Here is a 52,644-nt window from a genome sequence, read left to right as displayed (position 1 = left end):
GTTGCAAGCCGGTTGGCGCGGCCTGTACGCCGCAGAGTTCGGTGCTGAGTGGCCCATGTCCGGCTGGATATACCGGACTTGCGTACCAGACGACAACAGTCAGTTGCCCTTCAGGATCAAGTTCGACCAGCGCCTGGGATATGAGCAGTTGCAAGCCGGTTGGCGCGGCCTGTACGCCGCAGAGTACGGTGCTGAGTGGCCCATGTCCGGCTGGATATACCGGACTTGCGTACCAGACGACAACAGTCAGTTGCCCTTCAGGATCAAGTTCGACCAGCGCCTGGGATATGAGCAGTTGCAAGCCGGTTGGCGCGGCCTGTACGCCGCAGAGTTCGGTGCTGAGTGGCCCATGTCCGGCTGGATATACCGGACTTGCGTACCAGACGACAACAGTCAGTTGCCCTTCAGGAACGAGTTCGGTCAGCGCCTGGGATTTGAGTAGCTGTCAGCCAGTGCCGGTGGCCTGTACACCGCAGACCTCGATGCAAAGCGGCCCTTGCCCGCCATTGCAAACAGGAACGGCAAACAGGTCAGTCACGCAGAATTGTGATGGCACTGTGAGCTATGGGAATTGGGATACTTCGCTGTGCGTTAAACCGACTGTAACCACCACTGCTTGTCCAAATGGCGCGAGCAATTATCCAATTTGCTGTGACACTAACTCGACTGATTTCCCTGCTTGTTGTGATAATACAGGATGGAGCAGCGCATCCTTAGCTGCTAATACAACCACAGCGCAGCGCCAATGTTATAAAGCCCTGTCATGTGCACCAACTTCCAAAACCGTGTATAACGGCTGTAACAATGATTGCTTCAATAATATCGTTCAGCAATGTGGCAGCACCTCTGTCTTGATTGACTCCGCGCCAGGAGCGCCCATGTGTTCAAATGGCGTCCCCTATCGGTGCGTCTTGTACTAACAAAAAAAGCCGGTGAAAACCGGCTTTTTTATTCCCTGCTAACAGACACAATATTTACTGTGCCGAACCGCCACCCAATTGCGCCGATGTGCCAGTGGTAAATGTCCATGTCTTGCTGACCGCAACGCCATTGACCGTGCCGGTAAAGCTGGCGGTGTATACCGTGTTCGGCTGGAACGGGGCGGAACCGAGCCATGATGCAGCATTCTTGGCGATCAAACCATTGGTATCGTTGGCACTGGTCAGCACTCTGCCCGTCAGAAGATTTGCACCTTGGCTGACTGTGAAGCTGGAAACGGCCAATGAAGTACCCGAAGCGCTATAAAAGGCCACTGGTGAGCTGGTTTTTGTTGCATATTCGGTATTGACCAACCCAAACGGAGAAGGCCACTCAGGAGCCATTTGCAATGGCAGGTTTTTTTGACCATCAAACGGATAGGTCGTCAAAAAGTCGGATGCATTGCGCTGGCCTTTGATTATCCCCAATTCAATATCGACCACTGGTGCGATATCAGTGGGAATAAAAGAAATGCCGACATGCTCAGTTGTTTGGTTCAGCAGGTTATCGCGGTGATAAATCGTATTCACCAATCCTTTCACTGCATCCAGCCCGTTACCAAATGACAGAACTTCCCCTGCATTTCCTGTATATCCTACAAACGCAGCCCGGTCGGTTGGAGATACGCCGGTGAAACCAGCTTTCAACGGGTCTTCAAAGTGCGGATTAGACGTAGGATTTGCCACACCATATTTCATGTGATTATTGGCCGATTTATCCAGCAAGGCATTCTGTGCCAGCAAACCCAGACCAATCAGCTTACGGATCGCATTGATTTCATTGAACGCCGCCAGTTCGTCCGAGCTTGCCGCATACGTCGGCGCAGGCACACTGGTTTGCAGGTTTGCGGGTGTGACTGATGGGGCAGGGGTGGTGCAGACACCGTTCACCAAAACCTGTGGTGCGGTGCAGGTCACGCCTGTGCCACCGGAACCGCCAGAGCCGCCATTGCCACCATTATTACCCGAACCGCTGCCCGTCGCAGAGCCACTGCCGCCGCCACCGCAGGCAGACAAGGCCAGAGTAGCCACCGCCATGCTCAGATAAGCTGCCTTCAGAGAGAAAGCCTTAGTCGTTTTCATATTAAGTTCCAATCAAAAAAGGAGTAGTCGTAAAACCGAAATTAAGCGTTTTTGTTGACGCCATGAATCCATTGTACCGACGCGTTTTAAAAGTCAAATTTTCAAAAGAAAGCAGCAAACCAAACCAAAAATCAAAAAATAAGGGCTATCCGTTTTTCGTGGTTGAAACCGGGTTACAGTTCGTCAGCTTCAAGCAGCCTGGCCAGTGTTGAAATGTCCGGGCCGTAGTTTTTGCGCTGTCGTGTTGAAACCTCTGGTTTCGGCACTGGAGGCAGGCGCGGTGGAACGAACAATCCGTAGCCCGGATTGCTGTCCTCGCACACAGCAAGACCATAACCCAGCTCCCGTTCTTGTAGCGCCCGTTGGCGTTGTTGCTCCTTCTCACGCTTACTTACGAACTTGGGCCGCTTGCGCTCGCGGAATGCCACCTGGGCGAACAGCATTTTGGCTCGAAGCGCTTCAAAGCTGTACCCCCTCCCAAGGCGATCTGTCAGTCTTATCAGGCCATTCAACGCTTCCGTGGCCGAATTGGTGATGTCGTGCTCGAAGTAATGGAGGATTTCCGGCATCCAGTTCGACCAGGCTGTGAGGATCGGCTGGAAGGCCGGCACCAGCTCTGGCGGGATGCTGATGGCCCACTCACGGTAACGAGCGCGTGCCTCGCCGGGCGAGTCGGCCAGGTAGAGGTTGAAGTAAGCTTCTTTGAGCCGGTATGCCTCACCCAACAAGGGATAGTTTTTGGTCCAGCCGGACAGGTTCAGCCGTTCCTCATCCCTAAGGTCGCGCTCACGCTTTAGCAGCACGAAACGGTCATGCAAGAGGGTGCGCTTGGCCTTGGTGCTCAGATCGGCCCGCAGGCCCTTTCTGACCGTCTCCAGCGCGACATTGCCCATGCGCTGGACGTGGAACTTGTCCACCACGATGGGCACGCCTGGCAGCGTCGCTTTCACGGCGTCGCGATACGGCCCCCACATATCCATCGTCACGTATTCGATCTGCTGTCGGTTCGGTACGCGCAGCAGGTAGTTCTGTACCGTGACTTTGTTGAGGTCCTTGAGCATGTCGAACAGGGTGTTGTCCTCGACGTTGGTGAGCACGCAGCGCGGCTTGATCAAGTGAATCTCATCAATGCCCAGCCAGCGCGGCGTCTCGAACGTGTGCCGCTGCTCCAGCTCGGCCACGTAGTCGTTGAACACCGAGCGGATGGTGGTCTCGTTGTGGCCGGTTTCCTCGGCGATGCTGGCGAAGGTCCGCTTCAGGCTCTGCTGGCCTATCCAGTCCAGCAGGCGCTGCGTCATCAGCCGCTTCTCGCTCACTTCGGGCAACTTCTCGCTGAAGGTCTTGGTGCAGGATTTGCAGCGGAAACGGCGGGTGTCTACGTAGATACCCACCCGTTTGCCGTGCATTGGCAGGTCGCGGATGGTCTGTTCGCGGGAGCCAAAGCGCTGGAGGTCGGAAGACTGGCAGTAGACACACTCGGTCGGTGGCAACGCCACCTCGGCATCGATGTGGTAGTCGTGCTCGGTTTCTTCGACACGCAGCACTCGGTACTGCGGAAAGTTTAGGATGTTGGCGGGCATTCTTCAATGCTTGTACTGTCTAGCAGTTGATCGTCTCACAGAAACCGGCACGCGCCGGCTTCGATCAGGCGACCAATTACTCAGCGCGGCCTTCAAGAAGGTCACGTACTGCTTGATCCCGTACCTCACCGACCAAAACCGGCGAGGGTGGGCGCAAGCGCATTGCCTGATTGACATTGGCGAAGACGGTTGCCGCCATCTCCGGAGATGCCGATTTGAAAGGCTCCAGGGAGCTGGTGGAAAACTGCATTTTTTCGTTCATGATGACTTCTCTTTCTTTGGTTTGGTTGTGGCTATGGCTTCCGGAACAAGGCCGGCAGCAATCAGGTGGCTTATGGTTTTCCTATTGGGCTACCTGTTTAAGTTCATCCTCTCGAAAATTAGCCTCCCAACGTACCGTACCATCGTCAGTTTTTGAAACAACGCGCACAGAATGCTGTTGATCCGTTTTGCTGCCTGCGTACGTTTCAGCCACAACCCCTCGATCACCAATTGCCACTGTCGGTGACAAACCACCAAGACTACGATTTTCCGGGCCAATCAACTTCACAATCTCAACAAGGCTACCTAGCTGCATAGTCACTCCTACCAAAACGAAATATTGATAAAACTACTACGTGGGGGCTTTCAACATGAAAACCGGATAGGCATTTAAATCAAGCGCTTAGAGGAGCTTGCCAGCCGCCTCGACAAGAACCTTGGCAGCTTCTTTGTCAGATAGCTTGTTCACTTTCTTCCATTCGATGAGGAAACTATAGAGTTCATGCGAAGCCTTCCCGAACTTCTGCTGCTCAGCGAGCATTTTTTCATCAGTTTTATGGCTCATTTGCGTTCACCTGGCGGTCCGCTTCAACCGCGAAATCATGTTTCCGATGTGTTGACTATACGCCTCGCATAAAGCAAAATCAACCATGGAAACACGTTTTACTTTCATGTGCAAAGACCGCCTAGCCGGCGGTCTTCAACCACAGAAAACGGATAGCCAAAATAAGCACGACCAGGCGTGCTTATGGGGTAATGCAAAATTGTGTCAAACTTACGCGGCGGCGTTTCTTTTCTTCCGGCAAACTTCGCAATGGAATGTATGTGACCATTCTTTCCGATCATCGGCATTACATAACAAATAACTTCCTGCGCAGCTACGGCAATTGGCCGTGTACACAATACCTGAGCCTGACTGCACCGTATTGACCAGCGTACCCAAACGATCAATCGGTAAGGGATCATGGGTAAATGTCAAATACCAGCCATAAGCCGCAATCAGACTATGCAAGTGCGCCAGGCCCGCGCGCGCCGCCAGCCGGTACAGCAATAAAAAAAACGAACTATGCGTTCTGCGCCGTTCCACCAAAAAAAACCACGCATTACTTTCCGGTAATTTTCCGCAACTGGAACTCGTTCCCAGCAACCGCTTATACATATCCCGAATCTTAGCAGTATGTAAATTTGGTATCAAGGTGGAAACGATCGTGGCACGCATATTGAACCTGATCAGGTGCTCCGCGAGGGGGTAGGCGACTTCGGAGTGATAAGTTTTTCCCAAGTTGGTCAGTGTCGCCAAGTCGCCCAATTTGTGCGGGCTGGTCTGGATCAGGTAGTGAATCCAGTCGCTTTCCTGGACTTCAGTCGCATCCTGCGACATCGGAAAATCGTTCAAGCGCCATTTAAATAGCGGCAGTTTGAATTTGAGAGCGTTGTTTTTCTGCTCCACCGTCATGTTTTGCAGCTTTTGAACGATTTCCGACTTGATACCTAACTCGATGCAGGCGGCGGGGGAGTTGTTGGCGGTGTCCACCAAATGCTGAAGATAAAATTTATTGTGGAATCGTATTTCTGTACTGATCTGGTCGCTGACTATTTTGGGGGCCAGGCTGAAGCCAGCCATTAGTTTCTGCGCGTTACCAGAAAACAAGTCATCCCATTCTGATTCTGATTGAATGATGGGCACGACGCATAGCGCTAAACTGTTAAAAACGGACGACTTATAATTGATGTTGCCGTCTAGCAATTGCGAGGTTGTCTTGCTGAGTTTGTGGACGTTGCTCCAGCTTTCATCCATGAAATTCAAAGCAGTCAGCAAATTATAGAATTCAAAATTCAGTTCAAAACTTTTCTGGATGGCGCTCGGGTCAGGAATCAGTCGTAAATTCATAATATTCATCCCAGCTGAAGATTGATGTTTTTAGCCAGATCTGAAGCTATTTCACGAATCTTAGTCAGAAGTGCAGAGTGTCCCTGCAAGTCTGAGAGTTTTGTCTTGTTGAAAATTTCCATTTGGGAAAGAGAAATTTCATGGTATTTCGCATACAGTGAATTGAGCTGGTTCAGCGCTGATTTTTCGTCGTAGAGCTTGACCTTCATTTCGTCAATCTTAACGTTCAGTGCACTCAGTTCTTTTTCTTTTTCTTCTAGCGATTCGGTTGCTGCTGCGATGGCGTCCTCGATGGTTTTGTACCCTGCCGGGACGACATCGACTTCGACCGTGGCACTTTTGCTTGATTTCTTTTTGGCGGCCTCTAACTCAGACCGTAAAGTCTCCAACTTTTCGCGCTCAAACTTGAGGGACGAGAACAGGTTGGATTGTTCGGATTGACTTTCTCTCAGTTTATTTAGGAGGTCGTCGTTCGATTTGGTTTTGGTTTGCAGTTCTCGGTTTAGCTGGTCAATTTCTGAGGTTCTGGCATCCAGTTGTGCTTCGAGACGTTTCTTTTCAGTGGCAACCGCCAGCATTTGTTCATCGATTTCGGCTGTTTGGGTTGCCTCCTGCGTCTTCAGCATTGTGATCAGTTCGTGAATCTGATCGCGGTTCAGTTTTTCACCGCCCTCAAGCCGGGTCCGGATCGTATCTATTTGAGTCGGTTCGAGCCGCGAGATTTCTCGCAAAGAAGAAACCGCACACAAGTCCAGCAAGGGATCGTCAGAGTTGAACGTTTCATAGATTGAAATTAGTTGGTAGGCCCAGCTTTTCTTTTTTCCGAAACGCTTTTCAACCACCAGCTCAAACATTTGGGTTGAATCGAAATTGACTGTCTGTTCACGCAAAGTATGCCTGATGTTGGCCAGCGCACGACCGATTTCAATGATTTCCTTTTTGACGGTATGCAGACTCCCGTCGATCGCCAAGCAATAGTTGTCGATCTGCTTAAGAGCATCACCCGACAAGGAGGTCGCAAAATCCTGCGGCAAAACTGAAATCACAGAGTTGCGGCTAAAAGTTTCAATCGCTGCGCTTTGCAAATGCATATCAACTCCAAAATTGGCTTTCAAACGGATAAAAATGAGTTTGCCTTAATTCACAATTCGTAAAATCATGAAAGACCATCAAAAAACACGTTCATTCCAAGTTTGGAATTATCTTTACTAGCGATTCGAAACGCAATAAAAAACCGTTCTAAACAGTTTTCAAAACCGTTTTAGAACTCGGAAAAGACGTATTAACAACAAATAATGAACTAAATGCCGTAACAAGTTGTCAATAAAACTATAATTGAATCTTTATTTTGTAAATTAATTTAAATTCCCGCCAGTTTTTAAAACCTTTCTATACCCTGTCTGAAAATTGAATTTACTTGCCCATTTTTAATTCAAATTGCTTGTTATCAATTTTGCTGACGTTTAAAATCGCGCTTCTTCAAAATGAGGTTAAAACATGGAGAGTCACCTAAAGCCCGTCACAGTTTTGCTGGCTGATGATCAACAACTGTTATTAGAAACATATGCCCGCGTACTCACTGAGTTTGGCATGCAGATTGTTGGCTATTGCAAGACGCCGGAAGAAGCGGTTTTGAAATATAAAGAACTCAGGCCCAATGTGCTGCTGCTGGACATCCGTTTCCGGCAAGAGAAATCGGGCTTTGATGCCTTAAAAGAGATTATGGAGTTTGACCCCTACGCCAATATTCTGGTCATTTCACAACATGATGAGGCACCCTTCATCAAACGTGCTTACCAGTATGGAGCCAAGTCTTTTCTGGACAAGAATTGTGAAGCTGAAACCTTGGCAACAGCGGTCAAGGCAGTCAGTCTGGGGCAAAAATATCATGTGCCCGGGGTGACCGCGAAAGTCATGGATTTGCTGACGAATCAAGACCCCGATCCGTTTGCCTTGCTGTCTGAAATCGACATGAAGATTTTCAAGTTGTTAGCCGCAGGCAAAACCAATCAGGAAATCAGCAAGGAATTAGGTTTGAAAATTGGATTCGTTTCCACACACAGGCGCAGCATAGAAGAAAAGTTACACATTGACCGACCCCAGCAAATCAGCATCCTGGCCATGCGTTATGGATTGTTACAGATCTGAATCACGCCATACCCTTCAAAGCCCACTGTTCCTATTGGCGGTGGCTTTGTGCTGTATCTGTTTATCCTTATGGCAATCCACTGTCTTTGCGCAAGCAACTACGCATGATGTCTATTTACTGGCCGACAAGCAGGATGAGGCCAGTAAATCCACCCTGATCAAAGCCCTCAGAGATCAGTTCCCCGCTGCGCCCTACAACAGCAAGGCTGAGTTCAAGAAAAATGCGCTCATCATTGCTGTGGGCTATGAAACAGTGGAAAAGCTGATCGAAAGCAGGGTAGCCAACCCGATTCTGGCGGTGGGTGTTTCCAGCGTGGGTTTTCAGGATTTCGTTAAAAAACGCGATAATCTCTCCGCCATCTATTCCGATCCCTCCCCGGAGGCGCAATTCCACCTGATGGCAGCGATCGGCGGCAGAATGGCGCAACAGGTGGCTTTCTTTATGACTCCCCGGACCGAATTTTTGAAGCCAGCCCTGCAGTCGGCAGCCAGCAGTGCCGGGATAGTCCTGGAACTGATTGATGTCACCAATCAGGACGACATGTTTTCCCGCGCCAACCGGATTCAGTCCAGAATTGTGCTGATGTATCCGGATGCCACCATCTTTACCAGTTCGTCCGTTCGTAACCTCATGCTGCAACTGTACCGGGCCGACCGGGTGCTATTTGGCTTCTCGCGTAACCTGGTGCAAGCCGGGGCAATGGGCAGTACCGTCCCAACGGATGAAGGTGTCGCCAGACAAGCGCAGGAAATGGTGGATGGGTACATGGCGTCAGGGACACTGAGACCTCCGGCCTTTAGTAAATCATCCAAAATATTGCTGAATGTATTGGTCGCGCGCTCGCTCAATTACGTGATCAAAGATGAGATTTTGAGGAATGCAGATGTCGTTCGCTAACCTGTCCATCACGAATCGGCTCCGGCTGATTACGGTACTGCCAATTTTCTTCATGACCTGTTTTTCAACTTTAGTGGTATGGGCGGTCATTGATTACAGCATGCGCGATCAGCTGACGGCGAGCGGGGAGGTTCTGGCGCAGGGGATCGCCCGTAATTCTGAGTTCGCGCTGTTGACCAGAAATACGGAAGACCTTCGGCATTTGTTATGCACGTCGATTGATGTCTCCAAGGATATCATTTCGATCAATGTCACCGATTTGACAGGTAAAACGGTTGTCGAGTGCCAGAGCCAGTCGCATCATTATGTGACGCAAGTGGTGCAGGTATTTGCCGATGTCCGCATCCAGATTGCCGCAGGCATGAAGAAGGATGATTCCGATCTGGAGATGTCGCCACTCAAAAAAGTGATTGGTCAGGTAGTGGTGAATTTATCGACGGCCAATTACAAAGAAAAACTCTTCAAGCTGTATGAAACCATCGCCGGCCTTGCAGCGGTGGTCTTCCTGATCGGGATTACTTTCTCGCGCTTATTGTCTGGCACTTTGGTTTCCACTTTGCATGAAATCGTCAAAGTCTCCAAAAGCATCAGTCGCGGAAATTACGATCCTTACTTTTTGCATAAGCAAAGCGGTGAACTCGGCATGGTGCAAGATGCAATCACGGACATGGCAAGAAAGGTGGGGGATATTACGCGAAATCTGGAATCGCGAGTGCAATCCAGAACGCGTGATCTGGAAAAGCAGACTCAGTTACTTGAAAAATCGCATCAGGAAAAAAAATTACTCATCCAGATGAACAATAAGGCCATTGAAGCAGAACGCCGCGCTATTGCGTTTGACTTGCATGACACCTTAAATACCTTGTTGCTGTCCATGATTGGTTATGCCCGTCATGCAAAAGTATTTTTGGGTAAATACAATGCCGATGCGAGACTCAATCCGGCGATTGATTATATTCAGAGTATTGAATCGAATGCGAACCACTTGTATTCCCTGTCGCGGGATCTGGTGAGCAACTTACGGCCGGAAGTGCTGGATGAATTTGGTCTGGCAGATGCCATCGAGGTGTTGTTGGCCAATCAGCAGAAGCTCAATCCCCAATGTCACTACACATTTGATTACACACCTGATTTCCCTAAGCTCAATTATGACTTCAATATTGTCGTTTATCGTATCGTACAGGAATCGCTCTCGAACGTCGTCAAACATTCTCAGGCTACCCTGTGCCACATCGAACTGACCTATCATCCTGAAGAACATGACGGCAGGGTGAATTTGCATATCACTGACAATGGACTGGGCTTTGATCCCACTGTGTTCACAGGACGTACTGGCGTCGTTGGTATGAAAGAACGTGCAGAATCCATCAATGCTCGGTTGGAAATCATCTCCGATAAGGGGCGCGGTACAGAATTGCTCCTGCAAGTCACTGTCTGACACTTGGGAAATTGACACTACATTTTTCCACCGCGGTGGAAAAATATGTTACCAATTTCCCATGTCTAAACCCAAAAAACAGCAATCCAAACCGGGTCTGATCAAAAGAAGGTCATCATACGGTTTCATACGGGCATGATCCGTGTTTCTGCACTGATAATATTCATAAGCGCATTGCTGCGCCAGAATTTTTGCTAGGAAACTAGCATCGTCCAAATCACCTCACGGTGATCCCTCACTACGGGAAGTATCCCGTAGGGGTGCTTCCCATTTTATTAAGGAGAAGCACATGAGTGAGCATCAGGTACTTGATCCGCCCGACAAGGGAAAAGACCGAGTACAAAAGTCGTTTGCTTTGCAATTCGACTTATTCAACCAGCTTCCAGTCAAAGTGGAAGTCAAAACTGGCATCATCAAACCAGTGTTACCGGGTGATGATCCATTTCTTGACGAATTGCTGGATAAAATGTCGTCGCCTTCTGAATGGACAGATATTTGCAAAGAAAAATTTGCGATTGAGTTGCTGTCGAACATTTGGGACGATGTGTGTTGTCTGATCCAAAAGCGCATCAGTTCTGACACCCTCTCAGCGTCTGTTCACCATGATTACCAAATGACATTAGGTTGGATTTTGGGGTACTGGTCAGGGGCTGTTCCAATAAATCTGGTCTTGCAATACGAAAATGCACTCCAGAAGGATGTGTATTCCGGCAGCAGCTATCAGGCCATTCTCGAAACCTTACAATCACACCCTCTGATCCAGCAAGATTTGGCCATTCTGCGCGAAACCATGTGCGGATACCAATTCCTGGGCGTGGAGATGAATCATGAATAAACCCTTTTTCCCGTTAACCACCACTCTGCAATACATTGTGCAATGCTTTATGGATGTCTTCAGCTTGTCTCAGAACAACGCCCAAAAGCATGATGTTCGTCCCAACCCGGTGCAGCAGACAGTCGATCCGCTCACCCCAACAACAGGAGGAAATCCACCTTCGGTCACACCTACAGCAGCCGGTCAGCCGGCCTTGAATGCGCCGGATAAACCTGCTGACATCGCCAGTCCGGTGTCTGACAAACTCCCCAGCGAACTGCCAGCCGATCCGAATACGATCACGATGGATCTGGACGGGCATGAATACCAATTCAAATATCGCAACGGTAAAACGGTGGTGTTCAAACAAGAATTCCAGATCAAGGTCACAAATCATCCTCTGTTTGGTCGTAAATTATTACCGACCAATGGAATTCGCTGGATTGAGCTGGCGTCCTACGAAGTAGATTCTGTGACGGCTGGTATCAGTGCATTTATCAAAGATGGCTTGACCCAACCGGTCAAAGCCGCTTCTGTCACGCCAGCGGCAAAACCGGTCACTGTGTCGCCGGTGATTACCTCACCCGCTGTCACAAAACCCAAGCCTGCTTTCGATCAGGATGAGCCTTTTGTGGAAAAAACCATCGGACGCCTTGTTGCTCAGGGTGATATGCGTTTCCCTGACAAGAAGAATGAGGGTAAGACGTATGTGAATTATGCGATATCCCTGCAACTGAAATCTGGTTCCCAAAAACAGCTTCAGGGTGAAGGGCTGCGTGATGCGTTGGCCGCTGCCAATGCGAACATTGATGACTTGATCGTGGTAAAGCGCCTTAACAAAGTGCCGGTCCAGGTCATTGATAAAGTTACCCAAAAACCGCGTTTTGATGATCTTGGCAAACCTGTCATGACAGAAAAATGGGTCTGGAAAATTGAAAAAATCAAACAGGAGAAATAATGGCTTCGGTCAATAAAGTAATTATTGTGGGTTTCCTGGGTCGTGATCCCGAAACCCGTTACACACCAAACGGCGACGCAATCACCTCCATTTCTGTGGCCACCACAGATTCATGGAAGGATAAGCAGACTGGCGAAAAGAAAGAGCAAACGGAATGGCACCGTATTACTTTCTTCGGAAAACTGGCAGAAATTGCCGGCCAGTATTTGGGCAAGGGTTCTCAGGTGTATGTCGAAGGCAGCCTGCGTACCCGTAAATATACGGATAAGGATGGTGTCGAAAAGTATGCGACAGACATCCGGGCCGAAACTTTGCAGATGCTGGGAAGCAGAAAGGCAAATGATGATCAGGATGACCGGGATGGATATGGAGGACAGCAAGCTGCACCTTCACACACTGCTGCACCATCCCGACCAGCGCCTCCTGCACCCCGTCCCGCTCCACGTCCCGCACCTGAACAGCGTCCGGTACCGAACTATGCAGATATGGATGATGACATTCCGTTCTAGAGTGTATCTACGATACCAAATGTAAAGTTTTAATTTAAGGCCTTGATTTATCAAGGCCTGCTTTGCTGAAACCTGATCCCGCATTGCCGGGTCAGGTTTTTTTTTGATTTGAACAATTGATAGGAGAAAGGAACAATGAACAATTCATCGCAAGTTCAGCCGCGTAATCATCATGCATTGCCATTGAATACTATCGATTGGTATCAAATTGCAGCTGAACATCAACTTTTTGATGAAATAGGATTCGATCCTAAAAAACATGTCACTTGTCCCATTTGCGAATCCGCCAAAGCCTTTCGTTTCAGTAATTACCGGGGCGAGGGGAACTGGATTTGTAAAAAATGCGGTGCAGGTAATGGTGCGGCGCTGATGCATTTCGTACTGGGTATGTCCTTCCTGGAAGTGTACGAATGTTTGGAAGGTAAAAGAGGCATCACTTCCAAAGCAGACCGCAAAGCACCAGTGGTTCCGCTGGATGAATTGAGTGACAATGAAATTCGTCGCAATAAAATCTACTTGAAACGGGTTTGGCAAGAATCGAAATGGATGCGCAGAAATGATGCAGCCTGGCGGTATTTGCTCAATCGTGTTCCGTTGGTGGATTTGTTACGACTCGATACCCAGATCCGTCTGCATCCTGCGCTTGACTATATAGAGGAAGTCGATGGAAAAAATGTGAGCACAGGTAAATATCCAGCCATGTTGGAAGTCGTCCGTTCCGGCAATGGCGAGTTCGTTACCATGCACCGTCATTTTCTGACGAATCAGGGAACAAAAGCACCGGTTGAAGTTCCCAAGCGTCAGATGGGTGGTATCAGAAAACTCAAGGGCGCTGGCGTTTCCATCGTTTCCGCACCCAATAGCCGCACACTCGCTGTTGGCGAGGGATATGAAACAATGCTGGCAGTGGCTGTGGCACATAATTATGAATGTCATGTGCGCAGCTATTTGAATGCCGGCAATCTGGAACGGGCCGATATTCCGCGTGCTGATTTTGATCGGGTGTTGATTTATGCTGATCATGATCATCGGGGACTGCAGGCTGCAGATAAACTTTTCACGCGGTTAAAGGCTTTGGGTTTTGAAGCTGAAATCCGGATTCCGTTCAAATGGAAATCGGACTGGGCGGATATCTGGTGTGAAGTTTGCTCCCAGCTCGGTGACGTCCGTGATCGCGTCGTCACGAACATGCATGCCCTGAACTCGGATCATCCATTCAAGTTGATTGAACAGTTGTACGCTACCAATTTGGTATTGCAGTATGGTGGTGACAAATGAATGATGCAGATTTTATTTGAAACTAAACCCAACAAAAACCCCGCTTACGCGGGGTTTTTTTTCGTCCGGAATTTTTCAATCAGGAGAATGTAGGGCAGCAGCCCCAGTATGACCAACAGGAAAAAGGCTTCATGAAACAGATAGCCCAGCGCGATGCCTGTACCGGAGATCACGCCGCCGAGAAAAATAAAAATGATGTGCAGTTCTTTGAGCATGTTACATCCAGCGCATTAATGGGTCATCGGATTCTTTATCGTGTTCCACCGGTATCCGGAATCTGTTGGTGGACGTTCCTGATGATTGACTGACGGTTTTCGGGCTAATCTTTTCTGCATGATTCTGAGGTGGTGCAATGGGATTGTCGAGTTTAACAGCAACGCCAGACTTCCCCTGAAGTAGATTTTCCAATGACTGTTTCAACAGCCTTGATCGCTTGTGCTTATTACCTTCATTCCCGATGAACTGGAACAGCAGGGGGTATTCCTCTTCATCGATCTGGATTTGTAAGGTTTTAATGGCCATAGGTATTTGCCCGCCGCATCATTTTTTCCCCGACCAGTAAGAACCCGATCGCGTTGGTCAGACTTGGGTTGGAAAGCACTTCCACCCGGTTCAGGTCAAAATATTGCCGCACTAAGGGTTCGTAATAGGTTGCGCCGCCACCGGTCAGAATAATTTCAGACAAGTCATCGACCTCGCCAGCGCGGATCTTGATTTCTTTAATGGTTTCTTCAATCACCGGGCTGGCCTGCAGCAGCATGGATTGTAATTCCTGATGTCCAATCTGGTGCCGGAAATACTGGAACGTCTGTTTTGTCACAAGTGATTCGTCAATGCGCTCAAACCGTTCAATTTTGCCATTGGCATATTTTGCTGAAATTTGTTCCGCAATATTTTTCAAAATATGGGATACGCCGCCCACTCTGCCGCCGCTGCGGGAATCGGCCATCGCGAATCCGGACGCGACAACCCAGTCCGTAGTCACGTAACCGACATCAATGATCAGACGGGTATGCTGTTCGCTCATCGAGACATTGTTCTGAGTGGCATACGTTGCCAGTGATCCTACCGGTTGCGGGACAACAATGATTTTGTCCACCGAAATGATGCGGTCAGCGACCTGCAGCGGGTGACTGAATATGGATTTCAGATGATCTGCATATTTCTGAATGGTGTGAACGGGTAAGCCGAGTACGAGGGTTTTGACATGATCCGCGCCGGCGTCGTACAGCGCACCCATGAGTAAGGCCATGTAATTTTTCGTCAGAGGAAATCCGTCTTCCAGTGATCTGCCGGTATTGGTAGAACTGGTTGCCAGTTTGACGTCTTTGCCCACTTCGAAAATATTGCCGTCCACAGTGATATGGATGGTTTTGCGTTTGGTGAAGTGGGGCACATCGGTACTGACCGTTTTCGCAGAGGCTGTCGGTGCCAGAGATGGAATCGATCCTGTCACGATTTCGTCTTCCAGCCGTACTGCCCATTTGGTATGTCCAAAGCCGACATCAATGCCTACATTATCAAAATTCATTTTGTACCTTTCGAGATTTATCCTGCCTGAATTTTTGCATGGGCATGCTCCAGGAATTTTGCATATCGCTCCCCAAATTGCGGCTATTACTGTGGAGTGGGCCGTGTTCAGCAACCACGGCAGCATTGAATTTCTTAAAAAGCAGGCAATCATTGTTTAATCAATGAAAATCCATTGATTAAACAATGATTCAGTGATTTTTTGATTCAGCCCGGCGTGATTGCCTGCAATCCATTGATGAATCATTGGTTAAAGCAAGCTTCATCATTGATTAATCACTGATTGCCGGATGTGAAGGTAAGTCCCTGATGCCGCCTGGCTGTTGATCTGAGAAAAGTACCCTCAAGCCAGCGATTTTCCAGTCTCTGCCACCCATGATTGCGGGTAGCTGACATGGCGCAGTGGTGATCGACAGCGATTTCAGGTGGATTTTGTTGAAAGCGCGGAGTTTTCATGCGTCATATTGTTTCAGGGAATAAATAAAAATATCTATAGTCAAAACCGTAGTACCGAATCCAATTCTTGCCGGGTAACCGGCATCGTCAACGGGCGCAATGCCCAAAAGCTGGCCCTCTGTTTTACGTGTTAAGTCTTGTGTGTTCACTTGCAGAATTCGAAGTGAACAATTTTTTTAAAATCAAGAACTTAGACTACGAAAGACTGAGGGATTCAGAACAGTGATAAATATTGGCTCTCCGGGCTGTTTTAGAGAATTCCATGGAATGAACGGAAATTCACTGAAGACAGCAAGGACACAGGGCTGAGGTCAGGTAGAGAGATACGACAGGCGCTTGAATCACTCGAAAAGGGTGGGAATGTGGGGAAACTGGATGCAATCGGGCACGCCAGCGAACTGCATTGAAAGGCCGGCAAATGGTAGGGGCGGAGAGCCTGAAGTCCATTTGTGAATAAGAACCGGGGTTATGCTTTACCCATGCAAAAAGCAAGGATCAGCAGATTTGCGGAATAGCTGCATGACGCCTAACCGGGCTGAAGTGGATCAACCAGACAATAGAAGCAGGCATAAGCCAGTCCGAGAAGGGAGTGGACGTGCATGCGGGTGTTGTAGGGATGAAGGACTACGGCAGGTAGAAGGTGGTGATGCAAAGCAGGTTTGACTGACGGCGGTAGCCGGGGTTTGTGCGCAGTGCCAGCTGCAACAGATTCGCCAATATTTATCGCTAAAGAGCACTGGCCGGCAGGACGCCGCACGCGAAGCGTACATCGCACAGCAGGAATAGCAAAGACAGGAAGAACAGCAAACAGGAAAACGTATGGCCATCAGTTACAAGCACAGCAGAGATGTGGAAACGGCAAAGTTACCGGCGATGATCAAGGAAGAACTCAAGACCTTGTTCGACCAGCATCTGGATCAGCCGCACAGCAGAACCAGACAAAGCTACGCCAAACTGGGCATCAAGACCCAGCGGCTGCGTTGTCTGAATTTGGTGGCATCGATAGAAGAACTCATCAATCATGGCAGATATGAAATCACCACCCTGCGGAAACTGAAAGAAAAGCACATTGAATACCTGCTGAAACGGTGGGTGGAAAAAAACCAGACCAAAGGCACCATCGAAAACAAGATGACCTATCTGGCGACCCTGTGTCAGTGGATAGGCAAATCGAACATAATCAAAAGCAGCAGCAACTACAAAATACTGGAAACCCTGCCGGCGCGCAGCGGCACCACCCTGAGCGACAAATCGTGGGAAACCTTCTCGCTGGATGCGGCAGGCATCATTGCCCAGATTGCCACTGAAAACAAATACATCGGCATCCAGATGATGTTGCAAATGACGTTTGGTTTACGCGTTGAAGAAAGCGTCCTGTTGCGGCCCTACGATGTCGTCATGCGCCTGCATGGTGAAACCTACCTCATGATAGTCGATGGCACCAAAGGGGGCAGGCCACGGCGGATCGAAGTACAGGACGAAAGACAGCTGGAAATCATCGAACTGGCGAAAAAATACGTCAATGGCAAATCGAAAACCACCATCCCGGAAGAATACACACTGGTGCAATGGAAAAGGCTGTACCACAACCTCGTCAGAAAATACGGCATCACCAAAAAAGGCCTGGGCGTCACCTCCCATGGACTGCGCCACCAATACCTCAACAACCTGTACCAGACACTGACAGACCATGCGAGTCCGGTCAGGGGAGGGGACAAACCGGCAGAAGACCTGTTGCAACAAGCCAAAAAGATCATTGCAGAACATGCGGGACATTCTGTGGAATACAAAGCCAATGCCTACATCGGCTCACATCGTTCACAAATCATCAAAACCAGTGCCAGCCTGACAGACGCCCAGATCCGCAAAGCACTGGAAGACAACGGGGGCAACAAAATGCAGGCAGCCGAACAACTCAAGTGCGCGCGCAGCTACCTGTACAAAAGGCTTCAGAAAATGCAGATCCAGAACCATACCGGCATTGCAGGAACAGACCAAGCGTGACAGACAAGCGGACGGGAGTTATCCACAAAAAAAGTGGATAACCCTGTGAACAAATCAAAAAACCGAAAGAAAAAACCCGCAAAATCAATAAGAACCGCAAATGCCACTATTTTATGCAAGTTGACAAAGCGGGAAAAAAAGGAAAATGAAAGCCTGCATTGATCAGAGGACACACCATGTACAACACCGCGGCCAACGTCAGTGGCGCAGGACAGCCAGAATACTTCATCCAGTATCTCTTGCTCGGATTGATATGCCTGATCCTGCTGGTACTGATAGTCAAACCGAAAAAAAGCCACCGTAACGAAACAACCAAAGAGGACACAGAGCAATGAAAAAACACCACATCCAGCTGGCCCTGATACTGCTGACCGCCAGCACCCTGGCTGCGGCGGGCAAACCGACCGAAAGCCAGCAACAAAACGCCGTGATACAGAAACTGGAACAGCGGCTCGGCGCGGGACAAATAGAAACCATCACCGCCGGACCGGTCAGCGGCCTCTATGAAGTCCGCACCAAGAGCGACATCCTCTATACCGACAAAGAAGGCAAATACCTGATCGCAGGCAAAGTGATCGACCTGACCAGCGGAAAAAACCTGACCGAGGAACGACTCAACGAAATCAACAAAATCGACTTCAAAACCCTGCCCCTCGATGCCGCCATCAAATTCACCAAAGGAGACGGCAGTCGCGTGATCGCCATATTCGAAGATCCGAATTGCGGCTACTGCAAAAAATTGCGGCATACCCTGCAGGAAATGGACAACATCACCATCTACACCTACCAGTTCAACATCCTGGCCACGGACTCCAAAACCAAATCGCACGACATCTGGTGCGCGGCAGATCGCGCCAAAGCCTGGGATGAATGGATGCTCAACAACAAAGTGCCGGCCACCGCCAGCGCAGATTGCAAAGACCCGGACGAAAAAGTACAGGCATTGGGCAAACGCTACCGCATACAGGGCACACCGGCCATCATCTTTACCGATGGCTCGCGCATCCCTGGCTATGTCGATGCCAAAGCCCTTGAAACAAAATTGGCCAGCGTCAAAGCAAAATGAGCATGCAGCGTCGGGAATTCCTGAAAGCCATGCTGATCGGCTGTTCCAGTCTGGGACGGCCGGCAGTGGCACAGGAAAACAGACGCGAACCCAGCGTCATCTGGATGAGCCGTGGCAACGAACAATACCAGTTTGATATTGCAACCCAGGCTGGCTACCTGACTGCCGCCTACCTGCTGAGAGACATCAGGGCGAACCGGCAAGGCTATCCCGACATACGCCTGCTCAAAACCGTGGCGTGGATGCAGGCATGGCTGGCGCTGTATGGTCACCATGTCAGAATCGACGCCTTATCCGGCTTACGCACACGCGAAACCAACCAGCACACAGAAAAGGCAGCGCAAAACTCCTGCCATCTGCCGGATGGACAGGGCGTGTTCCGGGCGATCGACTTTCGCACCCAGACCATCCCCAGCGACTATCTGGGCAAACTGGCCGGGCTGTTGAAACAAGGCGGCGTTGGCATCTACCAACGCAACTTTATCCACATCGACACCGGAGCCGTGATCGGACACAACGGCCTGCCACGGATCTGGACCGGGGCATAGCGCAACTGCAGACAAGCACACCATGACCATCATCAATCAGGCACGCGAAGTGGTAATCACCATCGAAATGCAGATCGGCTATCAGGACCCGGTGCTGCTGCGGCAAGCGTTGAAAGAAGCCTATCCCTTCGAAAGACGCAAAGGGTACCGCTACCGGGCATGGTTAGGAGTGATTAAAGAAAGAATCGGCGGCATGCGGCCAAAAAAACCCGATCCCAACCAACTGACCCTGTTTTGACGGCTTTACCTTGACCGTGGCGGATTACCAGAACTGAAAGGACACGATGACAAAATCAGAAATCGAAGTGCGCGCTATGGCCTACCGGATGGCACTGCCAATTCCACCAGAATTTGACATTCGGAAATCCAACATCCAGATGTTCATCGATTGGGATACGCGTCGTTTTGTCAAAACCGTCAGCCAGATTGGTCAAGAATTCGTTGACGATCCGCAATATAAAGCACTCCATGATTATTATGAAGCGTCGGAGCAGCAGGCCAACGCGCTTTGGCTTCAAAAGTATGGTGAGGCCATGCCCGATTGGATCGAGGGACAGTGGGCGGAAACAACACCAGCAACCGCTATTCCATATGAAGGATTGACTACGCTGACGGATGCGCAATGGACATTTGCAGTCAACGTTCCGCCTGACTTTACCCTCGATGAGTTCTGGTTTGTTGTGGAAGGATTGGGGTGGCGGCCAGGTGTTCCCGTATCGGAAGAGGATGAAAAATGGATAGCTGTCTGGGCTGAAGAATCGGAATGCAGCAATTATTTACAGGGTGTGCGCAACATTCTCGGTATGAGCGATGCACCCTATTATCAGGAACCACATTGGGTACCACCGGCAGTTGCCCGGCTCATCAACCAAAGCCAGACTTCAAAAAAAACAAAATGAATAACAGAAAACAATATCTGCACCGCTTCTGGCACTGCATGAATTGTCTCATACTCGCATTTGTCATGGCATGGGTAGCGGTACCGGCGTATCCGCTGCTGATGATTGCATTGACACCGCTGGATCATGTCACGTTGCCAAAGCTCCTGCTCGGACTCCATTTGTCCAGTGTCTGTACCGGCGCCATAGCTTACGCGCTAGTCACCTCGATTCCAGCCATTGCGCGCAAATTGACACCTGACTTGTCGGGAATCATCAGTCACCAGAAAAGTAAAGCATCAATCGTGTAACGTAAATCCGGCATCAGGACCGAAGCTGGTCACTGACACCGGCCAGCCGACACCCTTCAGCAAATCCGGCCACCATTCATAGAAAGGAAGAAAATGTGCCCTAAAGACGACCCGATGAGTTTCCTCCACTGGATCATTCTGATCGGCGGCGGCATGCTGTTTGCCACGGCCTTGTACCTGATCATCACAGGACTCAAACATCGCCTCAGCAACAAAATCCGCCAGCAACCGATCGAAACCGCCACTTTGAATTTTCTGCCAGCGGGAACCAACCTGAATAACCGTTGAAGGAATGGGGAATCCGTACTACGTGGTGGCACATGGCGATCATGTGCGCGGCGCTGCATCGCGGTTCCCCACAGACTTCAAAAAATGGATATGAGCAACATCAGGCGCACATCGCGGGAATGACTTTTGACATCCTCGCCGCCCTGAAGGACGGCGATTCCTACGGCACTCAGGCGGCAATCGCCTGAGTTGCTTCGGCGGGTTCCTGCTTCACCGAGCGGCCCGACTGCACCGTCTCCCCACAGGCTAAAACGCGATGTCCTCGCGCTAGTATATTGATGGCACCGACGAGATCGGCGTTTTCTTCAAAGCCGCAATCAACGCACTCAAACCGGGCTTGCGTCTGCCGGTTGTCTTTCGACACATGCCCACAGCACGGGCAAGTCTGGCTGGTGTATTGCGGCGGCACGGCGACGACGAAGCCGCCATTCCATGCCGATTTATACTCCAGTTGCCGCCGAAACTCGAACCATCCCTGATCGAGAATCGACCGGTTCAGGCCGGACTTCTGTTTCACCATCTTGCCGTGCTGTTCGCTGTTGCCCCTGGCCGACTTGGACATGTTCCGAATCCGCAAATCTTCGATGGCGATCATGGCGTGGTTTTGGCTGATCTGGCACGAAGCCTTGTGCAGAAAGTCTTTCCGGGCGTTGGCGATACGAGTGTGAATGCGCTGGACGTTGGTTTTCGCCTTCTTCCAGTTGTTGCTGAATTTGACTTTGCGGCTCATGGCTCGCTGGTAGCGTGCCAGCCGTTGCTGGTGTTTCTTGAAGCTGTTGAGCGGATCAAGATAGCTTCCGTCGCTCAGAGTGGCGAAACGGGCGATGCCCATGTCGATGCCAACAGCTTCACCTTGCGGCAAAGGCTGATCGACTTCGCGCTCCGTTTGGATCGACACGAACCACTTGCCGCACGAATGACTGACAGTCGCGTTCTTCACCTCGCCTAGAACACCCCGGCTATTGCGGTAGCGCAGCCAGCCGAGTTTTGGCAGGAACACGCGGCTGTTGCCCTGATCAAGTTTGACGCCTTGCGGATAGCGGAAGCTGTCGCCCATGCCCTTTTTCTTGAAGCGCGGGAAGTCGGCGCGTTTCTCGAAGAAGTTCTTGTAGGCCCGTTCCAGATTCTTGAGCGCCTGTTGCAAGGTTTGGCTGGGAGTTTCGCTCAGCCAGAGCGTTTGCGGTTGTGCCTTCCATTCGGTGAGCGCCTTGCATAGCGCAGCGTAGCCAAGATTCTTTTCTCCCGCCTTGTGCCGCTCCTGCTGCAACGCCAGCGCCTTGTTATAGACGAATCGGCACGAGCCAGCGAAGCGGCGCATCTGGCGCTGCTGTTTGCCGTTGGGCTGTAGCTCGAATCGGTAGGCTTGAAGTCGTTGCATGTCGCATAGTATATTTTGGTCTATGGAAGAAAACAACGACATTCGGCGCGGACGTCACTGTGTTTTTAACATGCATGTCCATTTGGTCTTTGTGACGAAATATCGCCGCAAAGTGTTCGACTCAGCGGCCATCGACAGGCTGCGCGAACTATTTGCCAAGGTTTGCAACGACTTCGAGGCGCAACTGGTCGAAATGGACGGCGAGCGCGACCATGTGCATTTGCTGGTCAGCTATCCGCCGAAAGTACCAGTGTCCGCCTTGGTCAATAGTTTGAAAGGCGCATCCAGTCGCGTGCTGCGAAAAGAAAGGCCGGACATCGCCAAACGCTTCTACTACAAGGGCGTGCTGTGGTCGCCTTCTTACTTCGCGTCCTCTTGCGGCGGCGCTCCGATCAGCATCATTCGCCAATACATTGAGCAGCAGGCGACACCAGCTTAATGGCAGAAATGGAGTCCTGCGGACTCCGCGCTATCCATCCCCGGCCTGAACGCCGGGGCTTTCCCCGCATACTGGTAAGCTGCGCAAAATAGCAAGTCATTTCAGCAAAATAAATGACAAATAAAAACCATACTTAACGATAGAAAAAATTCAAGTCGTTAAGCTATGTACCTCCCCATTATTGAACAATACGGCTACACCGAATCCGGGCTTCTGGCGCTGGCCATCCAGACATTGGCAGGTGCGAATACCGCCCGGCTCTGTGCCGTCCAAGCCTACGGCTTCTCCATCCACTATTGCTGCAGGATCGGCAATGACCTGTACCTGCATGCCTGGGGCTGCGCGCGCCAGCACCAGCTGATCCAGCGCACCTGTCAAGACCTGCCGGCAGCGGTCTTGCAGATTGTCGAGATCGGATCATCCGGTCTGTTGTCACAGATAAACGCCATACAACCGCAAGAATTTATCGAAGCCAAAACTGCGGCTAAACAACTCTTTGCGCTGGTATCGGCGGCTTCCGTCAAAACTAAAAAGGGGCATTAAATATGGAATTTGGACCCAGAACCAAAACCAAAATCAGCAAAGCAGTGATGAACGCCATCATGACCACGCCCGCCGTCAGTGCAGAACAGCTGGAAAAAATACGGCAGCAGAAAAGACTGGCGCGGCAACGCTCAGAAAATGCCCGCGAAGCCAGGTTCTACCGCGAACGCGATTCGATGACTTGCTAAAAACCGGATTCATGAGAACCTGAATCTGTGACCACACCTTGATTCCTCCACCACCAAAGAAGCAATGACCCTGATCTTACTTACCCTGCTGGCGCAAGCCTGCATCACCAGCGCGGATGTCTTCGTAAAAAAACACATCGCGCTGCAGCCCTCTGACCGGCAGCGCACCTGGATATTGCCCTATGCACTGCGGCGCTATACGGGATTATGCCTGCGGCTGTTCGCCATTTTCATGATGCCGGTGGCAGGCGCGGCCACGCTGTTTTCAGCGTCTGCGATCTCCCTCTCATCCGCTGTGGCCTGGTACCACGGCGAACAATTCAGCGCGCGCGAAAAACTGGCTGTCGGACTGATACTGGCCGCCGTGCTGATCCGGGGACTGGCATGATTTCCCGGCGCAGCCTGTTGTACATTTCCCTGATTCAGTTCGTATTTTCTTGTCTCGACGTGTTTGCCAGACATGCATTGCGCGGGCAGGGGGACTTCTTAACGGCCATCTGGCATCCATGGTTTTTGCTGTGGGTGCTGCTGCAGGCCCTGATCGCACCGTTTCAGATCCGCCTGATCACACATCATGGTCTGGGCAGAGGCGTGGCGCTGATGAATGCATTTTCTGTCATCTACGCCATGCTGATCGGCATTTTCTACCTGCAGGAAACCGTCTCCCTGCCGCAAATGATCGCCACTGCCTTAGTCGTCATCGCAGTCGGACTTCTGCTGACCGGTCGTCCGGCCGTATCGCCTGAAACGACACCCACTTATTTACCATCACCAACCACCACAGGAGAACAAGATGCAACAACGTAACACCGCAAAGCGAAAAATGCTGGCGCTGATCATCGGACTGGCACCGTTAGCTGCCAGCGCCCATAACCCGGCACCGGAACCGGTCTCTGTCGGCAGAGCCTGCCATGAAAAAGATTGCAGCGCGAGTGCCGGCGTGTCGCGGCTGTACCTGATCAAAAACCAGAATGGTTATCTGGTGGCGGTCAGCGATCAGGAACTGGACGCCCCGGCCCAGATCCACCGGACGGGTTCCGCCAAACAAATCCGCTATCAGGGTAAAGACCAGCAAGTGGAAACGACACTGGTCGTGCGCGATCACCAGACCATCGCGATTGATCGCCTGATCGCCACCGGCGATAACGACTCGGAATAACCACCTCAGAAAGCCCGGACGACTGCACACCGCACCAGCGTGCGGTCATCCGGCACAGGAATCTATCATGAACCAACAGCCTGAACAAACCAATGCAGCCACGACCGGAGCCGTGACCAAAGAAGACAAGCTGTATCAGCGCGTCGTGGCCACCGAAGAAGTCCAGCAAGCCCTGTACCAGTATGAATGCGCGCGCGCACGGCGCGACAGTATTGACCGCAAGCTGGAGGGTGGGTCCGGGGCCACCGACAAAAACAAGCTGGCGTATTGGGAAATGGAACTCACCTCTGCCACCACCGAATTGAAAAAACTGCAGGCACAACATCCTGTTCTGGCCAAACACCCCCTCATTGCGGCAGTCCATGAGGAAGCACCACCCATATCTTCCTGAAACGCTGTCTGTCCCATATTCCACTGCGAGACTATTATGACCCTCAAAATCACGAAACTGGCAATATTGACCGCACTCTGTCTGCAATTACCCGGCATGGCGTATGCCATTTCCGAATCCGGTTCCACCCTCGATAAAATGCGTGACTCCAATACGCTGGTCATCGGCGTGCGGGAATCGGCAGCACCGTTTGCCATGATGAAAAATGGGGTGGCACAGGGATATACCGTCGATTTGTGCCGCAATGTGGTGGCGGGCATAGAAAAATACCTCAAGACCAAACTCGACATCCGCTATGTGCCAGTCAACGCCAAAAATCGCATCAGCTTACTGCAGGCCGGTGAAATCGATATGGAATGCGGCACCACCACCGATACCCGCGACCGGGAAAAAGAAGTGGCGTTTACCTATCCTATTTTCGTGACCGGTGCGCGGCTGGCGGTGCGCAAAGACTCGCCCATTAACGATTATTCCCAGCTGGGCGGTACCCGCGTGGTAGTGGTGGCCGGATCTTCCTGCGAAAAACTGATTCAGCCAGTCCAGGTGGCAGCGCAATCGAAAGGAACGCCGTTCAGTGTCAGGCTGGTCAAAGACAACAATGCCGGAGTGCTGGACGTGGCCAATCATCAGGCTGATGCCTTCTGCACGGATGACGTTCTGTTGAATGGGGCGATTGAAGAAAATAACCTGAATGGCAAGCTGCACCGGGTCAGCAGGCTGCTGTCGATCGAACCGTATGCCCTGATGATCAGGAAAGACGATGAACAATTCCTGAAACTGGTGGACGGCATCGTGGCAGAGAACCTGATCAATGGCAGCGCCTACAAACTGGTCAAAAAATGGTTCGACCGTCCAGGTCAGGCTTACCGGTTCAACAGCATGACAACGGCGCTGTTCTCGTTCCCGAATAAAACCACGGCTTTTCCCTGAAACATGAGTCTGAACCCATGCCGGCGCAGTCATCACAGCGTGCTGCAGCAGGATGAACCACACCAGTCCGCGCCAGTCTCGCAAAGGGAACTGGCGCAAATCCGGGTTGACGCCATCGAAGTGCTGATCATCCACTTGCAGATGTGTGGTCTGGCGCTGGTCAGTCTTGACATGACAGAATGCCAGCACAGTGAAGCAATGGCGCTGGCGAACAAAGTCATCGAGCAGCTTCAGATTGACCGTCGTTATATGGGCAAATTGTTCGATTTGTTCCAGTACCACACCAAAAGCTTACCGGAAACAGTGGCACCGGTCCTGCCGGGCATGCTCCCTGAACTCCGTCAGACCATGTGGGATTCGCTGGAGGATGTCTTGCAGCTGGCAGCGCATACTGCCAACCGCGGCACCATATCGCGGGAACGGGCGATCGGAATTGCGGAAGGGGCAATTGCCCTGATGGTGCATACCGGTGCCTGTGATGCTGAGACGTCAGTCGGACAAATGGCACTATACCGGGAAAAACTGCAGACTTCCGGCCCCTCCGCATCCCTGTGGCAATGGTTGCGGTCAGCGACGGCTATTTAACCGTGACGTCACGTTTAAATACAGGCTGGCGCTGCTTGCACTAGCCAATCCATCGATCGACGTGATTATCCGTTTTTACCCGGCCAGAACGCACATTTAATCGTGACGCGTCACGGCTGGAAATGGCAGCACATTCATCGGCAGGGTGGAGATCACGCACAGAGAATCATCGACGGCAATCCGGTTTTGTAAATGCAGGCGCACGGCCTGGATGAGGCAGAGACTTTCTGCGTCCTGAATCCGCTGCCGCAATGCGGCCACCGGTTCCAATAAATTCCGTCGCAAAACTTCTTCGCAAATGACCGGACCTTGATTAATTTCTGTTGTCAGATAAAAGGCGCGCGCACTGATCAGCCGGACACCGGCTAATAATTCCCGTTCAAATGCGGCGGCAGAGAAGGGCAAGGAATGGTGAACACCAATCACCTGATGCGGGAAACTGTTCAGTAGCACGCCCGATATGCGGGCACAGAACTTGGCTACAATGATCAGGTCGATGCTATGCGACCGCAACAGGAACAGCAAGGCGCTCTCCTGATCGGGAGAGAGCTGCTTTTCCATCGGCAGCAGAACGAATTGCACACCATATTGCCGGGCCAGGGCTTCAGCATCACGGCTGGGGCTGATGATCATGTCCACATACCCCAGATTTCCATGAATTTGGGCGTTCATCAGGGCTTGTAAGGCATGCTGCTCATCCGAAACCAAAATAGCGATTTTGGGGAGCGAAGGTGAAGTTGTTGTATCCAATGTTGGGTCTGTCAATCAGGTAAAAAGTTCAGGCGAAGCGTCGCCGCGTATCTCCCATTTTGGACCGGAGTTCAGCAATGGGAATGTTCGTTGTTTCATGAATTTGCAACAGCAACACCGCACCCAGCGGACGCTTTCTGGTGCGAATCTTACTGAGTTCCGCCTGTTGGATGTCATTAAAACCTAAGCGGTACAGCATCTCAATATCGGTCTCCGCGTGCAGGGTTTGCTTCACGAAATCCAGTAAGGCATTGGGATCATACGTGGGTAGCGTCAACAAACTGACAACCTTCTCCAGCTTGTGCGCTTGCCGCTTAGTAATCAGTAGGGAGTCCAGTGCCATAATGGGTCGAGCAAAAAATAAAAGAATGAATTCAAGCAACTCTGTCGAAAATCATTCTACTTGAAAAAACCAAATTGCCGACTCAGTTCGTTGTAGCAATAACAAAATTGTTATTCGCAGCGTCTGGCAACGGTGTTACGTCAAATTGTAATAATATTGAAGCCCGCATCGATGCGCAGAAGCAGGGCTGATGCGCAAAAATAGGTTCACAATCTCGCAATCATGATGGATAATAGTAGAACTCCCGTGAGGAAACTCACATCGTTTCGGTGCTGGCCACCAACCCTGTTTACCAGCAGGTAAATATCCACAGCAAACACGCTGCAAGTTATTTCTTATATTCACCGGCACCGCCGTTCCTAACGGCCTTGTTCCACCCGGAAGTCCATGCTGGCGTCCGGGGTCTTACTTTCTGCAGAAAGCAAAAGATTTTTCCCATTGCGCATCTGCAATCCACAGTCACGGCCTATCGTGACTGAAGCCAAAGCTGGCCATCAAAAGGTCACAACATGTCGCACCAGATCGCAAGCATATCGGATGAATCCACTTCGTCAAGCGATCATCCATTTACTTTACATCCTTCACTATTTCAGAGGAAAACCATGAACTACACTTTCGAACTCCCGCTCCAGATTTTTATTCTGAAACACCGTAACATCCGCATGTACTGGATGGGATCGTTTACAAACCTGGTCGCTTGTACCCGGGCCATCAATGAATGGGAATTAGACCCCTTGGAAACGCTGGTCGTGATGTCCGGCAATTTGCCGGCAATGACGGCAGATGAACATGCTGCACAAGTCCAGGACATTCAAAGCGAAATCGATGAATTGGGCAAACGCCTGCTGACCGTGCGCTCACTGGATGAAAAAGTCTATGTGAAATTCCGTATGAAGGAATTCGAATTGAAACTCAAGCAGTTCAGGCTGCATTACTTCAATTTCGTGAAACAAGGACGCCCTGCTAATCGCCCGGTTCAGCGCCGCGAAAATTATGCAGCGGCCAATACCTGATGCGCTGCAAATCTGATGCGCTGAAATGGGATTAAATAGCATCATCAATACAAATCTGCTGGCTCAAAAATTCTATTCTTTAATTCCATCGGGGAATTCCCCATGGGATTCCCTTATTGATCACACATAGGAGGAATCCATGAAAATCAAATCACTGTTATCAAAGGCAAAACGTTGCTCCAGTCAAGAAGATGCAGCGCAGCTTCTGGATCTGCTGAAAGACAAAATCAATAAACATCCATTACTGTCGCATCTTTGGATTTACAACGCTGAATCCATGATGGAAGTCGATACGCCATTTGTGAGTTTTGAACTCAATCGTGTGTATTCAGATGAATATGTGTTAATGATTCGTCCTGAAATACGAGACGAAGCGTTCACCATTCAAGTCACGATGTACCACATGCAAGATAAGCTGGGTGTATGCAGTAAAAAAGCAAACCCGCTGGTTGAAATGAACGAGGTCCTTGAACCATCAAAGGAACAGAACCTGGAAGAGGTTTGTGTCCAGGCAGTGAAGATCGCCATTAATTACCATCGCATGCTGATGGTAAGTGTTGGCGTGCCAAATTCGATCGCAAACACGACCGCTGATTCCTGCTGGAAGTAAGCAGAATTTACCCATCGGGGACACCCCGTTGGGATGTCTCCGCATAATCAACTATCGCAGGAGAATCACATCATGATCGATCAACATACCTCTGTCACGCCAAATGAGAACGAGGCAGTACCATCAGTCAATCCAACATCCAACGCCAGTTTCCTTCACATCGGTCAGCGTCGATATAAGTTACGACGCCTGATGGCATCTTCTGATAAATATGGCCCCTGTGAAGTGTGTAAAGCTCACGTATCAGATGTCTTCTACCAATCCGAAGAACGGTACTTCAGACATGAAACAATGCCATTCCGGGAGGGGTGGACACATGACGGATGTAATAGTCATTTTGGGCATGAGGCATGCTTACTTGGCCTTCGCACTGGACAGTTTGCATTTACTGTCACGCACACAAACAGGAGTTATGCGGTTCATGACACATCCATCAAGGTCACGGCAGTGGCAGGTACAAATTAATTCTGGATCAAGCAAAATCTTTGAAGGAAATTCAAATGAACGACAACATTGAAAAGATTCCAGGAGCAAAGGCTATCGGCCAACGGCTTGCGAATGCGGAACTTAATTTCCGCGAAACCGTGCGTGATCTAACAAGCTGCAGTGAAGAAGAAGCACTCAAAGCATTCAATGTAATGCGCAAGTTGAAAGAGATTCAACTTGATTCTGGTGGCGGTCGGTACAACGTCATTCACGGCATGTATTTGGAGCCTGAAGTTTTGCGTAACGCAATCAATTACCCTAGTTCAGATTTTTGAACTGGAAACTTAATCCCAATCAATCCTGGCGGGTGCCATCCCGTTGGGATGGTACTCGCCTTTAACTTGGAGTATCAAAATGAAAATTAAAATTTTGTTTAGCTACGTAGAATATATTGTTCCACCGCGTTGCAGAAACCCACGTCCAGTTCGATTTCACGATGGCGAAATTGAGTTGGAAGTGCCTGAAATTCAATCTGATGCGGCACCAGTAGCAATTCGCGCTACATACAAACGTGATTCCATCAATCCATATCAAATGGAATATCGCTGGTACCACAATCGATTGTGGACGGCCGTTCAATGTTATCGCGGTGAACCACAATTTGACAAAGAGACGAAAGATGCCTCGAAGTACGCTATGTATTCCGATACGATAGACCTTCGCAGCAAGTATCGTTTAGAAAATCGAGATTTCGGAATGTATTTGTCAATTGTGACAAATTCGAAAGTCCAGGCTATTGAATACTTACGCGAATGGGCAAAGCATCAGTTGATCATCGACAACATCCGGTACCAACCATGCGGTGAACCACATTACGTTGTGATGACTTTTGGCATGGGTAGTAATCATGGTGGAACTGCTTGTATGATTGATGGTTACTACGATCAGAATGATTGCAATTCCAGCGTTTTCAGCTTATTGGAACGTGAAAGTGCGATTACAAAAGCGACTGAAGTAGCAACGCAGAGGGGAGACACAAAATCCCTGCCAATCATTCCTCACGGACCTGAATGGGAAATTTTGATAGCTGAAGCTATTCAGATTAAGCCGCTTGAACAACGCGTTCGAAAGTTTGTTGGGCACATCAAAACAGATATAGAAGGATCTACTTGCGAATTCGAATTCGAGGTTAGCGCAACAGCCTCAGAGGAAGAAATCGACAAAGAAGCACGTGAAGCGGCATTCAATCATGTTGAATGGTCGTACCGCCAAGTGTAATAACAAATGAAATTCAAACCCGCATATCTATGCGGGTTTTTTTTCGTCCTGATATTTTTTTGTGATTGGACTACCGCATTTCGAAATGGATCGCGTGATGACGTATTTAGAGTTGCAACCGGGCAAGCTGAGAGAGATGTTTGCAGAAGTAATTTAATGTAAATTTCGCTTTATTAGATTCTGTTTGACGGAATCCGTAACGCGACATATTATTCGGCTACGATGATTAAAACATTCGCATGCGCCGACACAGAAAAGCTATTTAATAGCTACTCAGTCCGGCGCTTTAAAAATATAGAGCAGGTGGCGCGGCGTAAGCTGTTGATGGTGCATGCCGCGACCAAACTTGAATCCCTGAAAGTACCGCCAGGCAACCGGCTGGAAGCCTTGCACGGCGACAGGAAGGGGCAACATAGCATCAGAATCAACGACCAATGGCGCGTTTGTTTTCGCTGGACGATGGATGGCGTGTATGGCGTTGAGATTGCGGATTATCACTAGGAGCAAACAAAATGGCTACCAAACTGCCAGAAATTCACCCAGGCGAAATCCTGAGTGAAGAATTTATCAAACCGATGGGCATCACCAATGCCCGACTCGCAAGCGACCTGGACGTGCCGACCAGCCGTATCAGTGAGATAGTCAACGGCCATCGTCCAATCACCGTAGATACCGCTATGCGCCTAGCAGTATTTTTCAACATGGAAGCGCGCTTTTGGTTGAACTTGCAAGCTGAATACGATGTGCGCAATGCAGAAGCACAATTGCTGCCAGCGATTAAAGGCCGCATTCGTCCGCTAGAGCTGCAATCGGCGTGAAACGATGGCTGTGAAAATATCTCCCTCCCAACACCAAACAAACCGTGCAGTTCTCATGGGAAGCTTGGAAGCGTGGGGACAGTCACGTGGCCGCGTTAGCGTCCAACCTCGCTTACGAAAGTAAACGGTACAAAACAGCCTTGCTGTGGTCCTTACGGTGCATTGGGGAGTGCCGGCAAAACTATGAGCCGAAAGAGATAGCGAAAAAATTAACGGCGCAGGATATCTTCGTGGTTCAAAACATGGCCCAGGACAAAACCGTTGCGATTCTTAGTGATTTGGAAGAATAGAGAAATTGCCAACTTGAGAAATTGCGCAGACTGAACAAAATAAAAGAAAGTTGACACTTTCTTTTATTTTAGTAAGATATGTACATACAGTGTCCATGTACATAAAGGGGTTAAAAATGGTTGCAGCAGCAATAGAGCGGATTGTGGTGCAAGCAACTCCGCAGGAAAAGAAAATGATCAGTGCAAAAGCAAAGAAATTGGGCTTACCTATCTCTGAGCTAATGCGTCGAGGTGCATCTGCTTACAACTCGGCTGACGAAGATGAGGAATTGGGTGTGTTAGCTGATGCAGCAATGGCAGCGGCCAATCGTGCGTCTGAGTCCATTGACGATGTTCTGGCGTTTGTCGCATCAAGTGATAAGCGCATAGCTGCAATGGAAGCTAAAGCAGCCAAAGATCGGAAGGCAGAATAATGGGTGTTACTGAGCGAGTATGGGGTGCATTAACATCCATGATCAAGCTTGAAGATAAGGTTGTGAGGCAAGGGGAAGTGATCAAAGCACAGCAAACCAAGATCGAAAATCTAACCGAGCGCATGATTCGGTTGGAAACTACGATTGAATTGCTAATGCGTGCTAACGATCAAAAACGTATGATGTAACCAAGGAAAAAAACATGACAATTCTGGGAATTGAACTGCGCCGCCCTACGTACTGGGAATTCACTTCTGCCGTGGTATTTGGTGTAGCAATTTGGAGTGCGCTTGTAATACTTGGCTGGTCCAGTGAAACTCGAATTGGAGCGGGCGCAAATTTGGCTGCAATCGTTTTTGGTTGCGTATCAAACGCAATCGGCATCGAAGTCAAAAAAGGTGGTCGTCACCTGGCAGTAAATGTGCTGGGATGCATTCTTGTCCTCGCACTATATCATGCCATTTCAGCGCTGTTTTAAGCGAGGAAATTAATATGCAAAACATTACAACAGTACCGCTGAACGAGATTCAACCTGATCCTGCTAATCCGCGCTTGCGCCAGCCTGGTACCACGCTCCCCGCAGCAGGCAAAGGCTTAGGGTCGTTACTGGTAGATGTCATGTCGGATGAAGCAGAAAGAGTTGCGGACAAATTTGCTACCAAATCTGATTTCACTCAAGAGCTGGCTGACCTCCGCTACGAAGTCAACACCCTTCGTCAAGAAATGAAAGTCATGAAATCGGATACGAAAGCCGCGATTGTGCGCTGGGTGGTCGGCGTCGGTATGTTGCAAATGGCGTTGATTGCTGGACTCGTTCTGAAACTCGTTCATTAATTCAATTACGGCGGGGCGACCGGCCACATAAGGGGAAAAATTTGAAGATAGAAGGCATCGTTCAATCGGGTAAGACATTTATGCAATCAGTAGAAAACACTCAAGCAGCGAGAAAACTGATACGTTCTCAATGCATTAAGCGTGGAGTACGTTTTTTACCATCCCAAGCTTACAGGGAAGCATTAACTTCCGCTGGACTTTGGCACTTTAGAAAATCCAGATAGGAAAAACGCATGAATGTTAAAACTATTACCATCGAGCATCTTACTAAGAACGGTTTCGATGGCCTTTTTTCTGGCGAATGCGCATGCAAGACAGATGATTTGTTTCCATGTGCTTATGCTGGCGTAGAGTGCTGTCAACCAGGTTACTTGCAAGCAGAAACGCCGCCAGATTTTGATTTTGCCATTGGACCTGACAAGCGAACGGCAAACACGTTTAAAGTTGTCTTTGACGCAGAAAATAGTATTTTCAATTGTTTTGGTCGTGGTTACGATTTCATTGGATATTTTGCCGGCACTGGCGATTCCCGTGTGGTCGAGGCGGAGATTTTCGCTGACAATGGCGATCTGATTGACACATTAGAGTGTCCAGCACCAGCTGATGTTATTCCTTCAGTCGAAGAAGTTGCTAAACACTTTTCAGAAAAACTGGCATCACTTGCCGTCTGAACGGCAAATCAAAATTATGATACAAAAAATCTACCCTTTGGTGACAGTAACAATCATAGCCCTGACTGCTTGTTCGAACAGAGGTGTGGAGTTTGCAGAAAAAGCGAAGTCACTTGCGCATTGCAGCTTATCCGGCTCGGCACAATGCGATAAAAAACTTAACGACGGTTCTTTGATGACCGTTCAAAGTTTTTCGTTTAAAAAAATGAATGATGCCTATCGAATATCGGCCGTCTTAACAAGCCAAGAAGATTGCATGAAATTCACTCATAATTCACTCGATAGAAACATTGGCGTTGAAGTCAACAGTACCGTTGTAAAAGTTGTTGGCTCTGAAATGCATTATGCGGTTGCAGACGAAGCTTGCAAGGATGGGGCGCAGAGTTTTAATGTTGCCATCGTTGTATATTGAGTATTTGCTTGTAAAACCCCGTCCTTGAGGGCGGAGATAACGAACTACCGAAAAATTAAAGTCAACATAGGAGCGGGGGAAGTGACTTAGCGCACCTTTCGATTAACGCATCAATTAATATCGAAATGGAAGCGAAGAGTCATTCGGGAGGATCGACGCCTCCCAAGGGGAAAGTATTAAAACAACGAGGCAAACAATCTTTGAATAAGGGGAAGCATAATGGCAAAAAACCGTCGTAATTCCGATTTGAAAAAGTGGGTGTGCCGAGTCACGTTCTCCTTGCTGGGACTCGTTGGTGCAGTCCACCTCCGACCCTATGTTGATTTCCTGATATAACCCAATGGAAAGTTGTGTATGCCGAAATATTTAGTCACTAAGAAAATGCAATATACAGAAGAAGTTGAGGTCGAGGCTGAGTCAAAAGAAATGGCGGTGGAGTTGGCAATGCCAATTGATGGGACTCGTATTCATGATGACCATTTGTATGACTGTTACGCAAAAATAATTGAAGGCAAAAGATAATTAAATGGAAACGATCATGGATCACAAAAAGCTTTCAGCAACCCTCAAAAAGCAACGCGACGCGCACCTGGTAGAGCCGATTCACGCGACGATTGAACCAGTCCGGGCCTATGCCGAACAGATCGCAAAAGTCAAAGGAGAGCCGTTTAGCGTGGTAGAAATTCCTGAAGGTACTTCAGCCTACAGTATGGGTTATCGTTTTGTCTCGATCCCAAACACAGAACTTAATCACTATCTGGCTAACGGCGCTCGCCTTGCTGCGTAAAGTGAACGCCGTGAATCCTTACACCAACCCCATTGCAGACTGCGTGCGCGGTAGTCACAACCCAAAAGGTGCAGCCCGCGCTGCATGCATAGATCGTGTTTGGCGGTCCACGGTTGAGTTCATTCAATGAACGTTACCGCGTCAGGGAGTGCACGAACAGCTTTCCTGATGGCTCTAAAATCACTGCTGGCCGATATGAGACGGCAAGGGCTTGACGGAGGCGTGACCTGATCGCTGGTGAACAACGTTCGAATGTAGGTCAGGATAGGCACGCACAATTGAAGAAACAGTACACACCCACTAACTAACATTTACCGTAACATTTTAAGGATATATTTAATAGTGAAAATTCTCATGTGGATATTTGCATGTCTGGGTATGCTTGGGTTGCTCGAATGGACCATTGCAGGAATTCTTTTGGAATCGGATTCCTCTTTAAGAATTGCAGCTTTCTATGCAAGTAAAACCTTTCTTGTACTGAGTATTGTTTCATGCGTAGTGGCATTGTTAATCGCTGCATTCATAAAGACTGATCGTGAATAAGCGAGAAGAAATTTTCAAAGAATTCTGGGGCGGCAATATATACACTGATTTAGCCGAATCTAATTTTTCGGTACAACCGTCCCGGTCTGAGAAATACATTTCCGATCTGAATTCGCAACACAAACAGTAAAGGAAGATTTTGTGAAGTGTGTCCTGGCGCACCTTGCCTCATTCAGTCCGGCGCACGAACAAAAAATTGCTGGAGTCGGAATGATGATTTCCATGGTGTGTGAACTCATACCGGCTGACCATGTGTAACAATAATTTGTCAGTTCCATAAAGTCAGGATGCATAAAATGATCGTAGGAAGATAAACAGAAAAGAAAGTACAGAAAATGAAAACGTCTTTAAAAATCACCGCTGCAACATTTTTAATCGCAACTGCTATGTCTGCCTTCGCAGACGTTGATAATTCAAAAATCTCAATCACGTCAAAGGGAAATATTTGCCAATTCATTCAATCGGAGGGCAATAAAATGAAGATGGCGCAAGGGGAGTGCGCGTGGTTCGAAGACGCAAATTTGATCCAGAAAAAAGACGATACTTACGTGCTGTCAAATCTATCTGAGGCTATGGGTTCAAGTCTCTGGAAAGCCATTGAATCAGCATTGCCGAAACGGACTAAAATTCCAGCGGCAGCTTACTATTTGAATGTTGATATTTTAGGCCACAAACATGAATTAGCTGCGACTCCCGGACAGATCATCAACCTCAAAGACAGTGTTCATTTCGCATACCTGGGTAATTGTTTGAGCCAATCAGACATGAAGACAATGCGTAAAGCGGTGATGGCCGGGGGTGTGGAATCAGAACTGGTCAAAGAACAAGCCAGAAATCGCCCAGCGCACCGGCCAACGAACGAAGAAAGTGCGGAAATGAATACCGGTGCATGGGTCTATGATATGAAAATCATGCCTGCTGATAAAGATGCAATCGGGGAAACAACGCTGACACTCTCTGGTGAAATTGCAGGGCCAATTGAATTTGAAGCGGTGCAAGCGCAAAAGTGCAATGGCTATATCCCTTCCTTTACAACAATCAATATTCCACAAATAACCGTCCGTCTAAAAGATCAGGCTAACGTCAAGTTGCCGTTAGTAGGAAATGTCTCTATCCAAGTGATTAAAGAATCCAAAAATTAATCGTGAAAAAATCAGAGAAAGAAAAACTGGCTCAAATTGCCGCTGAATGCATCTATGGGGAGAGCGCGGATTACAACTCTAGTCAAATCGGGCAACGCATTCTCAAAGCATTCCCTGTCATCGAAGAAGATTTCAGCGGATTAGCCGATATAAATGCTGCCTATCGGGTAGCCAGTAAATTAATTGCCCGACTCACTTCACCAAGTGGGAGAGGGACCGATTACCGTACTCAAGCCGCCCTTCACCGGATTCATGCAGAGATCGCAGAGGTCATTGACCAATGGTGTGAAGATCAAGGTAAGAGGGCCGTGGAATTGGTGGATAAAATGCAGTCGATTGATGATTTGATGCGGGATGTCAGTCTCAAAGAAAGCTTTGAGCTGGCCTGCAAATATAATGAAGAATTCGAACTGCTCACCAAGTTACTTTGACTAATTTCTTGAATAGAAGGTGCTGCTGAAATGAATGTCATCATCGGAAATATTGTCAGAAAATTGTCAGGTATGGGTGCCAATTCAGATTGGAAGCTGGTGGCTGCTGATGCTGGCGCTGATTCTCTGCGACTTGTATCTATAACTGAATCCGAAATTCAGTGGATTGGAACGTTTGATCAGTTTGAAAATGCGTTTTCCGCTCAACACGCCTGAACATAATCCATGTTGCGAACGCTTCAGCGCATTCAAAAGGAAAAGAGGGCATCGATCACGTGCCTGGCAAAAGCATTCGCAGATCAGGGAAAATCGCTGAAGCAGATGGCTCTGGAATTGACGCTCAACTACAGTTCACTGAAACAGGCGCTGGCCTTGCGTGGATACGTCCACCCGGTCGGCATTCAATTGACTGCCGCAAAGATTCAACACGAAACGGGATGGTCATTGCCTGAGTACATTCAACTCATGATGAAAGAAAATCTGTGCTGTCAGCAAATGGCAGACGAACTGCAAGTAGATAGCAAAACCCTCAGAAAATTTGCCCAAAGTATTGATCTGGAAATCCCAAAATCTAAACCGGTACCCCGCCAATTCGAGAATATTGTTGCCGCCTTGCGATCTCGCGCACGACATCGGGCCGATTTGCGCTGGATTGAGCATAACGGGGAACGTCTCTGTGTGGCGCAGTGGGCTACATTGACCGGCATCCCTGCTGAGACCATAAAAAAAAGACTGGCGCTGGGGTGGAGTGCAAGCGAAGCATTAACCCTGGCCGTAGGCAAGCGCAGACTACATCCAAACCGCAGCAAACCTGTCAGCAAACCGGCTGCAGGACATCCATGGCGTGCTACGATGAATTGCAACAGTCAGCCTGAAATACACTGCACGGATCAGGCTCCAAAGCAGACGTAAAGGAATATGTCGATGGAACACAAAGGTTCACCAATGCGATCACCCGATCCGGAGGCGCAGGCACGAGCAAAAGCAGCGATGGCAACACGTGCGCGGGAACGCGAACAACGGTTACAACGGCTTCCAGAAATTCGTCTTGAAGGTGAAGCCGCCTTGCGCCGCCTGCTGCCGATTGCGCAACGCGATACCGGCCAGTCCGGGGTCATTGCCCGGTTTTTACTCAATATGTACAACGGCGACCGATTTCCTTTCGACCTCACGGATCTGAGGCGTCTGGACTATGACGTATTCGATGACTGCATGGCCGTGCTCAAGATGGATTTTCAGCCGGAAAAAGAAGTGCATCGATATTTCCAGAATGGTGGCGCTATTTGGGAGCAATTGGCGCAAGACTGGAATTTCAAAGATTTTGGCAATCAGGGATGGCGCTGACGAAAATGCCAGGCCCTGTTGTGTGACCGCCAGCTGATAAGGAAATGAAGTTGTGAATGAAAAAAAGAACCCATACGACAGAACCAGCACCAAACGGCAAAGCGCCCATTTAGAGCGCTTGCAAGAAGCAAACGGCAAGCGTCTGCCGGTTGACCTTGATGGTGAACGGCTCGCCAAACTGGATGCATTGGTCAGCGCAGGCTACGGCGACAGCAAAGCGGCAGTGATTCGTAAAGCGATTGATGAAGCGTATAAAAAAATGCGGAAGAAAACTTGACGCTGTTTATATAAACGCTATAATGACAGCGTACAGTTCTCAGAATGGAATTAAAAATGGCATTGCATATAGATCAGGCAGCGGAAGAATTCAAGCGCAATATCGACTTATTTGTAGAAGCCTACAAGAAAAAACACGCCGCCCAGCCAAACGAATATCCATTGGAAATGCCCGATGATAATGCTGGAATATGGGGTGAATTCATGTTCGATTTTCATAATACTGGCAATGTCTGAATTGCTCGTAAATGTTCCATGAATTTGAATTGCATGAAGTATCTAACTTTCAACAGTAATCAATCATGATCAAAATCTCGAAAGCCAAGAGTAAAACTTCTGAAATCCGATTGAAGAAGGCTTGGTGGGCGCGTCCTGTATCGGAAATATCCATCATTACTTTCGGGTTGTCCGCTGGAGTTTTTTTGCTATCGATGATGTTCTGGTTAGCTGCGCTAGTGGATGTCATGCACGATGGACCTGCCTTGTGGTCAGAATCTTGGGCCGTTGCAAAGATCACTGGTATCGTAATGATAGGGATGCTCGCCAGTGCAATAGCATTCATATTGGCGCATGAGCGTACATCGGTATTCCCTGCAGACAATTGGCCCTGGAATTGAAAGGAAAATATCGTGCGCCAATTGGAGACTGTTCAGGTTAGTCAAGTCGTGAACTTCGTGTTCACCACGGCTGGTCGTGGCTCTGTACGTCACCGTAACTATGCCGTGGGCGAAGTTCTAAAAGTCGGCGCGAAGCTGTCGATTAAAGTTTTGGACGATCCAACGCAGCATGAATACTGGCGCTCGGAGCATGTCGGCAAAGTGAAGGTAGTTTCTCCCTCTGCTGTCATTCCAGAACTGTCAAAGTAACCAAGGAAAAATATGCCAGTTTCAGCAAAGAATATTGCTAAATTTAAAGCAGCTACCAGGGCATTGAACGCAGCAATATCGGCATGTATAAATGACTGTGCCAATGATGAATACAAGCCATTTGCCTATTTGGATGGCAACGACAGCATTAGCTTGCTTTCTGGAGAGTTCGGCATTGGTGAAGATGGTGTTGATGAGACAGTATTGATAAGCGCACCACTGAATGCAGCATGTGGCGACTGGTAACGAACCAAAGGAAATAGGGGGTATCCGTATTTTGCGGTTGATTTGAGGTGATGCAATGCAACAAGAACATATGACAAACAAAGATAAGTCCGTACTGGATGCGTGCTGTGGAAGCCGGATGATGTGGTTCGACAAAACGGACTCGCGAGCAGTGTTTGGCGACCAGCGAAGCGAAGTGCTGACAGTTACCGACAACAGCAGGGGTAACGTTTCTGGCCAGCGCACCTTGCGCATTGAACCTGACACTCTGATGGATTTTCGCGCGATGCCGTTCGATGATGGCGCTTTCAAATTGGTGGCCTTTGATCCGCCTCATTTGATCCACGCAGGGCCACGAAGCTGGTTGGCTGCGAAGTATGGGAAGCTCTCAGAAAACTGGCGTGACGACTTGCGCGCTGGATTTGCTGAATGCTTCCGCGTTCTTGCCCCTGATGGCGTGCTGGTTTTTAAGTGGAATGAAACCCAGGTCAAGGTGCGCGACGTACTGGCACTGACGCCACACAAGCCGTTGTTCGGGCAAGTTAGCGGGCGCAGCGGCATGACTCACTGGCTGGTGTTTATGAAGCCGAGTGATGTTTTGTGCGAAGCAGCATGAAAACAGGCCATCAACCACGAAATACGGATAACCGAAATAGGATATGTTTTCAACAGCCAAAGCCGAATTAAAAGAATTAATGTCTCTGGTGCGCGAGTTGGCCGTGTATGACACCACGCTGGCTGTAAATCCGGCGATCCAGCCACCCGCAGAAAGTCGCGCAAATCGTCAGTCAAAAGAATTGCGCTTGGTTGAGCTGGCGAGCAAGTATGAAATTCTTTAGCAGAAGCCATGACTGAAACACTGGCAATCTGGGTGATCTATAACAGTCCAATTGATTTGCCGGGCAGGTTTGTCGCCAGAAAATGGCTGTTGAACCAACCCACACCAGAATTGCTGCAAGCACAAACTCTGGAAGAGATACGCAGTAAATTGCCTTTGGGTTTGGTGAGAATGCCACGTGATGAACGCGATGATCCAAAGATCGTGGAAAGCTGGTTCTGAAAGACTAATGGAATAAATCGACAATGCAAACACTCAAAATACATCACTTAGAAGCAGTCATAAATGCCTGGCGGACTCGTAAGCCGGTCAATGAAACGACGTGCTCAATCTGCCGTGAAGTGCGGCATCTGGCCGATGTGTATGGTCAAATGATTTATGATCGCGTCGAAGAAATTCCCATGTCCCAATTGACGGCGGAACAGGCCATGGCGCTGCAATTGCCGTTGTAACCGTTATTCGAATTCTCAAAATTTCATGAATAAATCAGATCGCATCAAAATTGAACGAATCCGGGCAGCGCTGGCTGCGGTTCCGTATCCTCACGATGGCGGTGGAACCAAAACAGCAAGTGTGGCCGGGTTTGTGCATTTTCAGAAAGATATGCGCGTGGTGAAGTCAGCCTGCGAGGAAGCATTGTTTTTGCTGTGCTGCCCAGATCCTGACTTGACACAGGAAGAAAATAATCAAGAGTTTGAACGTGCGATCCGGAAGGCTGAACAATATATCGAAACGCGTAAGGCCCTGGGCTGGTAATAACCGTCTGAATCGTACTTTGAAAAACTACAATGCCACTCTATCCATGCCGCGAATGCCTTTGCGTAGAAAACACCGCCATGACGAATTACTGGTCTCGCGGGACAAAACCGGGCTTGTGTTCACAATGTGACCCGGCCATTGGTGTGTGGCACCAAAGATTCCCGAAGCGATCAGCCATCGGGATGTTTGTGGATGAAGAAGGACATCTGTGGTCCAGTGAGGCTATAGAGTCGTTATCTTTTCCATTCAATACAACTATTCTTGGAATGGTGCTTCAACCAGACTCCAAATACCGATCAGGAAAATCATGCGAATAACGAAATATGTCGAGGTAGAAGCAGAAATCGAAGTGGATGTCAGCTTTTCAGATTTGGTGTCTGAAATGAAGGTCAGCGCAGAAAATACACGTGCGATGCTGACGGGCTTCAGCAACTTTATGCGCTTCTCGCAAACCTTGCCGGATGAATTGCTGTCCACGCTGAATGAAAAGCAGCGTGAAATCATTGTCAATACTTTATCCGAACAATTGGCGCGGATAAGCTCTATAGCCCTGCAGTCAAACCCCGTTTCCGGGTAACAGGGAAGGAAAAAGCGTGGAAAGATCAGCGCAGTATTTTGAAGGACAAGAAGCAGCACGGCAAGGCTTGACTGATGCTGACTGTCCATATCCTATCGGCTCGGATGAGGCAATGGACTGGCAAGATGGTCTTGCCAGCGGTGAATAGTATGAACTTGTCATCAGAACATCAATCCAAATGGATAAGCGCCGCCAATAATGCGTGGCAGGACGAAATGACGATGTTGAGGCTGGCGATCTGTATCCTGATGCCGACAGCAATGCTCATCGTCATCAACTTTGGTTTGTTCGTTACCGCGATGAATCATTTCGAAAGCGTTGTTGTCGGTGTGGCCTGCATCGGGTTTATGTGTATGGGGCGTGCAGCAATGCTGCGATGGAAAAAATTAATCTAACGGAGGATGCACAAAATGTCTGAAACAAAACGCCCGAAACTTCAGGAACCGCTAACCCAGCTTGAAATTGATCGTTTGCGCGTTCGTTCCCGGTTAGCAGCTGCCGCCTTAATAGCGTTTCCAATACTGGTAAGTGCCTATTCCATTACGCAATTGGGTAGCCCGTTGACCTTCTTTTTTAGCCTGTTGATACTTTTGAATATCATTGCATTCGGTCTGGCATGGGAAGTGGCAAGTGAAATGTGGAAAAAGTATTCCGCTTTACCAAAGGAAAATTGCGCGTCCGCCAATCACTTGTTTGGACAAAGGCGTGAACTTGAAGCTTACCGGCAAGCCATACGTCAGATGGGAAGGCCATTTGTTTGGGCAGACTATTGGACAGCGAGTCAATTCCACTCTGCTTTGTCATTTTGCGAAGTGCTAGAAGAAAAAAGAAAGCACGAAGAAGATGAATGCAAAAAACTCTATGGAATCTAATATGGATACCATTGAGGTTGAAAATATCACTGAGGCTCAAAGAGCAGGAATTTTCAGCTTCCTTGCGCTTCGCAGTCGATTCGAAAAAATCCGCATGAACTGTTTTCTGTCACTGGGATTAATTTGCGTCAGCACTTTAATTTTCAATATGATGAATGATTCAGCGCTTAAAACATGGCAAACCGTTGTGATTTGTGTTTCTGTCGTGTTGACAGGAATTAATGAGTTGGTGATTCAAAAATTCATACAGTCCGGGATAGAGCTTCTAAATGACCTGGGGTTGCCTCCTGACTTTGCACGGACGGTTGCCAGCCTTAGTCTCCGGAAGCTCAATAAAGAACTGACGGAAAAGTTGATGTCGTAAGATCGAGTGAAATTGTATGCTCGTGCATACCGTTCATAGCGAATTTCATGATCATTAATCACAAGGAAAATCATGAACAAAATAACTGAAAAAATTGGACACAAGACACTGCAGGTATCAGAGATTGCGCCAAAAAAATCCGCATCATTTTCCCCAAATTTGCACAAGTATTTGAAAGAGAGGGGGCATTTTTTTAAAAATGGCGGTTTGTTGGAGGATGTGTTCATTGCAACACCTGAAACGAAGGCAGCCGAGTGGTTCGGTGCCGGGACGTTAGTATTAGGCTATATGGACGATGTTCTATTCATCGGAACGCGTTTGATGCAGGCTTTAAGTCAAGGTGATAAGGCCCAACGAGCAGCGCACCCATGTGGAAGAGGGTTAGAACGGATTGTCGGATTCTGGGATCGGTACTTAGAAGTAGGGCGCTGTGCTATCGACCCTCACCATCAGGAATATTTTTTGGCCGACCGTTTCAGCATGGACGGCGATACAAGAACTTGTTTGTGGTGCGGGGCGAAGCATCAGCGAGTGACAACACCGCGCATAGTGACAGTTTTTGATGAGTCTTGGATTTCAGCTTAAAAGACTTAGGAAAACCAAATATGAAAATGATAATTTTAACAGATTGCGCGGAAATCCTCCCCGTTCAGGGGGAGGATGAATAGCGCGGATACCGCAGGTATCCATGTTGTTAGCTTACTCAGGCGTTTGCTGTTGTTCGATATATTGGCGAATGATGGCAATCGGTGCGCCGCCGCAGGAGGCCGCGAAATACGAGGGCGACCACAATGCGCCGCCCCATAATTTTTTTAGGATGCATGGATAGTTCTTTTGGCTATATGCAAAATAAGGTTGGAATCCCGAAGCTACGCCAAACGTGATAACTCTCCGTTTTGTGCAAAACATGGTTGAAAGTTTCCGCCAGTCTGGTATTCTGTTTTGTGCAAAACTTGGTTGGAGAACCACATGGCAGAATTGGCAGGCTCGGGCGCATCGCTGGCGGATTTCATCTGGAAAAACGCCGAAGACCTTTGGGGTGATTTCAAGCACACGGATTTCGGCAAGATCATTCTGCCGTTCACCCTGCTGCGTCGATTGGAATGCGTACTAGAACCGACCCGCGAGGGCGTCCGCGAGACTCATGCGGCTTTCAAGGATGCCGGGATCGATCTTGATCTAGTTCTCCGCCAAGCTACTCGCTACCCGTTCTACAACACCTCTGAATACGTCCTGAGCACTCTGGGGAGCACCAAGACCCGACAGAACCTCCAAGACTACATCGCTCACTTCTCGGACAACGCTCGCATCATCTTCGAGCAGTTCGATTTCACGAACACCGTCATTCGTCTCGACAAAGCCGGTGTCCTTTTCAAGATTTGCAAGAATTTCGCCGGTATCGATCTGCATCCGGAGGCGGTGCCGGATCGCGTGATGAGCAACCTCTACGAGCATCTGATTCGCCGATTTGGTGCCGAGGTCAATGAAGGGGCTGAGGATTTCATGACGCCTCGCGATGTCGTGCATCTGGCCACGGCCTTGTTGCTCGACCCTGACGACGCTCTGTTTGAATCGAATCCCGGCCTGATCCGCACCCTGTATGACCCAACCTGTGGCACAGGCGGCTTCCTGACCGACGCCATGAACCATGTTGCCGAGTACGGCAATCGCTTCAAAGTGCCGCCTGTTCTTGTTCCGCATGGACAAGAGCTTGAGCCGGAAACCCATGCTGTCTGCCTGACCAGCATGTTGCTGCGCACCCTCGAATCCGATCCTGGCCGCGATCTGTCGAAGAATATCCGTCTGGGCAGCACGCTCTCGAATGACCAGTTCGCCAACGAGCGCTTCCATTACTGCCTCTCAAATCCTCCCTTCGGCAAGAAGTGGGAAAAGGATTCGGACGCTGTAAATACGGAGCACAAGGAAAAGAAGTACGACGGACGCTTTGGCCCCGGTCTGCCGCGTATCAATGATGGCTCGATGCTGTTCCTGATGCACCTGGCCAGCAAGCTGGAATTGCCGGAAAACGGCGGAGGCCGTGCAGCCATCGTGTTGTCGGGGTCGCCGTTGTTTAACGGCGGCGCATCGTCAGGCGAATCCGAGATTCGACGCTGGCTGCTCGAAAACGACCTAGTAGAAGCCATCGTGGCGTTACCCACAGAAATTTTCTTCCGCACCGGCATCGGCACCTATCTCTGGATTCTCTCGAACAAGAAGGATGGCCGCAGGGAGAAGCGCGTTCAACTCATCAATGCCACCGGCTTCTGGTCTTCGATCAAGAACGAAGGTAACAAGCGCCGGATCGTGGATGACGACCAGCGCCGCCAGATTGTCGACATCTATGCGGCTGCCGAGAACAACGAAGTTTCGCGGATGATTGACTACCGCACCTTTGGCTATCGCCGCATCAAGGTGCTGCGCCCGCTGCGCATGTCGTTGGTGATCGACGAAAGCGGCCTCTCCAAGCTGCAAGAAGAAAAGGCGTGGCTGAAGCTATCGCCGGAACATCAGGAACTCTGGCTGGCCGCATTGCAACAGCATATGGGCGCAACCCATCTCTTTGGCTGGGCGGAAGCCTTTGCCGATGAAACGGTGCGCTCTGCGCTTGCTGCGGGCAAGGTCATCAAGGCCGGAAAGACTTTCGTCAGAGCACTGACGAATGCTTTTGGCGTTCGCGACCCGAATGGCGAGCCGGTGAGCGATGCGGACGGGAACGTAGTTTCTGATCTTGAATTGACCGACTACGAGAATGTGCCGCTGACCGAGGATATTCGGGATTACCTAGCTCGTGAAGTGCTGCCGCATCTGCCGGATGCCTACATTGACGAAACCTTCCGCGACGACAAGGACAAGGCAATTGGCCGTGTTGGCTACGAGATCAACTTCAACCGTTTCTTCTATCAGTATGTGCCGCCGCGCAAGCTGCATGACATCGATGCGGATTTGAAGCAGGTTGAATCGGAGATTGCGGCGCTTCTCGCGGAGGTTGCAACAGAATGAAAATCTGGATTCTTAGCCTTGAACATCCTGAGCAGCCGCTGGATGCTGAAGTACGTGAACTGATGTATGACGCTACCACTGGGGCATTCTCAATGTCTCGGCCCTTGGGTGATGACTGGCTCCAAAGAATTGTTCATATCCAAGAGCCGCGACCTGAACTATTTCATCAATCTCAGCAAAAGACAGTCGTCGTTTTTGACAGCAGCGTGGTTGCCTCGGGGTTTTTGACCTGGCTGAAAGCAGCCGACGCTGAAGCAGATCACGGCTTCAAGACGATGAGGGGCTGACATGAGCCACTACAAACCTTACCCGGCCTATCGGGATTCCGGCGTGGAATGGATTGGGCAGTTGCCAGAGCATTGGGCGCGAGCTTCGATCAAACATATCTTGTCCGCACCTATCACTGATGGGCCTCACGAAACTCCGGTCTTCTTAAATGAAGGGGTCGAGTTTCTTTCTGTTGATGGAATTCAGGATGGTGAACTCGCATTTGAAGGGAAACGATTTATTTCCTATGAGGATCATGCCCGTTTTTGCAAAAAGGCAAAGCCGAAGATAAACGATGTATTGGTGGGAAAGTCTGCGAGCGTTGGGAAAGTGGCTCGCGTCAAAACATCAAATGATTTCAACGTTTGGTCGCCACTTGCGATTCTGCGTTCCGACCCAACAAAATGTAATCCTACCTATCTTGAGTTCGCGTTGAAGGCTGATTCAGCCCAGCAGCAAATATTGTTAGCTGGCAACACGAGTACGCAAGCAAATATCGGCATGGATCGCTTGGCTTCTGTCGGAATTCCCCTTCCTCCGATTACCGAACAGCACCAACTGACCAAGGCTATTGAGCAAGAAACTGCTCGCATCGAAGCCCTGATCGCCAAGAAAACCCGCTTCATCGAACTCCTGAAGGAAAAGCGGCAGGCGCTCATCACGCATGCTGTCACCAAGGGACTCGATCCGAATGTGAAGATGAAGGATTCGGGCGTTGAATGGATTGGGGAGGTGCCGGAGCATTGGTCTGTATGCAAGCTCAGTTATCGATACTCTGTAGAACTTGGGAAAATGCTCGACGAAAAGCGCATAACCGGTGAGCACCTTGTTCCCTACTTGAGAAATAAGGATGTTCGGTGGGATGAGATAAACACGGCCGATCTTCCTGTAATGGATATTTGCCCTGATGAAATAGAGCGTTACACCATCAAAGATGGAGACCTTTTGGTTTGCGAAGGCGGAGATGTTGGGCGTGCCGCCATTTGGCGTGGCGGTAACAATGTCATTGGCTACCAAAAGGCGCTTCATCGTCTAAGAAGCATTTCGTCAGACAAAGATTCTGTTGAGTTCTACGCATATGTTCTTGGTGCTGCAAAGAGGAATGGGGTGTTCGAAGAAGGTGATACCAAATCGACCATCTCGCACTTGCCTGCCGAAAAGTTCAGAGAGTACCGATTTGCGTTTCCCCCGCTTAATGAGCAGGCACAAATTGTGGCGTCACTCACTCGTGACTCGGCGCGCATTGATCGTCTTACCGAAAAAACCCAGCGCAGCATCGATCTGCTGAAAGAACGCCGCGCTGCCTTCATTACCGCTGCCGTCACTGGCCAAATCGACCTCCGGGAGATCGCATGAGCGACACCGCACACCAAGAAAAGCACTTCGAAAACTACATCGTTTCCAAACTGGAGGCGCAGGGCTGGAAGGTCGGCGAAACCACGAAGTACGACACCGAGCGGGCCTTGTATGCCGACGATTTGATTGCCTGGCTGGAAGCCTCCGGCCAGGGCGAGAAGTGGGCCAAGCTCAAGAAGGACAACGGCGACCGCGCCCTTGAGGTACTGATGGATCGGCTGACCAAGGCGCTTGAGACGCACGGCACGGTTCAGGTGCTCCGTCAGGGCTTCTCCATTGCCGGGTGTGGCCACATCGACCTCTCGGAAGCCGCGCCGGAAGACAAGCGTAACGCTGACGTGCTGAAGCGCTATGCCGCCAATATCCTGCGCGTGGTGCCGCAGCTTCAATACCATCCGTCGCGCAAACTGGCGATTGATCTGGTGTTGTTCATCAACGGCATTCCTGTAGCCACCGTCGAACTCAAGACCGACTTCACCCAGTCAGCAGAAGCGGCCATGGATCAGTACCGCACCGACCGGCTGCCCTACGACCCCAAGACCAAGCGCCGCGAGCCGCTGCTGACCTTCAAGCGGGGCGCTGTCGTCCATTTCGCCATGTCCGATTCCGAAATTCAGATGGCGACGAAACTCGATGGCGATAACACCTTCTTCCTGCCGTTCAACAAGGGTAACGATGGTCATGCAGGCAACCCGGAAGGCGAGTTGAAGGCAGATGGCACTCGCGAATACCCGGTGGCCTACTTCTGGGAAGCTGTCTGCCAACCGGATGCCTGGCTGCGCGTCTTCCACAGCTTCGTCTATGTCGAGAAGAAGGATGTCGTCGACCTGAAGGGCAACTGGTCGAAGAAGGAGACGCTGATCTTCCCGCGTTTCCATCAGTGGTCAGCGGTAAATGAAATGATCGCCGATGCCAAGCAGAACGGCCCCGGCATGGTTTATCTGGCCGATCACAGCGCCGGTTCGGGCAAGACCAGTACGATTTCATGGACGGCTCACGACCTCGTGAAATTGCGCAGTGACAACGGCGATTCGATCTTTAGCAGCGTCATCATCGTCACTGACCGGAATGTGCTGGACGGCCAGCTTCAGGATGCCGTCAAACAGATCGACCATCAGTTTGGCGTGATTGCCGCCATTGACCGCCAGAAGTCCTCGAAATCGAAGAGTCAGCAGTTGGCCGATGCGCTGCTGGCAGAAACGCCCATCATCGTCGTGACCATCCAGACTTTCCCGTATGCGATGGAAGCAATCGTGACGGACAAGACGCTCAAGGGTAAGAACTTCGCGGTCATTATCGATGAGGCGCACAACTCCCAGACCGGCACCACGGCAGCAAAGCTCCAGACGGCGCTGGCCATGAGCGGCCAAGGCAAGATGGCTTCGCTGACGGTAGAAGAACTGCTGGAGCAGCTTCAGAAGTCGCGGGCGCGTCCGGATAACATCAGCTATTTCGCTTTCACCGGCACACCCAAGCATTCGACGTTGATGCTCTTTGGCCGCGTTCCTGATCCCTCGCAACCGCCATCCAAGGACAATCTGCCGGAAGCCTTTCACAAGTACAAAATGCGCCAGGCCATCGAGGAAGGTTTCATCCTGGATGTCCTGAGGGGCTATGTGCCGTACAAGACCGCCTTCAACCTTGCCAAGCAGATCGAGGACAACAAGCGCGTCAGCGGCAAAGCCGCGAAACGCGCCTTGGCGCAATGGATGTCACTGCACCCGACCAACGTCACGCAGAAGGTGCAGTTCATCATCGAGCACTTCAGTAAGAACGTAGCGCACCGGCTGGATGGCAAGGCCAAGGCAATGGTCGTGACCAGTTCCCGCGCCGCCGCGATCCGCTACAAGAAGGCATTTGACCGCTACATTGCCCAGCACGCCGAATACAGCTACATCCATTCGCTAATTGCCTTCTCGGGCAAGATGACCGGCAAGCAGGTGATGCATGGCGACGATGAGCAATTCAAGGAAGATGTGTTCATCGTTGATGAGAACGAGGAATACACCGAGGAAAGTATGAACCCGGAGGTGAAAGGGCAGGATTTACGCCTGGCCTTTGATCGTCCGGAGTATCGCGTCATGCTGGTGGCCGACAAATTCCAGACTGGCTTCGACCAACCGAAGCTGGTGGCTCAGTACGTCGACAAGAAGATCGCCAACGATGTCGAAATCGTTCAGACCTTCTCCCGTCTCAACCGAATGGCACCGGGCAAGGATGAGGTCTTCATCATCGACTTCGTGAATGACCCGGAAAACGTTCGTCGGGCCTTTGCCATGTACGACGACGGGGCACAGATCGACGACGTGCAAGACCTGAATGTGGTCTATGAGATCAAGGAGCAGCTTGATGGTCAGGGCTTGTATGAAGCCTCTGATCTGGAAGCCTTCAAGGAAGCCCGTTTCAAGACCTTTCGTGACATCACGCATGCACAAGAGCCGCAGCACAAGGCGCTCTATACCGCGACCGATGGCCCCAAGCGCCTGTTCGAGCAACGGCTTAAAATGCTGCGCGAGGCGATTGCGACCTGGGAAGCCGCTTTCGACAAGGCGCACAGCCAAGGCGATCAAGCGGGCATGAAGTCGGCTGACCACCACAGGCAGGAGCACGCAGAGCAAATCAAGACGCTGATGGCCTTCAAGGCTGGTCTTGGCCGTTTCTGCCGCACCTATGCCTACGTGGCCCAGTTGATCGACTTTGGCGACCCGGAACTGGAGAACTTCGCCGCCTTTGCCAAGCTGCTGCAAAAGCGCCTGTCCGGCGAAACGCCCGAGAGCGTGGATTTGAAGGGCTTGGTGCTGACTGGCTTTGACATCAAGGGCAAGGACGACGCGCCCGGCGAAGAAAGCGATGCGCCTGTGCTCAAGCCTATTGGGCCGGGAGGCGGTGGCGGTGCGGGCGATGCCCCACGTTTCCTCATGGAAATCATCGACAAGCTCAATCACTTATTTGGCGAGGCGACTCCGCTTCGTGACCAAGCTGCTTTCGTGAATCAGATTGCTTCCATCGCTCGTGAGAACGACGTGGTGATGGCGCAGGTTGAAAGCAATACGCGGGACCAAGCCATGAAGGGCAACCTGCCAGGTGCTGTCCAGCAAGGGGTGGTTCGCGCCCTGACCAGCCACCAGAAGCTCGCTACGCTGGTGCTGAAGTCTGACCGGCAAGCGATGGCGGCACTGACCGATGTCATTTACGACCTGATCAGCAAGCAGCGGAACATTGACCTGGATAGCGCCAGTGATTGACCTTTTGAACCTCCCCGGCGTCAAGCCGGTGGACTACTTCTCGCAGAATCGCGGACTCACCGTTGTTGCCGAAGCGCTCGATGGTGAATTGCCATCATGCCCCGACTGCACCAAAGCCATGTATCGGCATGGCAAGCGATCCAATATCTTTGCCGACACCCCGATGCAGATGCAGCCGGTGCGCCTTGAAATCTTCCGCCCACGATTCCGATGCGATAGCTGCGGCAAGATGTTTTCTCCTGAATTGACCTTTCTGGATGAGAAGCGCCGGGCTACCAAGAGATTGGTGGACGCCATCCGGGAACGATGCCTGGACATGACATTTCATGCGCTTGCCGACCAGACCGGGCTTGCCGTCAATACCATCAAGAATATCGCGCACGACCTGATTGAAGAGCTTGATCGAACGGTGCGGTACGAAACCCCGGTCATCATGGGGATTGACGAGGTAAGCATCGCCGGGAAGTATCGTTGCGTCATCACGAATCTAGCGACGAACAACGTCTATCAGATGCTGGAGCTTCGCACGCAGGATCATCTAAAGCCGTTCTTTAAGAACCTGCCTGACCGGGAACGGGTGGAATGGGTCTGCACGGACATGTGGCGACCGTTCAAGCGTTCATTCTCCCAATACCTGCCCAATGCCCGGCTGGTCATCGACAAGTTCCATGTCGTCAAAATGGCCTCCGAAGCACTGGAAGAAGAGCGCAAGAAGTACCAGGCGACTTTGAGTAAGGAAGAACGAGTCCATGTGAAGAAGTCGATTCGCTGGCTCACGCTGAAGCGGCCTGGCAACCTGAATGGAGAGGAACTGAAGGCGTTAGCGGTAGTTCGGCAAGCCATCCCCGAACTGGGCAAAGCCTACGACTTCAAAGAAGCCTTCTTCCGCATCTACGACGATCCAGACAAGGTATCGGCTCAACACGCCTTCGAGGCATGGGAAAACACGCTGCCAGAAGGCGAACTGGAGATGTTCCACTCGCTCGCCAAGACGGTGCACAATCACTACGACGACATCTTCGCCTACTGGGATTCGCCGGGCCAGATCACCAATGCCTACACCGAATGCCTGAACGGCCTGATCAAACTGTCGAACCGGTTGGGGCGCGGGTATAGCTACGAGATCATCCGGGCCAAAACGCTCTACGCAAAACATGCTCGAAAAGTGGGTAGCGGAGTGAGGCTATCCAAGCCCTCAGAATCGCAGATTCCAACCAAGAGCACTACTGAGACAGTCGAATACGGGCCTCACATTCCAACCTTGGTGGAGCTTGCTGAGTCAGGCGAGTTGGACTGAAAAATTATCGATTTCCAACCTCAGAATGCATATAGCCGTTCTTTTTGCGAATCATCCGGCTGGACACA

General features: G+C 50.0%; 79 protein-coding genes and 1 pseudogene (1 of these 80 only partly in view). 64 read left to right on the top strand and 16 right to left on the bottom strand.

The genetic code is table 11. The features are described 5' to 3' along the window. From HV832_RS14165 to HV832_RS14130, 8 genes are all read right to left on the bottom strand, one after another. Positions 1-301, bottom strand: partial view of a hypothetical protein gene (locus tag HV832_RS14165; protein ID WP_176804507.1) — the 5' portion only. The gene continues 191 nt to the left of window position 1, outside the view; only the first 301 of its 492 coding nucleotides appear in the window; its start codon is at positions 299-301; its stop codon lies off the left edge, out of view. 673 nt (positions 302-974) lie between these two features. Beyond that, the gene (locus HV832_RS14160) at positions 975-2,060 is read right to left on the bottom strand and encodes a CAP domain-containing protein (RefSeq protein ID WP_176804506.1); all 1,086 of its coding nucleotides are present in this window, start codon (positions 2,058-2,060) and stop codon (positions 975-977) included. Between the two features lie 173 nt (positions 2,061-2,233). Further along, positions 2,234-3,640, bottom strand: a complete 1,407-nt coding sequence (locus tag HV832_RS14155; protein ID WP_176804505.1) for an ISL3 family transposase — start codon at positions 3,638-3,640, stop codon at positions 2,234-2,236. 76 nt (positions 3,641-3,716) lie between these two features. Further along, entirely contained in the window at positions 3,717-3,902 is a 186-nt protein-coding gene (locus HV832_RS14150) for a hypothetical protein (RefSeq protein WP_176804504.1), read from the bottom strand. Positions 3,903-3,983: 81 nt separating this feature from the next. Then, on the bottom strand, positions 3,984-4,217 hold the full coding sequence (locus tag HV832_RS14145; protein WP_176804503.1) for a hypothetical protein: 234 nt from the start codon (positions 4,215-4,217) through the stop codon (positions 3,984-3,986). Positions 4,218-4,304: 87 nt separating this feature from the next. Further along, positions 4,305-4,466: a hypothetical protein gene (locus HV832_RS14140; protein ID WP_176804502.1), complete on the bottom strand. Its 162-nt coding sequence runs from the start codon at positions 4,464-4,466 to the stop codon at positions 4,305-4,307. A 210-nt stretch (positions 4,467-4,676) separates the two neighbouring features. After that, positions 4,677-5,699, bottom strand: coding sequence for a FlhC family transcriptional regulator (locus tag HV832_RS14135; RefSeq protein ID WP_176804501.1), 1,023 nt, complete (start codon positions 5,697-5,699; stop codon positions 4,677-4,679). A gap of 98 nt (positions 5,700-5,797) precedes the next feature. Next, positions 5,798-6,883, bottom strand: coding sequence for a hypothetical protein (locus HV832_RS14130; RefSeq protein WP_176804500.1), 1,086 nt, complete (start codon positions 6,881-6,883; stop codon positions 5,798-5,800). Positions 6,884-7,289: 406 nt separating this feature from the next. Here HV832_RS14130 and HV832_RS14125 point away from each other — a divergent pair, with 406 nt between their 5' ends. From HV832_RS14125 to HV832_RS14095, 7 genes are all read left to right on the top strand, one after another. Next, the gene (locus HV832_RS14125; RefSeq protein ID WP_176804499.1) at positions 7,290-7,940 is read left to right on the top strand and encodes a response regulator; all 651 of its coding nucleotides are present in this window, start codon (positions 7,290-7,292) and stop codon (positions 7,938-7,940) included. 46 nt (positions 7,941-7,986) lie between these two features. Next, entirely contained in the window at positions 7,987-8,838 is an 852-nt protein-coding gene (locus HV832_RS14120; RefSeq protein ID WP_176804498.1) for a type 1 periplasmic-binding domain-containing protein, read from the top strand. Beyond that, positions 8,825-10,276, top strand: coding sequence for a sensor histidine kinase (locus HV832_RS14115; protein WP_176804497.1), 1,452 nt, complete (start codon positions 8,825-8,827; stop codon positions 10,274-10,276). The genes HV832_RS14120 and HV832_RS14115 overlap by 14 nt, the downstream gene beginning before the upstream one ends. Before the next feature lie 289 nt (positions 10,277-10,565). Continuing rightward, positions 10,566-11,111, top strand: a complete 546-nt coding sequence (locus HV832_RS14110) for a hypothetical protein (protein WP_176804496.1) — start codon at positions 10,566-10,568, stop codon at positions 11,109-11,111. After that, positions 11,104-12,048 carry a hypothetical protein gene (locus tag HV832_RS14105; RefSeq protein WP_176804495.1) on the top strand — a complete coding sequence of 315 codons (945 nt, stop codon included), beginning with the start codon at positions 11,104-11,106 and terminating at the stop codon, positions 12,046-12,048. Before HV832_RS14110 ends, HV832_RS14105 begins: the two co-directional genes overlap by 8 nt. After that, positions 12,048-12,557, top strand: coding sequence for a single-stranded DNA-binding protein (ssb, locus tag HV832_RS14100; RefSeq protein ID WP_176804494.1), 510 nt, complete (start codon positions 12,048-12,050; stop codon positions 12,555-12,557). The genes HV832_RS14105 and ssb overlap by 1 nt, the downstream gene beginning before the upstream one ends. A gap of 135 nt (positions 12,558-12,692) precedes the next feature. Continuing rightward, positions 12,693-13,835, top strand: a complete 1,143-nt coding sequence (locus HV832_RS14095) for a DUF7146 domain-containing protein (RefSeq protein WP_176804493.1) — start codon at positions 12,693-12,695, stop codon at positions 13,833-13,835. Between the two features lie 44 nt (positions 13,836-13,879). Here the strand turns inward: HV832_RS14095 and HV832_RS14090 are convergent, their stop codons facing one another. From HV832_RS14090 to HV832_RS14080, 3 genes are read right to left on the bottom strand one after another with little or no spacing between them, the layout of a single operon-like run. Then, the gene (locus HV832_RS14090) at positions 13,880-14,050 is read right to left on the bottom strand and encodes a hypothetical protein (protein WP_176804492.1); all 171 of its coding nucleotides are present in this window, start codon (positions 14,048-14,050) and stop codon (positions 13,880-13,882) included. A 1-nt stretch (position 14,051) separates the two neighbouring features. Then, positions 14,052-14,357 carry a hypothetical protein gene (locus HV832_RS14085; protein ID WP_176804491.1) on the bottom strand — a complete coding sequence of 102 codons (306 nt, stop codon included), beginning with the start codon at positions 14,355-14,357 and terminating at the stop codon, positions 14,052-14,054. Next, positions 14,347-15,366 (bottom strand): PRTRC system protein D, encoded by a 1,020-nt coding sequence (locus HV832_RS14080; protein ID WP_176804490.1) that lies wholly within the window; start codon positions 15,364-15,366, stop codon positions 14,347-14,349. The genes HV832_RS14085 and HV832_RS14080 overlap by 11 nt, the downstream gene beginning before the upstream one ends. Positions 15,367-16,640: 1,274 nt before the next feature. On the opposite strand from HV832_RS14080, the gene HV832_RS14075 reads away from it, so the two are divergent. The 9 genes from HV832_RS14075 (at position 16,641) to HV832_RS14035 (ending at position 21,104) form a co-directional block, all read left to right on the top strand. Then, positions 16,641-17,825: an integrase domain-containing protein gene (locus tag HV832_RS14075; protein WP_176804489.1), complete on the top strand. Its 1,185-nt coding sequence runs from the start codon at positions 16,641-16,643 to the stop codon at positions 17,823-17,825. A 176-nt stretch (positions 17,826-18,001) separates the two neighbouring features. Further along, a complete protein-coding gene (locus tag HV832_RS14070; RefSeq protein ID WP_176804488.1) occupies positions 18,002-18,160 on the top strand; it encodes a hypothetical protein in 159 nt (52 codons plus the stop codon). Further along, positions 18,157-18,891, top strand: a complete 735-nt coding sequence (locus HV832_RS14065) for a DsbC family protein (protein ID WP_176804487.1) — start codon at positions 18,157-18,159, stop codon at positions 18,889-18,891. The genes HV832_RS14070 and HV832_RS14065 overlap by 4 nt, the downstream gene beginning before the upstream one ends. A 2-nt stretch (positions 18,892-18,893) precedes the next feature. Next, entirely contained in the window at positions 18,894-19,439 is a 546-nt protein-coding gene (locus HV832_RS14060; protein WP_176804486.1) for a YcbK family protein, read from the top strand. A gap of 22 nt (positions 19,440-19,461) precedes the next feature. Beyond that, on the top strand, positions 19,462-19,677 hold the full coding sequence (locus tag HV832_RS14055; RefSeq protein ID WP_176804485.1) for a hypothetical protein: 216 nt from the start codon (positions 19,462-19,464) through the stop codon (positions 19,675-19,677). Between the two features lie 46 nt (positions 19,678-19,723). Next, on the top strand, positions 19,724-20,338 hold the full coding sequence (locus HV832_RS14050; RefSeq protein ID WP_176804484.1) for a hypothetical protein: 615 nt from the start codon (positions 19,724-19,726) through the stop codon (positions 20,336-20,338). After that, entirely contained in the window at positions 20,335-20,628 is a 294-nt protein-coding gene (locus HV832_RS14045) for a hypothetical protein (RefSeq protein WP_176804483.1), read from the top strand. The genes HV832_RS14050 and HV832_RS14045 overlap by 4 nt, the downstream gene beginning before the upstream one ends. A 93-nt stretch (positions 20,629-20,721) precedes the next feature. Then, on the top strand, positions 20,722-20,916 hold the full coding sequence (locus tag HV832_RS14040; protein WP_176804482.1) for a hypothetical protein: 195 nt from the start codon (positions 20,722-20,724) through the stop codon (positions 20,914-20,916). Positions 20,917-20,948: 32 nt separating this feature from the next. Then, positions 20,949-21,104, top strand: a complete 156-nt coding sequence (locus HV832_RS14035; RefSeq protein ID WP_176804481.1) for a hypothetical protein — start codon at positions 20,949-20,951, stop codon at positions 21,102-21,104. On the opposite strand, the gene HV832_RS14030 is transcribed toward HV832_RS14035, so the two are convergent. Next, a complete protein-coding gene (locus tag HV832_RS14030; RefSeq protein ID WP_176804480.1) occupies positions 21,086-22,294 on the bottom strand; it encodes an RNA-guided endonuclease InsQ/TnpB family protein in 1,209 nt (402 codons plus the stop codon). The genes HV832_RS14035 and HV832_RS14030 overlap by 19 nt on opposite strands. A 22-nt stretch (positions 22,295-22,316) precedes the next feature. Between HV832_RS14030 and tnpA the strand changes: the two genes are divergently transcribed. The 9 genes from tnpA to HV832_RS13985 all read left to right on the top strand — a co-directional run bounded on the left by tnpA (position 22,317) and on the right by HV832_RS13985 (position 26,529). Next, complete coding sequence (tnpA, locus tag HV832_RS14025; RefSeq protein ID WP_176804479.1) at positions 22,317-22,733, top strand: IS200/IS605 family transposase; 417 nt, start codon at positions 22,317-22,319, stop codon at positions 22,731-22,733. 165 nt (positions 22,734-22,898) lie between these two features. Then, on the top strand, positions 22,899-23,276 hold the full coding sequence (locus HV832_RS14020) for a hypothetical protein (protein ID WP_176804478.1): 378 nt from the start codon (positions 22,899-22,901) through the stop codon (positions 23,274-23,276). A gap of 2 nt (positions 23,277-23,278) precedes the next feature. After that, positions 23,279-23,464, top strand: coding sequence for a hypothetical protein (locus HV832_RS14015; RefSeq protein WP_176804477.1), 186 nt, complete (start codon positions 23,279-23,281; stop codon positions 23,462-23,464). Between the two features lie 64 nt (positions 23,465-23,528). Next, positions 23,529-23,852, top strand: coding sequence for a hypothetical protein (locus HV832_RS14010; protein ID WP_176804476.1), 324 nt, complete (start codon positions 23,529-23,531; stop codon positions 23,850-23,852). Beyond that, on the top strand, positions 23,849-24,271 hold the full coding sequence (locus tag HV832_RS14005) for a hypothetical protein (protein WP_176804475.1): 423 nt from the start codon (positions 23,849-23,851) through the stop codon (positions 24,269-24,271). Before HV832_RS14010 ends, HV832_RS14005 begins: the two co-directional genes overlap by 4 nt. Continuing rightward, the gene (locus HV832_RS14000) at positions 24,258-24,623 is read left to right on the top strand and encodes a hypothetical protein (RefSeq protein WP_176804474.1); all 366 of its coding nucleotides are present in this window, start codon (positions 24,258-24,260) and stop codon (positions 24,621-24,623) included. The genes HV832_RS14005 and HV832_RS14000 overlap by 14 nt, the downstream gene beginning before the upstream one ends. Before the next feature lie 67 nt (positions 24,624-24,690). Then, positions 24,691-25,014 carry a hypothetical protein gene (locus HV832_RS13995; RefSeq protein ID WP_176804473.1) on the top strand — a complete coding sequence of 108 codons (324 nt, stop codon included), beginning with the start codon at positions 24,691-24,693 and terminating at the stop codon, positions 25,012-25,014. Positions 25,015-25,050: 36 nt separating this feature from the next. Then, on the top strand, positions 25,051-25,944 hold the full coding sequence (locus HV832_RS13990) for an amino acid ABC transporter substrate-binding protein (RefSeq protein ID WP_176804472.1): 894 nt from the start codon (positions 25,051-25,053) through the stop codon (positions 25,942-25,944). Between the two features lie 3 nt (positions 25,945-25,947). Continuing rightward, a complete protein-coding gene (locus HV832_RS13985) occupies positions 25,948-26,529 on the top strand; it encodes a hypothetical protein (protein ID WP_176804471.1) in 582 nt (193 codons plus the stop codon). Positions 26,530-26,625: 96 nt separating this feature from the next. On the opposite strand, the gene HV832_RS13980 is transcribed toward HV832_RS13985, so the two are convergent. Together HV832_RS13980 and HV832_RS13975 are read right to left on the bottom strand one after the other, a co-directional pair. After that, the gene (locus HV832_RS13980) at positions 26,626-27,237 is read right to left on the bottom strand and encodes a formyltransferase family protein (protein WP_263398763.1); all 612 of its coding nucleotides are present in this window, start codon (positions 27,235-27,237) and stop codon (positions 26,626-26,628) included. 70 nt (positions 27,238-27,307) lie between these two features. After that, positions 27,308-27,622 (bottom strand): hypothetical protein, encoded by a 315-nt coding sequence (locus HV832_RS13975; RefSeq protein ID WP_176804469.1) that lies wholly within the window; start codon positions 27,620-27,622, stop codon positions 27,308-27,310. Positions 27,623-28,224: 602 nt separating this feature from the next. On the opposite strand from HV832_RS13975, the gene HV832_RS13970 reads away from it, so the two are divergent. The 21 genes from HV832_RS13970 (at position 28,225) to HV832_RS13870 (ending at position 39,147) form a co-directional block, all read left to right on the top strand. Next, positions 28,225-28,635 carry a hypothetical protein gene (locus HV832_RS13970; protein WP_176804468.1) on the top strand — a complete coding sequence of 137 codons (411 nt, stop codon included), beginning with the start codon at positions 28,225-28,227 and terminating at the stop codon, positions 28,633-28,635. A gap of 139 nt (positions 28,636-28,774) precedes the next feature. After that, positions 28,775-29,245 carry a hypothetical protein gene (locus HV832_RS13965; protein WP_176804467.1) on the top strand — a complete coding sequence of 157 codons (471 nt, stop codon included), beginning with the start codon at positions 28,775-28,777 and terminating at the stop codon, positions 29,243-29,245. Between the two features lie 500 nt (positions 29,246-29,745). Then, positions 29,746-30,006, top strand: a complete 261-nt coding sequence (locus HV832_RS13960) for a hypothetical protein (RefSeq protein WP_176804466.1) — start codon at positions 29,746-29,748, stop codon at positions 30,004-30,006. Positions 30,007-30,085: 79 nt separating this feature from the next. Beyond that, entirely contained in the window at positions 30,086-30,949 is an 864-nt protein-coding gene (locus HV832_RS13955) for a hypothetical protein (RefSeq protein WP_176804465.1), read from the top strand. 222 nt (positions 30,950-31,171) lie between these two features. Continuing rightward, positions 31,172-31,450: a type II toxin-antitoxin system RelE/ParE family toxin gene (locus HV832_RS13950; protein ID WP_176804464.1), complete on the top strand. Its 279-nt coding sequence runs from the start codon at positions 31,172-31,174 to the stop codon at positions 31,448-31,450. 11 nt (positions 31,451-31,461) lie between these two features. Next, complete coding sequence (locus HV832_RS13945; RefSeq protein WP_176804463.1) at positions 31,462-31,767, top strand: HigA family addiction module antitoxin; 306 nt, start codon at positions 31,462-31,464, stop codon at positions 31,765-31,767. A 406-nt stretch (positions 31,768-32,173) separates the two neighbouring features. Next, positions 32,174-32,470 (top strand): plasmid mobilization protein, encoded by a 297-nt coding sequence (locus tag HV832_RS13940; protein WP_176804462.1) that lies wholly within the window; start codon positions 32,174-32,176, stop codon positions 32,468-32,470. Then, the gene (locus tag HV832_RS13935; protein WP_176804461.1) at positions 32,470-32,658 is read left to right on the top strand and encodes a hypothetical protein; all 189 of its coding nucleotides are present in this window, start codon (positions 32,470-32,472) and stop codon (positions 32,656-32,658) included. The genes HV832_RS13940 and HV832_RS13935 overlap by 1 nt, the downstream gene beginning before the upstream one ends. A 14-nt stretch (positions 32,659-32,672) precedes the next feature. Then, the gene (locus HV832_RS13930) at positions 32,673-32,948 is read left to right on the top strand and encodes a hypothetical protein (RefSeq protein WP_176804460.1); all 276 of its coding nucleotides are present in this window, start codon (positions 32,673-32,675) and stop codon (positions 32,946-32,948) included. Between the two features lie 14 nt (positions 32,949-32,962). Then, on the top strand, positions 32,963-33,304 hold the full coding sequence (locus tag HV832_RS13925; protein WP_176804459.1) for a hypothetical protein: 342 nt from the start codon (positions 32,963-32,965) through the stop codon (positions 33,302-33,304). A gap of 233 nt (positions 33,305-33,537) precedes the next feature. Then, the gene (locus tag HV832_RS13920; RefSeq protein ID WP_176804458.1) at positions 33,538-33,975 is read left to right on the top strand and encodes a hypothetical protein; all 438 of its coding nucleotides are present in this window, start codon (positions 33,538-33,540) and stop codon (positions 33,973-33,975) included. Between the two features lie 16 nt (positions 33,976-33,991). Continuing rightward, positions 33,992-34,387, top strand: coding sequence for a hypothetical protein (locus HV832_RS13915; protein ID WP_176804457.1), 396 nt, complete (start codon positions 33,992-33,994; stop codon positions 34,385-34,387). A gap of 354 nt (positions 34,388-34,741) precedes the next feature. Further along, positions 34,742-34,909, top strand: a complete 168-nt coding sequence (locus tag HV832_RS13910) for a hypothetical protein (RefSeq protein WP_176804456.1) — start codon at positions 34,742-34,744, stop codon at positions 34,907-34,909. A gap of 4 nt (positions 34,910-34,913) precedes the next feature. Then, entirely contained in the window at positions 34,914-35,174 is a 261-nt protein-coding gene (locus HV832_RS13905) for a hypothetical protein (RefSeq protein ID WP_176804455.1), read from the top strand. An 878-nt stretch (positions 35,175-36,052) separates the two neighbouring features. Next, entirely contained in the window at positions 36,053-36,859 is an 807-nt protein-coding gene (locus tag HV832_RS13900; protein WP_176804454.1) for a hypothetical protein, read from the top strand. 2 nt (positions 36,860-36,861) lie between these two features. Beyond that, the gene (locus tag HV832_RS13895; RefSeq protein WP_176804453.1) at positions 36,862-37,290 is read left to right on the top strand and encodes a hypothetical protein; all 429 of its coding nucleotides are present in this window, start codon (positions 36,862-36,864) and stop codon (positions 37,288-37,290) included. A 30-nt stretch (positions 37,291-37,320) separates the two neighbouring features. Next, a complete protein-coding gene (locus HV832_RS13890; protein WP_176804452.1) occupies positions 37,321-37,506 on the top strand; it encodes a hypothetical protein in 186 nt (61 codons plus the stop codon). 105 nt (positions 37,507-37,611) lie between these two features. Further along, positions 37,612-38,202 (top strand): hypothetical protein, encoded by a 591-nt coding sequence (locus HV832_RS13885; protein WP_176804451.1) that lies wholly within the window; start codon positions 37,612-37,614, stop codon positions 38,200-38,202. 12 nt (positions 38,203-38,214) lie between these two features. After that, complete coding sequence (locus HV832_RS13880) at positions 38,215-38,634, top strand: DUF7673 family protein (RefSeq protein WP_218132052.1); 420 nt, start codon at positions 38,215-38,217, stop codon at positions 38,632-38,634. Between the two features lie 52 nt (positions 38,635-38,686). Beyond that, entirely contained in the window at positions 38,687-38,911 is a 225-nt protein-coding gene (locus HV832_RS13875) for a hypothetical protein (protein ID WP_176804450.1), read from the top strand. Between the two features lie 56 nt (positions 38,912-38,967). Further along, positions 38,968-39,147 (top strand): hypothetical protein, encoded by a 180-nt coding sequence (locus HV832_RS13870; RefSeq protein WP_176804449.1) that lies wholly within the window; start codon positions 38,968-38,970, stop codon positions 39,145-39,147. A 49-nt stretch (positions 39,148-39,196) separates the two neighbouring features. On the opposite strand, the gene HV832_RS13865 is transcribed toward HV832_RS13870, so the two are convergent. After that, positions 39,197-39,472 (bottom strand): hypothetical protein, encoded by a 276-nt coding sequence (locus tag HV832_RS13865; protein WP_176804448.1) that lies wholly within the window; start codon positions 39,470-39,472, stop codon positions 39,197-39,199. A gap of 67 nt (positions 39,473-39,539) precedes the next feature. Here HV832_RS13865 and HV832_RS13860 point away from each other — a divergent pair, with 67 nt between their 5' ends. The 13 genes from HV832_RS13860 (at position 39,540) to HV832_RS13805 (ending at position 43,996) form a co-directional block, all read left to right on the top strand. Continuing rightward, positions 39,540-39,776 carry a hypothetical protein gene (locus HV832_RS13860; RefSeq protein ID WP_176804447.1) on the top strand — a complete coding sequence of 79 codons (237 nt, stop codon included), beginning with the start codon at positions 39,540-39,542 and terminating at the stop codon, positions 39,774-39,776. A gap of 12 nt (positions 39,777-39,788) precedes the next feature. Beyond that, positions 39,789-40,022, top strand: a complete 234-nt coding sequence (locus tag HV832_RS13855) for a hypothetical protein (protein WP_176804446.1) — start codon at positions 39,789-39,791, stop codon at positions 40,020-40,022. 55 nt (positions 40,023-40,077) lie between these two features. Next, complete coding sequence (locus HV832_RS13850) at positions 40,078-40,617, top strand: class I SAM-dependent methyltransferase (RefSeq protein WP_223827346.1); 540 nt, start codon at positions 40,078-40,080, stop codon at positions 40,615-40,617. Between the two features lie 43 nt (positions 40,618-40,660). Next, a complete protein-coding gene (locus HV832_RS13845; protein WP_176804445.1) occupies positions 40,661-40,840 on the top strand; it encodes a hypothetical protein in 180 nt (59 codons plus the stop codon). 8 nt (positions 40,841-40,848) lie between these two features. Next, the gene (locus HV832_RS13840; RefSeq protein ID WP_176804444.1) at positions 40,849-41,061 is read left to right on the top strand and encodes a hypothetical protein; all 213 of its coding nucleotides are present in this window, start codon (positions 40,849-40,851) and stop codon (positions 41,059-41,061) included. A 23-nt stretch (positions 41,062-41,084) separates the two neighbouring features. Beyond that, positions 41,085-41,291, top strand: coding sequence for a DUF3717 domain-containing protein (locus tag HV832_RS13835; protein WP_176804443.1), 207 nt, complete (start codon positions 41,085-41,087; stop codon positions 41,289-41,291). 25 nt (positions 41,292-41,316) lie between these two features. After that, the gene (locus tag HV832_RS13830) at positions 41,317-41,595 is read left to right on the top strand and encodes a hypothetical protein (RefSeq protein WP_176804442.1); all 279 of its coding nucleotides are present in this window, start codon (positions 41,317-41,319) and stop codon (positions 41,593-41,595) included. Between the two features lie 310 nt (positions 41,596-41,905). Further along, on the top strand, positions 41,906-42,175 hold the full coding sequence (locus HV832_RS13825; RefSeq protein WP_176804441.1) for a hypothetical protein: 270 nt from the start codon (positions 41,906-41,908) through the stop codon (positions 42,173-42,175). A gap of 16 nt (positions 42,176-42,191) precedes the next feature. Further along, positions 42,192-42,323: a hypothetical protein gene (locus tag HV832_RS17515; RefSeq protein WP_263398762.1), complete on the top strand. Its 132-nt coding sequence runs from the start codon at positions 42,192-42,194 to the stop codon at positions 42,321-42,323. Between the two features lies 1 nt (position 42,324). Next, positions 42,325-42,570 carry a hypothetical protein gene (locus HV832_RS13820; protein WP_176804440.1) on the top strand — a complete coding sequence of 82 codons (246 nt, stop codon included), beginning with the start codon at positions 42,325-42,327 and terminating at the stop codon, positions 42,568-42,570. Between the two features lie 15 nt (positions 42,571-42,585). Next, entirely contained in the window at positions 42,586-43,047 is a 462-nt protein-coding gene (locus tag HV832_RS13815) for a hypothetical protein (protein ID WP_176804439.1), read from the top strand. Between the two features lies 1 nt (position 43,048). After that, complete coding sequence (locus HV832_RS13810) at positions 43,049-43,411, top strand: hypothetical protein (protein WP_176804438.1); 363 nt, start codon at positions 43,049-43,051, stop codon at positions 43,409-43,411. Between the two features lie 72 nt (positions 43,412-43,483). Then, the gene (locus HV832_RS13805; RefSeq protein WP_176804437.1) at positions 43,484-43,996 is read left to right on the top strand and encodes a hypothetical protein; all 513 of its coding nucleotides are present in this window, start codon (positions 43,484-43,486) and stop codon (positions 43,994-43,996) included. Between the two features lie 114 nt (positions 43,997-44,110). Here HV832_RS13805 and HV832_RS13800 read toward each other — a convergent pair. Continuing rightward, positions 44,111-44,248, bottom strand: a pseudogene (locus tag HV832_RS13800) (transposase); the annotation flags it as partial. A 132-nt stretch (positions 44,249-44,380) separates the two neighbouring features. Here HV832_RS13800 and HV832_RS13795 point away from each other — a divergent pair. The 5 genes from HV832_RS13795 to HV832_RS13775 are packed head-to-tail and all read left to right on the top strand — an operon-like array spanning position 44,381 to position 52,576. Further along, a complete protein-coding gene (locus tag HV832_RS13795; protein WP_176804436.1) occupies positions 44,381-46,411 on the top strand; it encodes a type I restriction-modification system subunit M in 2,031 nt (676 codons plus the stop codon). Then, on the top strand, positions 46,408-46,698 hold the full coding sequence (locus HV832_RS13790) for a hypothetical protein (protein ID WP_176804435.1): 291 nt from the start codon (positions 46,408-46,410) through the stop codon (positions 46,696-46,698). Before HV832_RS13795 ends, HV832_RS13790 begins: the two co-directional genes overlap by 4 nt. Before the next feature lies 1 nt (position 46,699). Then, a complete protein-coding gene (locus HV832_RS13785; RefSeq protein WP_176804434.1) occupies positions 46,700-48,034 on the top strand; it encodes a restriction endonuclease subunit S in 1,335 nt (444 codons plus the stop codon). Next, entirely contained in the window at positions 48,031-51,279 is a 3,249-nt protein-coding gene (locus tag HV832_RS13780) for a type I restriction endonuclease subunit R (protein WP_176804433.1), read from the top strand. Before HV832_RS13785 ends, HV832_RS13780 begins: the two co-directional genes overlap by 4 nt. After that, on the top strand, positions 51,272-52,576 hold the full coding sequence (locus tag HV832_RS13775) for an ISL3 family transposase (RefSeq protein WP_176804432.1): 1,305 nt from the start codon (positions 51,272-51,274) through the stop codon (positions 52,574-52,576). Before HV832_RS13780 ends, HV832_RS13775 begins: the two co-directional genes overlap by 8 nt. The last annotated feature ends 68 nt before the right edge of the window (positions 52,577-52,644 follow it).

Origin of the sequence: Cognatundibacterium oligocarboniphilum (assembly GCF_013377855.1) — a bacterium.
Lineage (GTDB): Bacteria > Pseudomonadota > Gammaproteobacteria > Burkholderiales > Burkholderiaceae_D > Undibacterium > Undibacterium oligocarboniphilum.
Note: the sequence above shows the minus strand (reverse complement) of the source record. Positions and strands in the feature narration are given on the sequence as shown.

Excerpts from the sequence above, each read along its gene's own strand:
- HV832_RS14160 (WP_176804506.1), bottom strand. The coding sequence starts at position 2,060 with ATGAAAACGACTAAGGCTTTCTCTCTGAAGGCAGCTTATCTGAGCATG.
- HV832_RS14155 (WP_176804505.1), bottom strand. The coding sequence starts at position 3,640 with ATGCCCGCCAACATCCTAAACTTTCCGCAGTACCGAGTGCTGCGTGTC.
- HV832_RS14150 (WP_176804504.1), bottom strand. The coding sequence starts at position 3,902 with ATGAACGAAAAAATGCAGTTTTCCACCAGCTCCCTGGAGCCTTTCAAA.
- HV832_RS14145 (WP_176804503.1), bottom strand. The coding sequence starts at position 4,217 with ATGCAGCTAGGTAGCCTTGTTGAGATTGTGAAGTTGATTGGCCCGGAA.
- HV832_RS14140 (WP_176804502.1), bottom strand. The coding sequence starts at position 4,466 with ATGAGCCATAAAACTGATGAAAAAATGCTCGCTGAGCAGCAGAAGTTC.
- HV832_RS14135 (WP_176804501.1), bottom strand. The coding sequence starts at position 5,699 with ATGGATGAAAGCTGGAGCAACGTCCACAAACTCAGCAAGACAACCTCG.
- HV832_RS14130 (WP_176804500.1), bottom strand. The coding sequence starts at position 6,883 with ATGCATTTGCAAAGCGCAGCGATTGAAACTTTTAGCCGCAACTCTGTG.
- HV832_RS14125 (WP_176804499.1), top strand. The coding sequence starts at position 7,290 with ATGGAGAGTCACCTAAAGCCCGTCACAGTTTTGCTGGCTGATGATCAA.
- HV832_RS14115 (WP_176804497.1), top strand. The coding sequence starts at position 8,825 with ATGTCGTTCGCTAACCTGTCCATCACGAATCGGCTCCGGCTGATTACG.
- HV832_RS14110 (WP_176804496.1), top strand. The coding sequence starts at position 10,566 with ATGAGTGAGCATCAGGTACTTGATCCGCCCGACAAGGGAAAAGACCGA.
- HV832_RS14105 (WP_176804495.1), top strand. The coding sequence starts at position 11,104 with ATGAATAAACCCTTTTTCCCGTTAACCACCACTCTGCAATACATTGTG.
- ssb (WP_176804494.1), top strand. The coding sequence starts at position 12,048 with ATGGCTTCGGTCAATAAAGTAATTATTGTGGGTTTCCTGGGTCGTGAT.
- HV832_RS14095 (WP_176804493.1), top strand. The coding sequence starts at position 12,693 with ATGAACAATTCATCGCAAGTTCAGCCGCGTAATCATCATGCATTGCCA.
- HV832_RS14090 (WP_176804492.1), bottom strand. The coding sequence starts at position 14,050 with ATGCTCAAAGAACTGCACATCATTTTTATTTTTCTCGGCGGCGTGATC.
- HV832_RS14085 (WP_176804491.1), bottom strand. The coding sequence starts at position 14,357 with ATGGCCATTAAAACCTTACAAATCCAGATCGATGAAGAGGAATACCCC.
- HV832_RS14080 (WP_176804490.1), bottom strand. The coding sequence starts at position 15,366 with ATGAATTTTGATAATGTAGGCATTGATGTCGGCTTTGGACATACCAAA.
- HV832_RS14075 (WP_176804489.1), top strand. The coding sequence starts at position 16,641 with ATGGCCATCAGTTACAAGCACAGCAGAGATGTGGAAACGGCAAAGTTA.
- HV832_RS14070 (WP_176804488.1), top strand. The coding sequence starts at position 18,002 with ATGTACAACACCGCGGCCAACGTCAGTGGCGCAGGACAGCCAGAATAC.
- HV832_RS14065 (WP_176804487.1), top strand. The coding sequence starts at position 18,157 with ATGAAAAAACACCACATCCAGCTGGCCCTGATACTGCTGACCGCCAGC.
- HV832_RS14060 (WP_176804486.1), top strand. The coding sequence starts at position 18,894 with ATGCAGCGTCGGGAATTCCTGAAAGCCATGCTGATCGGCTGTTCCAGT.
- HV832_RS14055 (WP_176804485.1), top strand. The coding sequence starts at position 19,462 with ATGACCATCATCAATCAGGCACGCGAAGTGGTAATCACCATCGAAATG.
- HV832_RS14050 (WP_176804484.1), top strand. The coding sequence starts at position 19,724 with ATGACAAAATCAGAAATCGAAGTGCGCGCTATGGCCTACCGGATGGCA.
- HV832_RS14045 (WP_176804483.1), top strand. The coding sequence starts at position 20,335 with ATGAATAACAGAAAACAATATCTGCACCGCTTCTGGCACTGCATGAAT.
- HV832_RS14040 (WP_176804482.1), top strand. The coding sequence starts at position 20,722 with ATGTGCCCTAAAGACGACCCGATGAGTTTCCTCCACTGGATCATTCTG.
- HV832_RS14035 (WP_176804481.1), top strand. The coding sequence starts at position 20,949 with ATGGCGATCATGTGCGCGGCGCTGCATCGCGGTTCCCCACAGACTTCA.
- HV832_RS14030 (WP_176804480.1), bottom strand. The coding sequence starts at position 22,294 with ATGCAACGACTTCAAGCCTACCGATTCGAGCTACAGCCCAACGGCAAA.
- tnpA (WP_176804479.1), top strand. The coding sequence starts at position 22,317 with ATGGAAGAAAACAACGACATTCGGCGCGGACGTCACTGTGTTTTTAAC.
- HV832_RS14020 (WP_176804478.1), top strand. The coding sequence starts at position 22,899 with ATGTACCTCCCCATTATTGAACAATACGGCTACACCGAATCCGGGCTT.
- HV832_RS14015 (WP_176804477.1), top strand. The coding sequence starts at position 23,279 with ATGGAATTTGGACCCAGAACCAAAACCAAAATCAGCAAAGCAGTGATG.
- HV832_RS14010 (WP_176804476.1), top strand. The coding sequence starts at position 23,529 with ATGACCCTGATCTTACTTACCCTGCTGGCGCAAGCCTGCATCACCAGC.
- HV832_RS14005 (WP_176804475.1), top strand. The coding sequence starts at position 23,849 with ATGATTTCCCGGCGCAGCCTGTTGTACATTTCCCTGATTCAGTTCGTA.
- HV832_RS14000 (WP_176804474.1), top strand. The coding sequence starts at position 24,258 with ATGCAACAACGTAACACCGCAAAGCGAAAAATGCTGGCGCTGATCATC.
- HV832_RS13995 (WP_176804473.1), top strand. The coding sequence starts at position 24,691 with ATGAACCAACAGCCTGAACAAACCAATGCAGCCACGACCGGAGCCGTG.
- HV832_RS13990 (WP_176804472.1), top strand. The coding sequence starts at position 25,051 with ATGACCCTCAAAATCACGAAACTGGCAATATTGACCGCACTCTGTCTG.
- HV832_RS13985 (WP_176804471.1), top strand. The coding sequence starts at position 25,948 with ATGAGTCTGAACCCATGCCGGCGCAGTCATCACAGCGTGCTGCAGCAG.
- HV832_RS13975 (WP_176804469.1), bottom strand. The coding sequence starts at position 27,622 with ATGGCACTGGACTCCCTACTGATTACTAAGCGGCAAGCGCACAAGCTG.
- HV832_RS13970 (WP_176804468.1), top strand. The coding sequence starts at position 28,225 with ATGAACTACACTTTCGAACTCCCGCTCCAGATTTTTATTCTGAAACAC.
- HV832_RS13965 (WP_176804467.1), top strand. The coding sequence starts at position 28,775 with ATGAAAATCAAATCACTGTTATCAAAGGCAAAACGTTGCTCCAGTCAA.
- HV832_RS13960 (WP_176804466.1), top strand. The coding sequence starts at position 29,746 with ATGAACGACAACATTGAAAAGATTCCAGGAGCAAAGGCTATCGGCCAA.
- HV832_RS13955 (WP_176804465.1), top strand. The coding sequence starts at position 30,086 with ATGAAAATTAAAATTTTGTTTAGCTACGTAGAATATATTGTTCCACCG.
- HV832_RS13950 (WP_176804464.1), top strand. The coding sequence starts at position 31,172 with ATGATTAAAACATTCGCATGCGCCGACACAGAAAAGCTATTTAATAGC.
- HV832_RS13945 (WP_176804463.1), top strand. The coding sequence starts at position 31,462 with ATGGCTACCAAACTGCCAGAAATTCACCCAGGCGAAATCCTGAGTGAA.
- HV832_RS13940 (WP_176804462.1), top strand. The coding sequence starts at position 32,174 with ATGGTTGCAGCAGCAATAGAGCGGATTGTGGTGCAAGCAACTCCGCAG.
- HV832_RS13935 (WP_176804461.1), top strand. The coding sequence starts at position 32,470 with ATGGGTGTTACTGAGCGAGTATGGGGTGCATTAACATCCATGATCAAG.
- HV832_RS13930 (WP_176804460.1), top strand. The coding sequence starts at position 32,673 with ATGACAATTCTGGGAATTGAACTGCGCCGCCCTACGTACTGGGAATTC.
- HV832_RS13925 (WP_176804459.1), top strand. The coding sequence starts at position 32,963 with ATGCAAAACATTACAACAGTACCGCTGAACGAGATTCAACCTGATCCT.
- HV832_RS13920 (WP_176804458.1), top strand. The coding sequence starts at position 33,538 with ATGAATGTTAAAACTATTACCATCGAGCATCTTACTAAGAACGGTTTC.
- HV832_RS13915 (WP_176804457.1), top strand. The coding sequence starts at position 33,992 with ATGATACAAAAAATCTACCCTTTGGTGACAGTAACAATCATAGCCCTG.
- HV832_RS13910 (WP_176804456.1), top strand. The coding sequence starts at position 34,742 with ATGCCGAAATATTTAGTCACTAAGAAAATGCAATATACAGAAGAAGTT.
- HV832_RS13905 (WP_176804455.1), top strand. The coding sequence starts at position 34,914 with ATGGAAACGATCATGGATCACAAAAAGCTTTCAGCAACCCTCAAAAAG.
- HV832_RS13900 (WP_176804454.1), top strand. The coding sequence starts at position 36,053 with ATGAAAACGTCTTTAAAAATCACCGCTGCAACATTTTTAATCGCAACT.
- HV832_RS13890 (WP_176804452.1), top strand. The coding sequence starts at position 37,321 with ATGAATGTCATCATCGGAAATATTGTCAGAAAATTGTCAGGTATGGGT.
- HV832_RS13885 (WP_176804451.1), top strand. The coding sequence starts at position 37,612 with ATGGCTCTGGAATTGACGCTCAACTACAGTTCACTGAAACAGGCGCTG.
- HV832_RS13880 (WP_218132052.1), top strand. The coding sequence starts at position 38,215 with ATGGAACACAAAGGTTCACCAATGCGATCACCCGATCCGGAGGCGCAG.
- HV832_RS13870 (WP_176804449.1), top strand. The coding sequence starts at position 38,968 with ATGGCATTGCATATAGATCAGGCAGCGGAAGAATTCAAGCGCAATATC.
- HV832_RS13865 (WP_176804448.1), bottom strand. The coding sequence starts at position 39,472 with ATGAATGCTATTGCACTGGCGAGCATCCCTATCATTACGATACCAGTG.
- HV832_RS13855 (WP_176804446.1), top strand. The coding sequence starts at position 39,789 with ATGCCAGTTTCAGCAAAGAATATTGCTAAATTTAAAGCAGCTACCAGG.
- HV832_RS13850 (WP_223827346.1), top strand. The coding sequence starts at position 40,078 with ATGCAACAAGAACATATGACAAACAAAGATAAGTCCGTACTGGATGCG.
- HV832_RS13845 (WP_176804445.1), top strand. The coding sequence starts at position 40,661 with ATGTTTTCAACAGCCAAAGCCGAATTAAAAGAATTAATGTCTCTGGTG.
- HV832_RS13840 (WP_176804444.1), top strand. The coding sequence starts at position 40,849 with ATGACTGAAACACTGGCAATCTGGGTGATCTATAACAGTCCAATTGAT.
- HV832_RS13835 (WP_176804443.1), top strand. The coding sequence starts at position 41,085 with ATGCAAACACTCAAAATACATCACTTAGAAGCAGTCATAAATGCCTGG.
- HV832_RS13830 (WP_176804442.1), top strand. The coding sequence starts at position 41,317 with ATGAATAAATCAGATCGCATCAAAATTGAACGAATCCGGGCAGCGCTG.
- HV832_RS13825 (WP_176804441.1), top strand. The coding sequence starts at position 41,906 with ATGCGAATAACGAAATATGTCGAGGTAGAAGCAGAAATCGAAGTGGAT.
- HV832_RS13820 (WP_176804440.1), top strand. The coding sequence starts at position 42,325 with ATGAACTTGTCATCAGAACATCAATCCAAATGGATAAGCGCCGCCAAT.
- HV832_RS13815 (WP_176804439.1), top strand. The coding sequence starts at position 42,586 with ATGTCTGAAACAAAACGCCCGAAACTTCAGGAACCGCTAACCCAGCTT.
- HV832_RS13810 (WP_176804438.1), top strand. The coding sequence starts at position 43,049 with ATGGATACCATTGAGGTTGAAAATATCACTGAGGCTCAAAGAGCAGGA.
- HV832_RS13805 (WP_176804437.1), top strand. The coding sequence starts at position 43,484 with ATGAACAAAATAACTGAAAAAATTGGACACAAGACACTGCAGGTATCA.
- HV832_RS13795 (WP_176804436.1), top strand. The coding sequence starts at position 44,381 with ATGGCAGAATTGGCAGGCTCGGGCGCATCGCTGGCGGATTTCATCTGG.
- HV832_RS13790 (WP_176804435.1), top strand. The coding sequence starts at position 46,408 with ATGAAAATCTGGATTCTTAGCCTTGAACATCCTGAGCAGCCGCTGGAT.
- HV832_RS13785 (WP_176804434.1), top strand. The coding sequence starts at position 46,700 with ATGAGCCACTACAAACCTTACCCGGCCTATCGGGATTCCGGCGTGGAA.
- HV832_RS13780 (WP_176804433.1), top strand. The coding sequence starts at position 48,031 with ATGAGCGACACCGCACACCAAGAAAAGCACTTCGAAAACTACATCGTT.